The sequence below is a fragment of the Paenarthrobacter sp. DKR-5 genome, from assembly GCF_018531425.1.
In the GTDB taxonomy this organism is placed as follows: domain Bacteria; phylum Actinomycetota; class Actinomycetes; order Actinomycetales; family Micrococcaceae; genus DKR-5.
Genome location: NZ_JAHBOI010000001.1, coordinates 336,897 through 392,985 on the forward strand (window position 1 = coordinate 336,897; position 56,089 = coordinate 392,985).

The window sequence follows — 56,089 nt, forward strand, 5'->3', positions numbered from 1 at the left end:
TCCACCGTCCTGGCCGGCGGCCAGCGGGTGTGAGGAGGTGTCGGACGAGGTCAAGTCTTGCTCCATCGCATCTTCGGTTATCGCTGCAACGAACCGCAGGCCCTGGTAAAGCGGGATCCTGCGGCTACTTCCACTGTAGGCCCACCCGGGAGGGCCACAAAGTTCAGCGGGCCAGCAGCCTGCGCAGCCGCGCCTCGTCGATCGTCCAGAAGTCGCGCTGGACGCCGTCGACCATCAGGACAGGTATTTCCTCCGCAAACCGCTCGGCCAGGTCGGGGCGGTCCGCAATGGAGAGCTCTTCCCACGCCACTCCGAAATCCGCCGCCACACGGTCCAGCACGTCCCGGGCGGCGTCGCACAGGTGGCAGCCGGGCTTCGTGACAAGCTCAAGCTTCGGGCCTGCACCGAGGGCAGGTTGCGCCGGCGGAACGTTGTTCTCATGCATGGAACCAATGTAGCCAAAGCCCTTCCGCGGCGGCGTCGTCGGGCATCCGGGCCGCGGATTGACTAGACTCGAGCCATGCCCGAAGTGAACACGGTCGCTGCCGAGGAATCCTCGGCGACCCCCAAGCACCTCGGCGAAGCAGCCTTCTTCGACGTCGACAACACGCTGATGCGCGGAGCCAGCCTCTTCCACGTCGCCCGCAAGATGTACCAGCGCAAGGCCTTCACACTGCGCGACGCCGCCGGCTTCGTCTGGAAGCAGCTGAAGTTCGTGACCCGGGGCGAGAACCTCAAGGACGTCCACTCGGTCCGCGACACCGCACTCGCCCTCGGCGCCGGCATCCTTGCGGAGGACATGGCGATCATGGGCGAGGAAGTCTACGACGAGATGATCGAGTCCAAGATCTGGCCGGGTGCCCGGGCGCTGGCGGAGCAGCACCTGCGCGTGGACCGGCAGGTCTGGCTGGTCACCGCCACCCCGATCGAGGTCGCCAGCGTGATCGCGGGCCGGCTTGGCCTGACCGGGGCGCTGGGCACCGTCGGCGAGGTGGAGGACGGCGCCTATACGGGACGGCTCGTGGGCGAGATCCTGCACGGGCCTGCGAAGGCAGTGGCAGTCAAGGAGTTGGCCCGGCGCGAGGGGCTGGACCTGGCCAAGTGCTGGGCTTACAGCGATTCCTACAACGACATTCCGCTGCTGACGCTCGTCGGCCACCCGGTGGCGATCAACCCGGACGCCAGGCTCCGCCGTCACGCGCGGGACCACAACTGGCCTGTTTACGACTTCCGCTCGGGCCGCCGCGCTGCGACGCTGGGGCTGCGCGCCGCGACCGGCGCCGGTGCCATCTACGGGCTGTGGCGCGGATTCTCGCGACTGCGCAGCCGCTGAACCTTCGTCCGTCCGCAGCCCGCACCACGCTTAAAAGCCGAGGGCCCGTCATCGCTGTCGATGACGGGCCCTTCGCAGGCCGGCGCTCGTCCGGCCGCGTGGCTACTTCTTGTTGCGGCGCTGGTGGCGGGTCTTGCGAAGCAGCTTACGGTGCTTCTTCTTGGCCATACGCTTGCGGCGCTTCTTGATTACTGAACCCACGAGTCCTCACAAACTACAGATAAACAACTGTCGGTTGACAGCCGTGAAACGATCAATAACGAAAAAGGATCCTTTACAGGGTACCGCAGGTCATCCCTGCGAAGCCCACCGGCGCCATGGCGGCGGCTGGACCCGGAACGGCAACGCTCAGGCGCTGTCCGCTGTGCCGTCGACGACGGCGCCCCGCAGGTACTGTTCGACCGCCGACTCCGGCACCCGATACGACCGGCCGAACTGCACTGCCGGCAGGTCCCCTGCGTGCACCAGACGGTACACGGTCATTTTGGAAACACGCATCATCTCCGCTACTTCCGACACAGTCAGGAAGTGCACGTTGGAGAAGTTACTCTCCTCACCCATGTCCTCGACATCCTCCGCTCGAACGAATACTCACGCAACAGCCGTGCCGATGCTGAGCCCATCGAACAAGCACGTGAAAGATACTCTAGGGGTAGAAGTGACCATTGTGAAAGTCCCCTATCATGCGGCTCTGCCGGCGGCCCTCACCGACACGGCTTACCGCTGTCTGCGTGCCCGGGTTCCCGCGGCCAGCGCCTCCAGGACCGCCGCCGTCGCCTCCCATCCCATGCAGGCGTCGGTGACGCTCTGACCATAGACCAGGGTGGTCCGATCCGACACGTCCAGCTTCTGGGCCCCTGCCGCCAGGAAGCTCTCCAGCATCACCCCGGCAATGGCTCCGGATCCGTCCTCAACCGCGAGCCGGTCCGCGAGTTCCCGCGCCACAACCGCCTGCCGTTCATGGCTCTTGCCGCTGTTCGCATGGCTGGCGTCGACCACCAGGCGCGGGTTCAGCCCTGCCGCGGCCAGCCGGGCGGAAGCATCGGCCACGTGCTGCGCTGAGTAGTTCGGACCGCTGCTGCCGCCGCGGAGAATCAGGTGCGCATCCGGGTTGCCGGAGGTCTGCACGAGGCTGGCGCGGCCGTCGGCGTCGATGCCCAGGAAGGACTGGGCCGCAGCGGATGCGGCGCAGGCGTCCAGCGCGATCTGCAGGCCCCCGTCGGTGCCGTTCTTGAAGCCGATCGGCATGGACAAACCGGAGGCCAGTTGCCGGTGGATCTGGCTTTCCGTGGTCCGTGCCCCGATCGCGCCCCAGGAGACAAGGTCCGCGGTGTACTGGGGGCTGACGGGTTCCAGGAACTCCGTTGCGGCGGGCAGCCCGAGGGCCGCGACGTCGAGCAGGAAGCGCCGCGCCCGGCGCAGGCCGGTGGCCACGTCGTGCGAGCCGTCCAAGTGCGGGTCGTTGATCAGGCCCTTCCAGCCGACAGTGGTACGCGGCTTCTCGAAGTAGGTCCGCATCACCACCAGCAGGTCCTCGCGGTGCCGGTGCGCCTCGGCGGCGAGGCGGCGGGCGTAGTCCAGGCCCGCTTCGGGATCGTGGATGGAGCACGGCCCGACGACGACGAGCAGGCGGTCATCCACGCCGTCGAGCACGGCCCGCACCTCGTCGCGTCCGCGCCGCACGGTGGCGAGCGCGGCCTCGGCGGCCGGGAGCTCGGCCCGCAGCTCACTCGGTGCCGGCAGGGACCGGAAGCTGGTGACGCGCAGGTCGCCGGTGCTGGATTCTGAGGGGCTGGTGATCGTGTTCATGCGGTTCCGTCCGTGTATGGCGGGACCGTTGGTCAGAACCCGCCGTGGAAATGGCGAAGGGCAGAGATTGCTCTCTGCCCTGCTGGCTCTGAAGGTCGTTGATGATGCGCGTTATTTCGCTGCAGGCCCCTCCAGAGCCAACGCAAAATACGCATACCAACGCTTAGTCATGGGTTCAGGGTAGCCCCGGCCCGTCCCGCCGGCCAAATCCCCGCGGCGGCCGACCGGGCCACGCCCACACCGCCCACCCCAGCCCAACCCGACAGCACCCAACCCGACAGCGCGAGCGGCCACTCGTGGCGACCTCCGCTGACGGGAGGTCGCCGCAAGTGGCCGCTGGCGCGGCGCGGCTCACTTGATACCGGTGGTGGCGATCCCCTTGACGAGGAACTTCTGGCCGATCAGGAAGGCAATGAACACCGGCAGCAGGGACACGACGGACATGGCGAACATCGAACCCCACGAGGTGGAGGACTGTGCATCGACGAAGGCCCGCAGGGCCACCGGGACGGTGAACATGTCCGGCGAGGTGAGGTAGATCAGCTGGCTGAAGAAGTCGTTCCAGGTCCAGATGAACGTGAAAATCGTCGTCGTCGCCAGCGCCGGCGTCATCAGCGGCAGGATGACCCGGAGGAAGATGCGCGGGTGGCCGGCGCCGTCGATGCGGGCCGCTTCATCGAGCTCCTTGGGTACGCCGCGGATGAACTGGACCATCAGGAAGACGAAGAAGGCGTCCGTGGCCAGCAGCTTCGGCACGATCAGCGGCCAGAAGGTGTTCACCCAGCCGATCTGGGAGAACAGGATGTACTGCGGCACGATCACCACATGGAACGGCAGCATGATCGTCAGCAGCATGGCCCCGAAGAACCACTTCTTGCCCCAGAAGTTCAGCCGGGCGAAGGCGTACGCCGCCATCGAGCAGGAGACCAGGTTGCCGATGATGGTGCCCAGCACCACGATGGCGGAGTTGAGCAGGTAGTGGCCGAACGGGTTGGTCAGGGCGTTCCACCCGGCCGAGTAGTTGCCCGCCTCGAAGGTCTTCAGCAGGACGCCGGGTTCGCGGAAGATGACGTCGTTCGGCCGCAGCGAGGACGCCACCATCCACAGCAGCGGATAGATCATGACCAGCGCCGCGACGATGAGGATGGCGTGCTTGACGGCCGCCCGCACCTTGGCGGAGCGGGAGAAGGCCAGGGTGCCGCGCGATTCGCGTTTGCGCGTTGGACGCTTCGGTGCGCCCGCGGCCGGAGGGCGGCGGGCAGGTTCGACGGCGTCGGCCGCGGCGGCGGGCAGGGGCTCGATATTAGTCGTCATAGAACACCCAGAACTTTGCAGCGTAGAAGTTGATGGCGGTGAAGGCACCGATGATTACGAGAAGGACCCAGGCCATGGCGGAGGCATACCCCATGTCGAATTCACCGAAGCCCTTTTGGTACAGGTACAGGGTGAAGAACATGGTCGAGTCGGAGGGCCCTCCGTTGCCGCCCGAGACGATGAAGGCCTGGGTGAACGACTGGAAGGCGCCGATGATCTGCAGCACGAGGTTGAAGAAGATGATCGGGCTCAGCAGCGGCAGTGTGATCTTGAAGAACTGCTTCGCTTTGCTGGCACCGTCGACGTCGGCCGCCTCGTAGTACATCGTTGGGATCTGGCGCAGTCCGGCCAGGAAGATGATCATCGGGGACCCGAAGGTCCACACATGCAGCAGGATGATGCTTCCCAGCGCCGTGCTCGGGTCCGAGATCCAGCCAGGTCCCTGGATGCCGACCATGGCGAGCAGCTGGTTCACCAGGCCTGTGGTGCCGAACATCTGCTTCCACAGGATTGCCACGGCCACCGAGGTGCCCAGCAAGGACGGCAGGTAGAACACCGACCGGTAGAACGGCAGCCCGCGCAGGCCGCGGTCGAGCACCATCGCAATGAGCAGGGCCAGCGCCAGCTGCAGCGGGACACCGATCAGCACGTAGGTGAAGGTCACCCGCAGTGAATTCAGCAGCCGCGCGTCATGGACCATGCGGACGAAGTTGTTGAGCCCGATCCAGTTCGGGTCCTGGATCAGGTTGTAGTCGGTGAAGGAAAGGTAGAGCGACATCAGCATCGGGCCGATGGTGATCGTGGCGAGCCCGATCAGCCACGGGAGGAGGAAGATGAACGCTGCCTTGTTGTCGCGTTTGCCGCCGGCCGCGCCTTTTTTGAGCTTCCCGAGCTCGCTGAGTGCGCTCACGTTACCGGGCCTTCGGACTGTCGGGGCCGAACCGTTTCCGGCTCGGGCGCGGAGACCGTTTCTTGATACAGCACGCAGACCTCCTTGGGTCGGTATCACCTTTGATACGGGCGGTTTGCTCAGTGCGAGCTATGCCGCAGTAAACGTTTTCTCGACGATAGCCGAGCTCTCCTACCCCGTCAAGAAAACGTTTTCTACTCGTCGGTAACCCGGCTATGCTCTGGGACAGCCCCGGAACCCCGGCCCCAACCTTCCCCAGGAGGACTCACATGAATGGAACCCGCCGTCCGAGCGCCCTGGGCGGCTACGAGGACTGGCCGGCCTTCGTCCGGCAGTCACGCCCGTTTGCGAGCGGCGAGGCCGGCGAGGGGGGCGAGGGGGCGGCCGGGCTCGCCGCGGCACTGGGACTGCCCGCGGTTGCCGGGCGCCCAGCTGCGAGGACGGACAGCGAGGTGGTGGAGGACGGCCTCCGCACCACCCAGCTCTCCTGGCAGCTCGGCTACGGGCCGAGGACGGCAGCCTTTTTTGTCCGGCCGGAGCGCCCCCAAGGCCCGCTGCCGGGAGTGCTGCTCATGCACTGCCACGGCGGCAACAAGTGGCTCGGCGCGGAGCGCCTGGTGGACCTCGGCGGCAGGTCCTCGCCCGAAGCGGTCTCCCTGCGGCGCGGACTCTACGGTGGCCGGGCATTTGCCTCCTCCCTCGCACGCAGGGGAATGGCGGTCCTCGCGCATGACACGTTCGCCTGGGGCAGCCGCCGGTTCAATCTCAGTCCGGCCCCCTGGCGGACCGCCGGTGTCCTCGAGGCGCAACATGCCCTGTGGCGAGAGAAGGGGGTGAGCCCGACGCCGTCGGCCACCTACAACATCCTTGCCGCCGACCATGAGCACACGGTCGCCAAGGCTGCAGGCCTGCTGGGCACCAGCTTCGCCGGCATGGTCGCGCATGACGACCTGGCCGCCCTCGCAGTGCTGGGCGGCCTGCCGGACGTGGATGCCGGCCGACTGGCCACGGCAGGGTTCTCGGGAGGCGGCGGACGGGCCATGATGGTTGCCGCCTTGTCGGGGCAGGTGCGCAGCCAGGTGGTCGCCTGCATGATGACCACCTTCGAGTCGTTGCTGCCCTCCTACCTGGATGCCCACTCCTGGCTGATGCAGACCCCCGGCCTGTGGGCGTTCGCCGACTGGCCGCAGATCCCGTCCCGCGCCGCCGTACATCGCCAATCGATGCTGGTCCAGTTCGCCGCCGAGGACGCACTCTTCCCGCTGTCGGGCATGCGGCAGGCCGACAGCATCCTCGCCGCAACGGCCGGCCCGGGCTTCAGCTATGAATCGTCATGGACTGACGGTGGACACGTCATGACGCTCCGAATGCAGGAGGACGCCGCAGATTTCCTCCTCCGGACGCTCTGATTCCCGAGCCTTGGCTCCATTCCGGCTTCCGCCCGGAGCACCCGGAATCATGCCCCGCCCGGCGCACGGAAAACGCATTCCAAAAACCATTGACGCCGAGAATGGGCCGCTGTAATAATCCTTGAAGCGCAAGAAAACGATTTCTCGCTCTTCGTCCGCTCCTCAGAAAGAACAGGTCAATGAAGACTTTCCTTCGCAGGTCCGCGCTTGCCAAGATGCTGGCCACAGCGGCAACCGTCGCCGTGCTCGCCACCGGCTGCGGCACCGGATCCTCTGCATCCTCCGACGGCAACGTGACACTCCGCTTCACCTGGTGGGGGAACGATCTGCGGAACAAGGAAACGCAGCAGGTGATCGACGCGTTCCAGGCCTCGCACCCCAACATCAAGATCCAGGCCGAACCGGGCGTCTGGTCCAGCTACTGGGACAAACTGGCTACCACCACCGCCGCCAACGACTCCCCCGACGTCATCCAGATGGACCAGGCCTACATTGCCGAGTACGGCGGCCGCGGGGCACTGATGGACCTGTCGAAGCAAAGTAACATCGACACCTCCAAGATCGACCAGGACGCGCTGAAGTCCGGCCAGTACAACGGCAAGCAGTTCGGCCTGAGCACCGGACAGAACGCCTACGTGGTGCTGGCCAACACGAAGCTCTTCCAAGCGGCCGGCGTCCCCCTTCCCAACGACAAGACCTGGACCTGGGACGACTACCAGAAGATCGCCGCCCAGGTGGCCGCAGGAGCAAGCAAGAGCGGCAAGACCAACTACGGTTCCTCCTACGGCTTGACCGACTCGGACATGAACACCTGGGCGCGCCAGCAGGGTGAATCCCTTTACTCCGCGGACGGCAACCTCGGCCTTAAGGAAGGCACGGCGGCGAGCTTCTTCCAGCACATCAACGCCTTGCGCGACGCCAAGGCCGCGCCTCCTGCCGACCTCGCCTCCGAGGACATCAACGCTCCGATTGAACAGACTCTTTTCGGCACGGGGAAGACCGCCATGGCGTGGATGTGGACCAACCAGGTCAGTGCGATGTCCTCCGCCACCGGAAGCACCATCAAGATCCTGCGTGCGCCGAGCCAGAGCGGGCAGGCCAGCAAGAACGGCATGTTCTACAAGCCTTCCATGTTCTGGTCCGAATCCTCCCGGTCAAAGCACCCGAAGGAGGCCGCGGAGTTCATCAACTTCCTCGTAAACAGCACCGACGCCGCCAAGACCATCCTCACCGAGCGAGGGTTCCCGACGAACACCGACATCCAGGCCGCAATCGAGCCGATGCTCAAGCCCACGGACAAGACGGCGGCCAGCTTCCTGAAGGACATCAAACCCGACATGCAGGCGCCGTCGGCGGTCCCGCCGAAGGGCTCCTCCGGCATGCAGAAACTCATCCAGCGGTACTCGACGGACGTGCTCTTCAACCGCAAGAGCCCGGCCGACGCCGCGAAGGGCTTCATGCAGGAGGCCCAGGGCATGATCGATTCAGCCAAGTAGATCCACCGGCAGACGGGCGGGCGGTTCCATCGGGAGCCGCCCGCCTTGCTGCATGCCCGGGCGAAGAAATCGTTTTCGGTTGCTGGATGTGGTTTGATCGGGGCATCGGAACCAGAGCCGCCCTGGCGGCTCATTGAAAGGCAAGCACAGTGGGCAAGAAGGCATCCCCGGGACGGGTGGGCATCGCGGCTGTAGCCGCAGCGGCAGGCGTGTCGCCGGCGACAGTCTCCCGGGTCATGAACGGCAACTACACGGTCGACGCGCAGATCGCCGCCCGCGTCCGGCAGGTCGCCACCGAGCTGAATTACCAGCCGAACCCGCTGGGCCGAAGCCTGGTGCTCGGCAAGACGGAAACCATCGGCGTGATTGTGCCGGACCTGGCCAACCCGACCTTCCAGGCCGCGTTGCACGGCGTGAGCCGCGCCGCAGCGAAGGACGGCTACCGTGTGCTGATCGCGGATTCGGCGGAAACCACGAGCGAGGAGCCCATCCTGTCTTCCGAGATGCGCCGGCGCTGCGACGGCGTGATCCTGTGCGCCCCCCGCATGAGCATCGAGCAGCTTAGCGGGATCGCGGAGTCGCTGCGTCCGCTCGTGCTGATCAACCGCCCCGATGACGTCCCGGAGACCCCGAGTTTCTCCGTCGACTACGGCCACGGAATCACCGAGCTCGCCGAGCACGTGCTCTCGCTCGGGCACCGCCACATCGCTTACCTTGCGGGCCCGGCACGCAGCGTCTCGCACGGGGTCCGCCTCGCGAGCCTGGAGAAGTTCGCGGCCGCCCACCCCGAAGTTGAGCTCCGCTTCCTTGAGGCCGGCTCCTCCTTCGAAAGCGGTCACTCCGCCGTGGACAAGGTCCTCGACGCAGGGGTCACCGCCGTGCTGGCCTTCAACGACCTCGTGGCGATGGGCCTGCTCAGCGGGCTGCACGAACGCGGCGTCAAAGTGCCCGAGGACATCTCGGTGACGGGCTTCGACGACATCCCGTTTGCCAGCTACACCATGCCCCCGCTCACCTCCGCGGAAGTATCGATCGACGTCGTCGGCGAGCGGGCCTGGCAGAGCATGCGCGGCCTGCTCCGGAAGGAGCCGGCCGAGGGGCCGCTCAAGCACACCTTCGAGCCGACCCTGCGCCCGCGCGGCAGCACCGGCCCCGCACCGCGTGGCTGACCGCAGCCACTCACCCCGCACCCGGCCCAGTGCCGCTCGCCCAGAGGGCGCCAACGGTGGCTTCGGCGCGCGTGAAGCCGCCGCAACTGGCCGTTCGCGCAGTGTCCGGGTGAGTGCGAGAAATCGTTTTCTGAGCTAGGCTGGTCGCAGTAGACTCCCGCTCCGACGACTGACGGAGGAACAGTGACGTTCCCAGCCACCGACCCGGCCACCCTGACCGACTCGCCCGCGCCGCGGGCCGCCCGCATCGCCCTCGTCGGGATCCACGGCTTCGGGCTGCAGCACCGGAAGAACCTCGCCCGCTTGCAGGCAGCGGGCATCGTCGAACTGGTGGCCGCCGCGGATCCGAATCCTCCGGCCGACGGAGACCTCCCGGACTCGGCCCGCGCCTTCGGCACCCTCGACGAACTGCTGGCCGGAACCCCCGGGATCGACGTCGTCATCATTGCCACCCCCATCCAGACGCACGCACCGCTGGCGGTCGCTGCCCTCGAGGCCGGCGCGGACGTGTACCTGGAAAAGCCGCCGGTTGCCTCCTTCGCCCAGTTCGAAGAAGTGCTCGCGGCAGCCGAGCGCACCGGCCGTGCAGTCCAGGTCGGCTTCCAAAGCCTCGGCTCGCGGGCGCTGCCGGCCCTTGCCGAAACCATCGCGTCCGGCTCGCTCGGCTCCATCCGTGCGGTGACGGCCACCGGCCTTTGGGTGCGCAGCAGGGCCTACTACGCCCGCTCCCGCTGGGCCGGCAAACGCACCCTCGACGGCACGGACGTCGTCGACGGCGTCGCCACCAATGCGCTGGCCCATGCGGTCGCAACGGCGCTGGCCATTGCCGGGGTGCGGACGGCGGATCAGGTCGCCGGGGTCGACACCGAACTGTACCGGGCCAATCCGGTCGAAGCCGATGACACCTCCGTGATCCGCATCCGCCCGGTCCACGCCCCGGCGATCACCTGCGCCCTGACGCTGTGCGCCGAGGAGCAGTCCGAACCGTACGTCACCGTCCACGGGACCGAGGGGTCGGCGGTGTTCTACTACACGTCGGACGTTCTGGACGTCACGGCCGGCGGGCACCCGGAGCGCGACGTTTTCGGCCGGGTGGACCTGCTCGAGAACCTGCTGGAACACCGGTCCTCCGGCACCGGATTGCTCAGCCCGCTGGCGGCTTCCGGCGCCTTCATGCGGGCGCTGGAAGCGATCCGCACGGCCAAAGCCCCCTCACCGATCGACCCGCGTTTCGTGCGCTGGAAGGGTGAGGCCGGGAACGCGCATCCCGTTGTCGCGGGGATCGAGCAGGCCGTGGCACGGGCCTGTGCCGCGGGCTCGACGTTCAGCGAACTTGGCCTGCCGTGGGCCCGCCCCCTCGAGCCGGCAGGGCGGATCAAGGTCGGCGGACGGCCGGTGGCAGCCCTGCAGGACGGCACGCGCATCCCGCCGACGTCGTCGCCACGGCCCTACCTGCACCCGGTGAGCACCCCCGGCGGCACCGTGGTTACCGACCACCAGCCGCTCGACCATGTCTGGCATCTGGGTGCCGGGGTCGCGCTGCAGGACGTCGACGGCGTCAACTTCTGGGGCGGCCGGACCTACACGCGGGAGGCCGGCGGCTATGTTTGGCGCCCCGACCACGGCCGGATCCGCACCGTGGACCGGCACCTCACTGCCACCGACCTGAGCGAACAGCTGCAGTGGACGGGCCCCTGCGGCGCGCCCGTGCTGAATGAAACCCGCCGCTGGGAGTGGTCGGCCGTGGACGAAACCACCTGGCGCCTGCGGCTGGCCTTCGAGCTCTCCCCCGCGGGCACCGCTCCGGTGCAACTGGGCAGCCCGGGCTCCAACGGCCGCACGCGCGGGGGTTACGGCGGTTTCTTCTGGCGTTTCCCGCCCTGCCGGAACATCCGGGTGCGCACCGCCGACGCCGTCGGCGAGCAGGACGTCCACGGTTCGGTCAGCCGCTGGCTGGCGTGGACGGCCGACTTCGACGGCGGCACCGCGACCGTCATGTTCCTGGCCCCGCAGGAAAGCGCCGACCCGTGGTTCGTCAGGGTCGCGGACTACCCCGGAGCGGGCTCCGCCCTCGCCTGGGACACCCCTGTCAGCGCCACGAACGCCGACCCGGTCCGCAGGACCATCACCACCTTCATCGCCGACGGTGAGCTCGGCGCCGCGCGCATCACCGAACTGGGGGACCTTCAATGAGCGAACTATCCACTGCGACGCGAAGCCCGGGCCCCGGCCAGGACGGGAGGACAGCCGACAGGATCGCCAAGCGCCAGCGGGTGCTGCGGGTCATGGACGACGCCGGCGCCGATTCCCTCCTGCTGACAAGCGTCACTGCCCTCTCCTGGTACCTGGACGGCGGCCGTGTCCAGGTGAGCCTGGCCGGCGACCCGGTCGCGGCGCTGCTGGTGACCCGGGAGACGGACCATCTCGTGACTTTCAGCAACGAGGCGGCCAGGCTCCGGGACGAGGAGCTTCCGGCCGGCCTGGAAATCCACGAAATCCCCTGGTTCGGCTCGCTCACCGACGTCGGCAACTGGTACGGACCGGCCAGCCCTGTGCCGGAAGCGGAGCTTGCCCGGCCGCTGCGCGACGCCCGCCGGTCGCTTCTGCCCGGCGAACGGCAGCGTTACGCCGCCCTGTGCGCCGAGACGGCGGCGCTGCTCACCGATGTGCTCACCGCGGCGCGCCCCGACCTGACCGAGCGGGAACTCAGCTCCCAGCTGGCCGAACGCGTTGCGGGCATCGGCGCGGATCCGCTGGTGGTCCTGGCCAACGGCCCCTCCCGGGCCGGCTACCGCCACCCCCTCCCCACGGACACACCGCTGGGCCGCCGGGCCATGGCCGTCGTCTGCGCCCGCCGCGACGGACTCATCAGCAACGTGACCCGCTGGGTGCGGTTCGGCAACGCCTCCGGCCGGGAACTGGATGCCGAGGCGCGTATCCGGGAAGTGGAGGCGGACGCCTTTGCCGCAACCGTCCCGGGCGCCGAACTGAAGGGAGTGCTGGCCGGGATCGCCCGCTCGTACGGGCGGCACGGCTTCGGCGCCGACCAGTGGCTGCTGCACCACCAGGGCGGCCCCGCCGGCTACGCGGGACGCGATCCCCGCGCCACCCCGGCGGCCGACGACACAGTCGTCCTGGGCCAGGCATTCGCGTGGAATCCCTCAGCGCCGGGGGTGAAGGTGGAGGACACAGTGCTGTTGACCGGGCAGGGCATGCAGGTCCTCAGCTCGGACCCACGGTGGCCTGCCGAAGCGGTGCACGGCGTGCAGCGGCCCCTGACCCTGGAGCTCTAGATCCTTCCCTGCCGCTAGCTTTCCTCGTCCCGGGAGGACGCCGGCGTCCAGTGCAGCGTGATTTCCACGCCGTCCCCGCCCCCGCGGATATTCATGAGCAAGTCCTCGTCGAAGAGGTCGTTTTCGGTGACGTCGTCCCCCTTTGCTTGTGCCTCTTCGATGAGGTGTGTCAGCGCGACCGAGACGGCGCGGCCCCAGTCATGCGGATGCTTGCTGGAGGCTGTGGCAGTGGCGGAGTACTTGTTGCTCATGGACTCCATTGTTGCCTGCCTTCCTCCACATGGGAACGGTAGCCCTGCGTGGGCACCGGCTCAGGCCGTCACCTCCGCGGACTGCCGGTACCCGTCCAGCAACTGCGCGCAGCGGATGAATCCCAGGTGCGAATACGCCTGCGGGTGGTTCCCGAGGTGCGTCTCGGTCCCCGGATCGTACTCCTCCGGGAGCAGCCCGGTGGGGCCCACAAGGTTCACCAGCCGGCTGAACAGCTCCTCGGCATCGTCGTAGCGACCAACCGCCAGGTAGGCCTCGATCAGCCACGTCGTGCAAATGTGGAAGCCGCCCTCGAGCCCGGGCAGACCGTCGTCGTACCGGTACCGGAACACGGTCGGGCCGACGCGCAGTTCGCGTTCCACCGCGCTGACCGTGGCCAGGAAACGAGGATCAGCGACGTCGAGCAGGCCCGAGAGCCCGATGTGCAGGACGGCGGCGTCCAGGTCCGGGCTGTCATAAGCCACCGTGTAGGACGCCGCTGAATCGTCCCATCCCTCCTGCAGGACCTCGTCGCGGATCAGCGCCGCCAGCGGCTCCCACCGCCGGTCCGGTGTCCGGCCGTGGCGTCGCGCGACGCGCAGCGCCCGGTCCAGGGTCACCCAGCACATCGTTTTCGTATAGACGTGGTGGCGCGGGGCCCGCCGGGCCTCCCAAATGCCGTGGTCCGGTTCGTGCCACCGGGCGACGACGGCGGAAACCATCTGTTCCATCAGCTCCCACTGGAACTCGGACAGCTCCTGCTGGTACGCGCTGAGAGCATCGATCAGTTCGGCGATGGGACCGAACACGTCCAGCTGCACCTGGTGGTCCGCGGCGTTTCCGATCCGCACCGGCCGGGACCCCGCGTACCCCGGGAGGTTCTCGATGGTCGCCTCGGTGGAGAGCGGCGTGCCGGAGACCGAGTACAGCGGGTGCAGCCACTCCGGGCCCGGCGTCGACTCCAGAATCCCGCCGAGCCAGCGCAGGAAGCCTTCGGCCTCCGCGGTGGAGCCCAGGTCCACCAGCGCCTTGACCGTCATGGCGCCGTCCCGCAGCCAGCAGTAGCGGTAATCCCAGTTCCGGGTGCCGCCGATGCCCTCCGGCAACGACGTCGTGGGGGCTGCCAGTACCGCCCCGGTCGGGTCGTGCACCAGATGACGCAGGATCAGGGCCGAACGGATCACCAGGGACGGTTTCACCCGCGGAATGTCCAGGCTTCGCACCCACTGGCGGCCGTTCAGCGCTACCTGTGCACGCCGTTCCGGTTCCCTCTCCGGGTCCGGTTCGAACGGTTCGGTGTCGCCGCAGCGCAGGTTCAGCACCACCGGCCCGGCGGCAAGGTCCACCCGGGCCGTGGCGGTGCCGTGCCGGCCGTCGGTGGAGACCTCGAAGTCCACGCCCGGCGCGTACAGGGTGATCGGGTCCGAGGTGCCCATCACGTGCAGCGTGTCCCCCCGCACCTCCATGCTGAACGGGGCGTTGGCGTAGTCCGGCCGGGGCGCGAAGACAATTCGGGCGCCCCCGGTCCCGCTGAGCACGCGCACCAGGTTGGTGATCCCCTCGGGCGAGGGGTCCAGGTAGTCCGTGACTGTCACGTCCGCCCAGCGGGTCTCCACGATCATCGTGTTGTCCACATAGCGCTGGCCGAGGACCTTCGAGTCCTTGAGCGGCTCGACGCTGAAGTGGCCCGCCGGGTCCCCGCCGAGCACGTGCGCGAACAGCGAGCCTGAATCCGGCAGCGGATGCGTCATCCAGCAGATCTTGGCCTCCGGCGTCACCAGGGCGGTGGAGGATCCGTCGCCGAGCATTGAATGCCGCTCCAGGGCGACCGCCTCCTCGCCGAAGAGCCACGCCCGGCGCATCTCGAACAGCACCGCGAGGACCCTCGCGAACGCGTCGGGGTCGCGCAGACGGTGCTGGGCGACGGACCCGCCGGGGCCGACGTGGATGCCGAGGTCCGGCCCGCGGAGGGTCCTGAGGGCCAGTTCGTCGCTCGACGCGTCCCCGGCGTAGAGCGCGGCGCTGACGCCCAGCTGTGCCCGCAGCCGGTCCAGCGCTTCCCCTTTCGCGGGGGCCAGGACTGAGAGGTCGATCACCGAGCCGTCCTCGATGAAGAAAAGCCCGTGGTCCCGGGCCGCCGTCCGTGCCGCAGCCTTGGCCTCGGCGACGACGTCCGGGGCTGCCTCGCGCAGGTGGATGGCCACCGCCGCGGGCTTGCGCTCCAGGCTTACGCCGCGCCTGATGCCGAGCATCCGGGCGACGTCGTTGCTCGCGTGCTGCAGGACGGACTCGGTGCCCATCGACAGGCCGTGGGCGAAGGCCATGTCGAATTCGAGGCCATGGGAACCCACCAGATGCACCTCGGCGGGGAGCCTGGAGACAGCGGCCAGATCCCGCAGCGACCGGCCCGAAATGACGGCAGCATGCGTGCTCGGCAGGGCCGCGAGCGCGCGCAGGGCCACCGCCGCGCTGCCCAGCGGAAGGGTCTCGGTGGTGATGCCGTCGGCGGTGCACAGGGTGCCCCCGTAGTTGCAGGCCACCAGCAGGTTGGGGGTGCGGGCGAGCATTTTGAGTTCGGCGAGCATCCGCGGCGTCAGGCCGTCGTCGCCTCCCTCGGACTGGACGAAGGACCGCAGCAGCCCCAGCGGCAGCGACTTCCCGAGAAGGGCGGAGTCCGCCGTCGCCTGGTTCAGTGGAGTGGCCATGGGACAGATCCTCACGATCGTGCTGGTTACTCAGCACAGTGTCCCGCCGGAGCGTTTCACGATCATGCCGCCCCAATTGCGGCCATGTTACAGCGAGGGGGGCCCTGAAGGAACAGGGCGCCGGCCGCGGGCGGGGTCTACCATCGCTGCATGGACATCGTGGAGTTCCTCCTCGCGCGCATCCGTGAGGATGAGTCCAAGTCACAGGAGCTGCTTGCCAGGCCGTTCCTTTCCGAATCGGACCGCTGGTACGAGCAGCGGATGCTCACCGAATGCGCGGCCAAACGCGTCCTGGTGGACGTCATCGGCCATGCCCGGGAAGCCGCCCTGAACCACATGATCCTCAGCGACGACAGGGAAAGCCGGCGTCTGGCCGAGAGTATCGAGTGGACGGTCTACGCGCTCAGCGCGATGGCCCTGCCGTACATGGAGCACCCCGATTACCAGGACTCCTGGCGTTTACCGGAAGCGAGGTAGCCGGGGCGCCGGCCGGCTGCCTCAGGGGAGCGAGAGCACGCCGTCGACCCGGCGCGGAATGCGCAACGGGTTCTCCTCCCGCAGCGCCTCGGGCAGCAGGGCCTCGGGCGCGTCCTGGTAGGCGACGGGCCGCTGGAAGCGCCGGGCGGCGGTCGCACCGACGGAGGTGAACAGCGAGGTGGTGGCGGGCCACGGGCCGCCGTGGTGCTGGGCCCAGTTCACCGCGACGCCGGTGGGCCAGCCGCCGAAGAGGACCCGGCCGGCGAGGCCGGCGAGCTGCTCGGCCACGGCCTGGATGTCCTCCCCCGGCTCGGCATCGACCGTCGCGGTCAGGCTCCCCGGCACCAGGGCCAGCACCCGGTGCAGCTCCTCCCGGTCCTGGTATTCGATCAGCACAGTGGTGGGGCCGAAGCACTCCTCCAGCAGCCGGTCCGGGTGCTCGAAGACGGTGGCCGCCGAGGTCCGGAACACCACCGGCGCAGCGCCCTCGGCGAGGGCGCGCTGGTCCACGGACCCGACGACGACGTCCACTCCCGGGACCGTCGCATGCCCGCGCAGACCCTCCGGGTAGGCCTCTGCGATCCGGTCGGTGAGCATGGCGCCGGCAGGCTTTTCCCGGGAGGCAGCGGCGAGGAGCGCAGCGAAGTCCGTTCCTTCGGGCAGGAAGACCAGACCGGGCTTGGTGCAGAACTGTCCTGCCCCCAGGGTGAAGGAGCCGGCCAGTCCGGACGCGAGTTCGGCGCCGCGGGCCTCGATGGCTGCCTGCGTGAGGACGACGGGGTTGAGGCTGCCGAGTTCGCCGTAGAACGGAATCGGGTCCGGGCGGGAGACGGCCAGGTCGAACAGCGCGCGTCCGCCCGGGATGGAGCCGGTGAAGCCGACCGCTTTGATGGCCGGGTCCTGGACCAGCGCAGTGCCCGCGTCGCGGCCCGAGACCAGGCTGAACAACCCTTCGGGTGCGCCGGCACCGCGCAAGGCTTCAGCCACGAGCTCCGCGGTGCGCTCGGAAAGCCGCGGGTGCCCGGAGTGGGCCTTGACGACGACGGCGCAGCCGACCGCGAGCGCGGAGGCCGTGTCCCCGCCGGCGACGGAGAAGGCAAACGGGAAATTGGAGGCCGAGAACACCGCGACCGGACCGAGCGGACGCAGCACCCGACGCAGGTCCGGCGTCGGCGGGACCGCCGCCGGGTTGGCATGGTCGATGATGGCTTCCAGGTAGGAGCCCTCGGTGATCACACGGGCGAACAGCCTCAGCTGCCCCGAGGTGCGCGCCACCTCGCCGGCGAGCCGGGCCTCGCCGAGGTGCGTCTCCTCGTCGGCGAGGGCCACCAGTTCGGCGCTGTTCGCGTCGAGGATGTCGGCCACCGCCAGCAGCCACTCGGCGCGCCGGGCGTCGGGGGTTGCGGCCGCGATGGCCGAGGCACGGGCCGCGGCCTGCGTGATGTGGGTCAGTTCCAGTTGCGCTGTGCTCACACTGTGTCCTTTGCTCGTTGCGGTCCGCCGGCGGCGGTCAGTTTTTGAACCTGAGGCCCAGGCCCGGCAGCCCACGGTCCTCCAGCCGGCCCTGCCGGATCACCACGGGGGATTCCCCTGCCAGCAGCCCGAGCTGGCCGAAGCCTGCGTCCTCCACGTCTTCGACCCAGGCCGGCTCTGCCAGGGTCAGGGCCAGCTGGCCGGAAAGTTCGGGCAGCAGGTGCGGCGCGATCCGCAGGCTGTGCGCGCGGGCCAGTTCCACGATCCGGCGGAACGGCGTGATGCCTCCCACCCGGACGATGTTGGGCTGGATGATGTCCACGGCGCCCGCTTCGATGAAGTCCCTGAACCGGTAGATGTTGTGGACGTTCTCCCCCAGCGCGATCGGCACCGGCGAGGTGCGCCTGAGCTGCCGGTAGCCCCACAGGTCGTCCGCCCGGAGCGGTTCCTCCAGCCATTCCAGGCCGAAACCGGCCAGCCGGTCCAGTGCCCGGCGTGCGGTTGGAAGGTCCCAGCGCTGGTTCGCGTCGATCATCAGCCGCCGGTCCGGGCCGAGGACCTCCCGCACCGCGGCCACCCGCTCGGCATCCTCGGCAGGGTCGGGCTTGCCGACCTTGATCTTGACGGCGTCGTGGCCGGCGGCGACCCAGCGCCGCGCCTGCTCCACCAGCTCCTCGAGCGGATAGTGGAGGTTCACCCCCGATCCGTACACCTCGACGGCCGGTTGCCGGCGGCCGAGCAGCCCGGCGACGGATTCACCCGCGCGGCGGGCGGCCAGGTCCCACAGCGCAAGGTCGACGCCGGCCATGGCGATGGTCACCAGTCCGCCGCTGCCGGCCTCATGCAGCCTCGCGAACAGCTCATCCCAGAGCGGCTCGGCCGCGGCGTCACGCCCGGTGATGAAGGGCGCGATGTCGTGCTCCAGCAGCGCCTGCACTGCCTGCGGTCCGATGGTGGGAGTCCAGGAGAAGCCGTAGCCGGTGGCTCCGTCGTCCGTGCTGATTTCGGTCGCGATCACGTGGTTCTCGGGGGCGCCCGCACCCCAGCTGCGGGTCAGCCGCGCGGTGATCAACCGGGTACGCAGCCCGGTAATTTTGCCGTTCATCCCAGTGCCGCCAGCTCTCCGGCCAGCTCCCGGCCGGCGGCGAGGATGGTCTCGAGCTCGCGCAGCTGCGCCGGGTCCGGATCCACCAGGGGCGGCCGGACGGAGCCGACCGGCATGCCGCCGAGGCGCAGGCCGGCCTTGATCAGCGAGACCCCGAAGCCCGGCGTCTGGTCCCGCAGCCGGACCAGCGGGGCGTAGAAGTGCTCCAGCAGGGCGTTGCGGCGGCCCTCGTCCCCGCTGGCGTAGGCCTGGTAGTACGCCGAGGCGATTTCCGGTGCCATCGCAAAGGCGGCCGACGAGTAGAGCGGAATGCCCAGCCCGCGGTACGCGCCCTGGGTGAGCTCGGCGGTCAGCAGCCCGTTGAAGAACTGGAAGTCCTCCCGGCCCGCGGCCTTCACGGCCGTGACGATTTCCTGGGCCAGCCCCACGTCGCCGAGGCCGTCCTTGAACCCTATGACCTTCGGGTTGGCTGCTAGCCGCGCCATCGCGGCCGGCGTGAACCGGGCCGTTCCGCGGTGGTAGACGATCACAGGGAGGGACGTCGCGGCCGCCACCGCCTCCACGTAGGCCACGGTTCCCTCCACGGGGCCGCTGACGAGGTAGGGCGGGAGCACGAGCAGGCCGTCCGCCCCTGCGTCGTCCGCCGCACGGGCGGATGCCAGGGCATGGCCAAGCGGGCCGCCGGCCCCGGACACCACCGGTACGGCGCCGCCGACAGTCTCGACGGCCGCCCGCACCACCGTGCGCACCTCGTCGATCCCCAGCGCGTGGTACTCGCCTGTGCCGCAGGCCGGGAAGACGCCTCCCGGGGCGAAAGGAAGCCGGGAGGCGATGTGCTCGCGCAGCAGGCCGGCGTCGACCTCGTTCTTTGCGGTGAACGGGGTGACGGGGAAGAACAGAACGCCGTCGAATTTCATCGGATCTCCTGCTGGACGGGCGACGCCGGGACCAGACCCGGCTCTTCGCGGGGGACGGTTTCCACGAGTTCGGTGCGCCAGCTGCGGCGCGGCACCCAGCCCAGCAGCCGCTCGGCTTTGGCAATGGAGAACGCCGGGCTGGTGCCGGTCAGCCCGGCTGCGGCTTCTGCCGTTCCGGGCACGAACAGCGGCAGCAGTTCGCTCAGCGGCCGGCGGGCCAAGGCGTCGGCGGCTCCGACGAAGAACGTCTCGCCGTTCGGGATGGAGTCCATTTTCTGCAGCAGCAGGTCCAGGAACTCCGCCACGTCCCGGGCATCGACGTAGTTGAACAGCGCCGGCGCCGCGAGAGACGGGTCATCGAGCCGTTCGCGGACAGTGTGTCCCTGCTGGGTGGGTGCGCCCCGCCACTCCTCCGGCGAGATGACGAAGCAGGGGCGGAAGGCGGCGTAGCGAAGCTGCCCGCCCCGCTCGGCGGCGAACATCCGGGCCGTCTGTTCGGCCACCAGCTTCGAGAGCGCATAGGCGTTCCACGGCCGCGGCTCCGTCCGTTCATCCAGCGGGAGCCGGTCCGGCCGCCAGCCGGCAGGCGAGCCGTAGCCGAGCACGGTGGGGCTGCTGGCAGTGACGATACGGCGCACACCGGCGTCGGTCGCGGCCCGCAGGACCGCGTACGCGAGCGCCGTGTTGGTGGCGAGGATGACCTCCTCCGGCGCGCTGAAGGGGACCGCAATCGCGGCAAGGTGGATGACCGCGTCGGGCCGGTGCGCATCGATGATCCGCCGCGCCTCCCCCGCGACCAGCAGGTCCGCTGCGACCTGGGTGACTCCTGCGGGCATCCCCGCTGCGGTCTCCCGGTCCACTGACGCCACCGTGTACCCGGCGGCGGCCAGCCCTGCCACGACGCTGCGTCCCAGCCGGCCCGCGCCGCCGGTTACCAGCACCGAACTCATCGCCCCGCCGCCCCTCCGGGCCGGCGCCGCAGGTCCGCGCCCAGACCCAGGTCGGCCACCTGGACCGGAAGCCCGCTTTCCAGCGACCGGTTCCCGGCAATCCCGACGGCGACCGAGCGCAGGCCGTCGATATACCCGGAGGGCCGTCCGAGCGGGTCCTCGCCGGGGCCGTTGAAGACGTCCGAGAGCAGCAGCGTGTCACCGCCGCCGTGTCCGCCTGCGCCGTTGCGGATGGGCACCTCGTAGGCGGCCTCCCAGTGGCGCTGGACCACCAGCCGCTCGCCGTCGCGGCGCACCTCGTCCGGCTGGTCCACCGGTGTCGCGCTGGGATCCACCACCACGTTGCCTTCGGCGTCGCGCAGCACCGCGGCGCGCTCGACCACTTCCAGTTCCGCGCGGCCTTCGGTGCCGTTCACCGCCACCCGGTAGCCCTCCCAGGGGCTGTGCGCGTTCAGTGAGTAGCTCAGGGTGGGGCCGCCGTCATAGTCCACCACGAGCGCGAGATTGTCCTCGATGGTGATCCCGGGGGCAAAGACGTCCTGGTCCCGGCGGTAGCCGTCGAACTTCTCGTTTTCCAGGTACAGCCGGCGCAGCTTCTCGTCCCGGCGCAGGTCCAGCGCGAAGGGGTCCGCCGCTGCGGCGTCGTCGGTTCCCCTCTCCGGCCGCGAACCAAGCCCGCGGGCGGCGGCGTTCGCGTCGCCGTAGAAGCGCAGGCCGCCGGAGGCGTAGATCCGGCGCGGTGAGTCGTTGATCCACCAGTTCACCAGGTCGAAATGGTGCGAGGCCTTGTGGATGAGCAGGCCGCCGGAGTTGGCCTTGTCCCGGTGCCAGCGCCGGAAGTAATCCGCGCCGTGCACCGTGTCGAGCACCCAGCTGAAGTCGACCGAGGTCACCGTGCCGATCACGCCGCTCTGGATGATCTCCTTCAGCGCGCTGTTGCGCGGGGAATACCGGTAGTTGAAGGTCACCACCACGTTCCGCGCGGTGCGCGCCACGGCCTCGGTGATCCGGCGGCAGCCGTCGGCGTCGATGGTGAGCGGCTTTTCGACGACGACGTCGGCCCCGGCGTGCAGCGCCTCGACGATGTACCCCGCATGGGTGTAGTCGGGGGTGGTGATGATGACCCGGTCGATCCCGTTGCCCGCGATGAAGGCCGCCAGGTCCAGGGGGTCAAAGGCGGCAACTTCGGCGGCCTCCGGCGCCAGCTCGGCGGCCAGCGCGCGGTAGTACTCCACGCGGCCCGGGTTCACGTCGCCGACGGCAACAAGCTCGGCGACGTCGGAGTGGGCGCCCAGGATCGCCTTGATGTACATCTCCGCCCGGGAGCCTGTGCCGACCAGGGCGAAGCGGGTGCGGAGGCGCCGCGCCGCGTCGCCCGGCTGGGTGGAAGCCGCGGGAGCGGCGTCGACGGTAACCATGAGTGACAGACCTTTCGAAGGGAAGACCGGCATCGTCGCCGGAGGAACCGCCGGCCGGAGCCGGCTGAGAAATCGTTTTCTGAGCCAATGTGAAAGTTCTACCCCCTCCCGTCCGCCCCCGTCAACCGCGCCTCCCGGGCCCCGCCCCGGCGACGCGCGCGGCTTCGATTGACCGCCCGCCGGCCGCGCTGGTACTTTGCTGGAAAGCGCTTTCTCACGTGAGGGGCGGCATGGCTGGGAGCACCGGCACCAACGGCGGCCGGAGCTGGCCGCACACCCTGGACCTCATGGTCTTCGGCGGGGACTACAACCCCGAGCAGTGGCCTGCCGAGGTTTGGGCTGAGGACATCGCGCTGATGCGCCAGGCGAAGGTGAACCTGGTCAGCGTGGGGATCTTCTCCTGGGCCCTGCTGGAGCCGGAGGAAGGCCGCTTCGACTTCGGCTGGCTCGATCAGGTGATGGACTCGCTCCATGCCGGAGGCGTTCGGGCCGCCCTGGCCACCGGAACAGCGGCGCCCCCGGCCTGGCTGGTCGCCACACCGGATTCGACCTGAGCCTGGACCTTCCCGGCACGCCGTTGCTCGGCAGCGCCGACGGAGGCACCGTTCAGCTCGCGGCCGGGGCCGTCGCGGTGCTGCAGGAGGACTGAGGAAACCGGCTGACAGACATCAGATGCGTCAGGGCGCAGATTGTGCTTACAGTGCGGTAGGACCACACTCCAACGACAGCGAGGTTGCCATGAGCCAGTACGTCCCGCCCGCCCTGAAGCGCCGCTTCCCGAAGGTCGCCGACCTGGCGCCGCTCATGCAGTTCAAGACGCCCCGGTTCGGCACCGAGGCCCGCGTGCAGGCCGCCAACACCATCTGGGACCTGCGGGACATCGCCAAGCGCCGCACCCCTGCCGCCCCCTTCGACTACACCGACGGCGCGGCCGAGGCGGAGATCACGCTGCGCCGGGCGCGGGAAGCGTTCCTGGACCTGGAATTCCGGCCCGGCATCCTGCGCAACGTCGCGGCGGTGGACCTGTCGACCGAAATCCTCGGAGCGACGTCGTCGATGCCCTTCGGCATTGCCCCGACGGGCTTCACCCGGATGATGCAGTCCGAGGGCGAATACGCCGGTTCCCGCGCCGCCCGGGACGCCGGCATCCCCTACACGCTCTCCACCATGGGCACCGCGTCCCTCGAAGACGTCGCCGCCGCCGCCCCGGACGGCCGCAACTGGTTCCAGCTCTACCTTTGGACCGACAGGGACCGCTCCATGGCGCTGATCGAGCGCGCCGCCCGGGCCGGCAACGACACCCTGATGGTCACGGTCGACACTCCCGTCGGCGGAGCCCGGCTGCGCGACGTGCGCAACGGCATGACCATCCCTCCGTCGCTGACCCTCAAGACCGTCCTCGACGCCTCGTACCGGCCCGCCTGGTGGTTCGATTTCCTCACCCGCGAGCCGCTGTCCTTCGCCTCCCTGTCCCGGTATTCCGGCACGGTGGCCCAGCTGATCGACTCGATGTTCGACCCGACCCTCAGCTTCGAGGATCTCGCGTGGCTGCGCGAGACCTGGAAGGGCAAGCTCGTGGTCAAGGGGCTGCAGACCGTGGATGACGCCAAGCGTGTGGTCGACTATGGCGCGGACGGCATCGTTCTCTCCAACCACGGCGGCCGGCAGCTGGACCGGGCGCCCATTCCGTTGCACCTGTTGCCCGACGTCGCCGCCGCCCTGAAGGGCAAGACGGACATCATCCTGGACACCGGCATCATGAGCGGCGGCGACATCATCGCCGCCATGGCGCTCGGGGCGGATTTCACCCTGGTCGGCCGGGCCTACCTGTACGGACTGATGGCCGGCGGCCGGGCCGGGGTGGACCGGACCATCGAGATCCTGCGCGGCGAGATGACGCGCACCATGAAGCTGCTCGGGGCCAACAAGATCTCCGACCTGAACCCGGACCATGTGCGCCTGCTCGGCACGCAGTAACGGGCAAGGCAGTGAGAGATCAGGCAGCAACAGAAAAGGCAGTGACGGAAAAGGCGCGATAGGAAAGACTGAGGCCATGGCACTTGCACCCACGATTGAGCTCAATGACGGCTTCGCGATCCCGCAGCTGGGCCTGGGAACCTGGCCCCTGAACGACGAGGAAGTCGCCCGCACGGTGGTCACTGCGGTGGAGGCCGGCTACCGGCACATCGACACCGCGGCCAAGTACGGCAATGAGCGCGGGGTCGGTGTGGGCATCCGCAGCTGCGGCGTGGACCGGTCCGAGGTCTTCGTCACCACCAAGCTCGACGGGACGTACCAGGGCGGCGAGCGCGCTGTCGAAGGCCTCGACGGCTGCCTGAGCCGTCTGGGGCTGGACTACGTGGACCTGCTCCTGATCCACTGGCCGCTGCCGCAGCGCAACGAATTCGTCTCGACGTGGAAGACCTTCGAGAGGCTGCAGACCGACGGCAAGGCGCGTTCGATCGGGGTCTCCAATTTCAAGCCCGCGCACCTGGACCGGCTGCTGGCAGAGACCGGAGTGGTCCCGGCCGTGAACCAGATCCAGCTCAGCCCCGCCGTCCCGCGCACCGTCCAGCGCGCCTACAACGCCCAGCACGGGATCGTCACCGAGTCCTACAGCCCGCTTGGCGCCGGGAGCGACCTCCTCAACGCGCCCGTGCTGGGGCGCCTCGCGGACAAGCACGGCCGCACGCCCGGCCAGATCGTGCTGCGCTGGCATGTGCAGCAGGGCTTGGTTGCCATCCCGAAGTCCGCCAACCCGCAGCGGCTCCAGGAGAACCTGGATGTCTTTGGCTTCACTCTCGACGACGAGGACCTCGCTGCCCTCGCCACCCTCGACGAGGGCCCCGACGCTGGCATCGACTCCGATGTCCAGGGCCACTGAGCCGGGGCTGTTCGCCGGCGACGGCGGCAGCTTCGTTCCGCTGCCAGCGCGGGAATCGTCCGCCCGGCTCCCCTGGCTGAGCCTGCACCCGTCCGCAGCCCAGCTACCGGCCCCGCTGGTGCTGGTCCTGCCGGGCGGCGGCTACCAGCGCCACGCGGACCATGAGGCCGGCCCGGTGGCCGACTGGCTGAACAGCCTCGGCCTGCATGCGGCCGTGCTGCGCTACCGGATCGGCCCGACGCGGCACCCCGAACCGCTCCAGGATGCACTCGCCGCCCTTGCCTGGGCGCGCTCCGGCGGCGCCGGAGACCTGGTCGACACCTCCCGCATCGGGGTGCTGGGATTCTCCGCCGGCGGCCACCTCGCCGCGACCCTGTGCACCGGCGGGGAGGACCCAGCCGGGGACCGCCCGGATCTGGCAATTCTGGGCTATCCGGTGGTCTCCTTCCACACCGAGCCGCACGAGGGGTCGGTGCGGGAACTGCTCGGGCCGGACGCGCCCGAGCAGCCGCGGCGCGAACTATCGGCGGAACTGAAGGTGGACGGCCGCACCCCGGCTACCTTCCTGTGGCACACCGCGGAGGACGCGTCGGTGCCCGTGTCCCACAGCCTGGGCTATGCCTCGGCGCTGGCCAAGGCCGGCGTTCCGGTGGAACTGCATGTCTTTCCCCACGGCCGGCACGGGCTGGGTCTGGCGGCGGATGAGCCCGGCGCGGGCCAGTGGCCCGAGCTGTGCGGACGCTGGCTTGCCGGCCGCGGCTGGACTACCGCGTCCTAGACCGGGCAGGCGCCCGGCTCCGGTTTCCGGTCAGTCGCGGCGGCGGCGCAGCTTCGGCAGGTTTGCGAAGACCTCCGCGGCCTTGTTGGCGGCCTGCCCGATGCTCCGGCCGATCTGCTGGGAGGTCACGGTGCTGGAGGCGGCCGGGCGCCGTGCTGCTCCCCCGGCCGGCGCCGGCACCGATTCGACCAGGGCCGCCGCGGAAAGTCCCGTCTCCTGGGCCCGGCCGCCATTGGCCTCCGCCGCTGCAGGCTGCCCGTCCGGGTGGACACCGTCGGGTTGCGGCGCGGCGGGGACCGCGCGCCCGGGAACGTCGAACGGGTCAAGCCACTCCGCGATGCCGAGCAGGGGCTTGCTGGAGAGGCTGTAGTAACGCTTCTGGCCCTGGGCACGCATCGTCACCAGGCCTGCCTCGCGCAACACCTTCAGATGCTTCGAAACAGTGGGCTGGCTGGCCCCCAGTTCCTCGACCAGCTCCCCGACGGCCTTGTCGCCGGCCCGGAGGGATACGAGGATGTCACGCCGAGTTGCCTCCGCGATGACGGCAAACACGTCGTCAATCACCATGCCCCTACCCTAGCGATATATGCGCGGCGCGGCATTCCACGGCGCCCGACGGCGGCTGCGGGGCGGGTCAGTCGAACCACGGGTCCAGCCCGTGCAGCGGGAAGAGTTCCTTACGGGTGGCCATCACGGTCCGGTCCACCTCGTCGTTGGGGTCGTAGCCGACCTCCCAGGACCGCCACCAGATGTCCACGCCGTCGCCCATCACTTCCGGGGCGACTGCGCCGTATTTTTCCTGCACGTAGTCCCGCCAGCGCTGCGGCACCGCTGCCCCCACCGGCAGGGGCTGTCCGGCCGCGATGGCGATCAGGTGGGTCCAGGAGCGCGGCACCACGCTGGTGAGTTCGTAGCCGCCCCCGCCGGTGGCGAGCCAGCGGCCCTCGCACAGCCGCGTGGCCAGGTCGGAGATGCTCAGGGCCGCTTCCCGCTGGCCGTCCACGCTGAGGTTGAGGTGGCTGAGGGGGTCCAGCCGGTGGGAGTCGCAGCCGTGCTGGCTGACGATGACTTCCGGTTCGAAGGCGCCCAGCAGCTGCGGGACGACGGCGTGGAACGCCCGCAGCCAGGCGGCGTCCTGCGTCTCCGAGGGCAGGGCCACGTTCACGGCCGTCCCGCGGGCGTCGGGCCCGCCGACCTCGTTGGCGAAGCCGGTGCCCGGGAAGAGCTGCAAGCCGGTCTCGTGCAGCGAGATGGTCATCACGCGCGGGTCGTTCCAGAAGATCCTCTCGGTGCCGTCGCCGTGGTGCGCGTCGATGTCCACGTACGCCACCCGCGCCACTCCCCGGTCCAGCAGCCGCTGGATCGCGAGTGCGGCGTCGTTGTAGATGCAGAACCCGCTCGCCCTGTCCCGCTTGGCGTGGTGCATGCCGCCGCCGAAGTTGACCGCGTGCAGGGCGCTGCCGTCGAGGATGGCCTCGGCCGCGGCAAGCGACCCGCCGGCGAGCCGGGCGCTCGCTTCATGCATGCCCGCGAAGGCCGGGTCGTCCTCCGTGCCCAGCCCGCGGGTCTCGTTGGTGCTCTCGGGGTGCTCGCTGGCGAAGTGCACCGCCTCGATGTAGTCCCGGTCATGCACCGCGGCCAGCTCGTCGTCGTCGGCAACATAGGGGGGAACCACGGAGACTTCGTCCAGGTCGAACAACCCCAGGCTTCGGGCGAGGGCTTCGGTGAGGTCCAGCCGGACCGGCGACATCGGGTGCTGCGCCCCGAAATCGTAGGCGGTCATCGCCCGGTCCCAGACGACCTGCGTCGGGAGGGCCAAGCGGCGCTGGCTGGGATGAATGGACATCACTGACAGGCTACGCGATTGGTCGATTTGGCCGCCACGCATGACCATGGAAAGTGGTTTACTACTCAGTACAGCCCGCGAGCACGCTCCAGGCCCGGAATGAAAGAGAACGATGCCCCAGAGTTCGACAGCGTGGCACCCGCCGCAGCAGGAGGGGGGACCGCTGAAGGTCCTGCTCGCTGCCCGGGATTTCGTGGACCGGCTCGCCGGTTCTTCGCCTGCCCGGCTCGCCCTGGGCGCGTTCGCGCTGATCATCGTCGTTTTCGCCGCCCTGCTGTCGCTGCCGGCCGCAGCCGCGGACGGGCGCGTCACTCCGCTCCACGACGCGCTCTTCACCGCCGCCTCGGCCGTCTGCGTGACCGGACTGACCACCGTGTCGACGGCGGCGCACTGGACCTTCTTCGGCCAGCTCGTCATCCTCCTGGGCATCCAGGTAGGCGGGTTGGGCATCCTTACCCTGGCCTCCGTGCTCGCCCTGACCGTCAGCCGCCGGCTCGGCGTCCGCGGCAAACTCATCGCGCAGGAGGCCATGAACGCCGGCCGGCTGGGCGAAGTGGGCACCCTCCTGCGCATCGTCGTCTCCACCTCGGCCCTGATCGAACTGGTGCTGGCGGTGGCGCTGGCACCCCGGTTCATGCTCCTGGGGGAATCCTTCTGGCCCGCGGTCTGGCATGCCGTCTTCTACGCGATTTCCAGCTTCAACAACGCCGGCTTCACCCCCCACTCGGACGGCGTTGTCCCCTACGGGCACGACCTGTGGATCCTCGTCCCGCTGATGGTCGGCGGGTTCATCGGCAGCCTGGGCTTTCCCGTCCTGATGGTGATCCGGCAGACCGGCCTGCACCCCAAGTTCTGGAACCTGCACACCAAACTCACCATCCAGGTTTCCCTGATCCTGCTGGCCGCCGGCGCCGTGCTGTGGGGGGCCATGGAATGGACCAACCCGGCCACGATCGGCAACCTGGGCACCGGGGACAAGGTGCTTCACTCGGTCTTCGCGTCCGTGATGACGCGGTCCCTCGGGTTCAATTTGGTAGACATGAACCACATCCACTCCCCCACCATGCTGCTCACCGACGCGCTCATGTTCGCCGGCGGCGGCTCGGCGTCCACCGCCGGCGGCATCAAGGTCACCACGCTGGCCGTCATGTTCCTCGCGATCGTCGCCGAGGCCCGCGGCGACGCCGACGTGAAGGCCTACGGGCGCACCATCCCGCAGGGTGTCATGCGCGTGGCCATCAGCGTGATCGTGCTGGGAGCGACCCTGGTCATGGTGGCCACCGGGCTGCTGCTGGCCATCAGCGGCCAGTCACTGGACCGGGTGCTCTTCGATACCATCTCCGCATTCGCCACGGTCGGCCTGAGCACGGGCCTGACCGCAAGCCTGCCGCCCGCGGGCGTCTACGTGCTGACCGTGCTGATGTTCGCCGGCCGCGTAGGCACCATCACCATGGCCACGGGCCTGGCGCTGCGGCAGCGACGACAGCTGTTCCACTACCCGGAAGAGAGGCCGATCATTGGCTGACAAACCAGCAACATCGAACCGCCCCGCCCACAACGCGCCCGTGCTGGTGATCGGCCTCGGCCGGTTCGGGGCCTCGACAGCGCAGCAGCTGGTCAAGCAGGGGCGGGAAGTCCTGGCCATTGAGCGGGACCCGTCGCTGGTGCAGAAGTTCGCCGGGGTGCTCACGCACGTCGTGGAGGCGGACGCCACGAACATCGATGCCCTCCGCCAGCTCGGCGCGCAGGACTTCAGCTCCGCCGTCGTCGGCGTGGGCACCTCGATCGAATCGTCCGTGCTGATCACCGTGAACCTGGTGGACCTGGGCATCGAGCACCTGTGGGTCAAGGCCATCACGCCCTCGCACGGGAAGATCCTGACCCGGATCGGCGCCAACCACGTCATCTACCCGGAGGCCGACGCCGGCGTTCGGGCCGCCCACTTGGTCGGCGGCCGGCTGCTGGACTTCATTGAGTTCGACGACGACTTCGCCATCGTCAAGATGTACCCGCCCAAGGAGACCCAGGGTTTCACGCTCGGGGAGTCCCAGGTCCGCTCCAAGTACGGCGTGACCATTGTGGGCGTGAAGTCCCCGGGCGAGGACTTCACCTACGCCCGGCCCGACACGAAGGTCTCCAGCCGCGACATGCTCATCGTGTCCGGCCACGTGGACCTGCTCGAGCGCTTCGCCGCCCGGCCGTAGGCGCTACCCGCCGAGTTGGCGGGTGATCTCGGCGGCTCGGGCGGCAGCGGCCTTCGCTCCGGCCTCGATGATGCCCGGGAGCCCAAGTTCGTCGAAGGTGGCGATGGCCCGCTCGGTGGTGCCGTTGGGGCTGGTGACCGCGCGCCGCAGCGCCGTCGGGTCCGCGCCCGGCTGGGAGAGCAGCAGCCCGGCGCCGGCCACGGTCTCACGGGCCAGGATGAGGGCCGTATCGGCGTCGAGGCCGAAGCTGCGGCCGGCGGCAGCCATTGCCTCGGCCAGGTAGAACGCGTACGCCGGCCCGGAGCCGCTGATCGCGGCCACCGCGTCCTGCTGCTCCTCCGGAACCTCCAGGACCACGCCCGAGCCCTCGAAGACCGCCCGTGCCGCTGCCAGATGGTCCGGCGTGCAGGAGCTGCCGGCGGAAAGCGCCACGACGCCGCGGCGCACCTTCAGCGGGGTGTTCGGCATGGACCGCACCACCGGCTGGCCGTCGGGCAGCGCGGCCTCCAGCTGGGCCAGCGACACGGCGGCGGCGATGCTGACCACGACCGTGCCGGGGCGGAGGGCCGGGGAAATCTCGCGGGCCAGGTCGGCGATGTTCACCGGCTTGACGCCGAGCAGGACGACGTCGGCTCCCTGCGCGGCCAGCTTGTTCGCGTCCGGCTCCTCCGCCCCCGCAATTGCGGTGATGCCGTGCGCCGTGGCCAGCTCCTCGGCGCGCTCCGCCCGGCGCACCGTCGCGATCACCGCCGTCGGGTCCGTCCCCGCGGCGATCATGCCGCCGAGGATGGCCTCGCCCATGGAACCGCAACCAAGGAAAGCAACGCGTGAGAAAGTGTCAGCCATGGTTCCATCTTGCCACGGGAGGCTCCGCCTACCCCCGGGCAGGCCTCCCAGCGATTTCCCAGCCTATTTCAGGCGATATCCCAAAATCCGCCGGTAGGTTCTTAATTACCTCATAAAGGTGCGAGTGATGACGGGCTGGCTTCCCCCAAGGCTGGCCCGCGGCACCGGAGAGCGTTCGGAACGTTTCCCCCAAGCGGTCCGCCTGTCTCTCCGGTGCCTTTCGCGTTTAAGGGCCAGATGCCGCAGGCTACCGCGCGGGCAGCTGGAGCGGACCTTCGAAGACCAGCTGGTCCAGCCGCCGCAGGATCAATCCCTCCCGGAGCGCCCAGGGGCAGATCCGCATGGCCGGCAGCTTGAACGTCTTCAGCGCCGCCTCGGCCACCAGCGCGCCGGCGAGCAGCTGGGCGGCACGGGCCTGCGAAACTCCCGGCAGGCTTGCCCTGTCCTCGGCCGCCATCGCCGCGAGCCGGTGGGTCCACAGCCGCAGATCCTGCAGGCGCAGCTCACGCTGCACGTACGGGCCGGCCGCGCTCGGGGCCGCCCCGGTTATCCGGGCCAGCGACCGGAAGGTCTTGGATGTGCCTGCCACCAGGTTGGGGATGCCCGCCTTCTTGAAGGGCTTCGCGGCTGGCTTGAGTGTGTCCTTGATGTAGGCCCTGAGCTCCTTGACGGACCGGGCCGTCGGCGGGTCCTCGGGCAGCCAGTCCCGGGTGAGCCTGCCGGCGCCCAGCGGCACCGATGCTGCGATTTCGGGCAGCTCATCGGCGCCCATGGCCATCTCGAACGAGCCGCCGCCGATGTCCAGCCCGAGCACGGTGCCGGCTCCCCAGCCGTACCAGCGCCGGACCGCGAAGAAGGTCATCGCGGCTTCAGCGTCACCGGGAAGCTCGGTGAGGGACACCCCTGTCTGCTCGACCACGCGGTCCAGCACCGCGGCGCCGTTGCCGGCATCGCGGACCGCCGAGGTGGCGAACGCCAGCAGATCCTCCGCCGAGTGCCGGGCGGCGAAATCCCTGGCCTCGGCCACGAAGCTGACCAGCTCGTTCTGGCCTTCCGCGCTGATGTTGCCTGCCTCGTCGAGGTGGGCCACCAGCGAGAGCGGCCGCTTATGCGAGGCGAACGGCACAGGCCGCGCACCGGGGTGGGCGTCCACCAGCAGCAGGTGGACGGTGTTGGATCCGATGTCCAGAACGCCCAGGCGCACGCCTCCCCCTCCCGCCGGCCCGCGTTACTTCTTGGCGGCGGTCCGCCGTGCCGGGCGCTTGGCCGGGCCCTTCGCCCGCTTCTCCGCCAGCAGCTCCAGAGCGCGTTCGCGGGTGAGCTGCTCGACGTCGGTGTCCCGGGGGACGGTGATGTTGGTGACCCCGTCGGTGATGTAGGGGCCGAAGCGGCCCTCCTTGACGACGACGGCCTTGCCGGACACCGGGTCCTCGCCGAACTCGGCCAGCGCTGCCGGCGCCGCGCGGCCGCCGCGGGTCTTGGGCTGGGCGTAGATCTCCAGCGCCTGTTCGAGGGTGATCGTGAAGATCTCCTCCTCGGAACCGATCGAACGCGAGTCCGTGCCCTTCTTCAGGTAGGGCCCGAAGCGGCCGTTCTGGACCGTGATTTCCTTGCCTTCGGCGTCGGTGCCGAGCACGCGCGGCAGCGACATCAGCTTCAGTGCGTCCTCGAGCGTCACCGTTTCCACGCTCATGGACTTGAACAGGGAGCCGGTCCGCGGCTTGACCTTCACGGGCTTCTTCGGCGGCTTCGGCTTGCCGTTCTTGTAGTACTCGACCGGCTGGTTGGCCAGTTCCTCGGCCGTGGGCTCCGCGATGACCTCCGTGACGTACGGGCCGTAGCGGCCGTCGCGCGCGACAATGGTCCGTCCGGTGTCAGGGTCCACGCCGAGCTCGCGCTCCTCCGGCCCGGAGGAGTTCATCAGCTCAACCGCCTTCTCGGCGGTGAGCTCGTCCGGCGCCAGGTCCTCGGGCACATTTGCCCGGGCCGGTTCGGTGCCCTCGGGGGCGTCGGCCGGGACGGGCTTCTCCAGGTAGGGCCCGAACTTGCCCACCCGCAGCACAATCCCCGGCGCGATTTCCACCGAGTTGATTTCCCGGGCGTCGATCTCGCCCAGACCGTCGACAATGGCGTGCAGGCCCTTGGCGGACCCGTCACCGAAGTAGAAGTGCTTGAGCCAGTCGGCGCCCTGCTGCTCCCCGCCGGCGATCCGGTCCAGGTCCTCTTCCATCTCGGCGGTGAAGTCGTAGTCCACGTAGTCGTGGAAATGCTCCTCGAGCAGCCGCACCACGGAGAACGCGGTCCAGCTGGGCACCAGCGCGGAGCCGCGGCTGCGGACGTATCCGCGGTCCATGATCGTGGAAATCGTGGCGGCGTAGGTGGACGGCCGGCCGATGCCGCGTTCTTCCAGCGTCTTCACCAGCGACGCTTCGGTGTACCGCGGCGGCGGGGACGTCTCGTGCCCGACGGCGGTGATGTCGGCAGCGGTGAGCGCGTCCTGCGCCGTCAGGGCCGGCAGCCGGCCGCCTTCGCCGTCGCCGTTTTCGGCGTCTTCGCGGGCCTCGTCGCGGCCTTCCTCATAGGCGGCCAGGAAGCCGCGGAAGGTGATCACGGTGCCCGAGGCGCTGAATTCGGCGTCCCGGCCGTCCGCGGCGACGGCGCCGAGCTTGACCGAGGCGGTGGAGCCCTTCGCGTCGGCCATCTGCGAGGCGACGGTGCGCTTCCAGATCAGTTCGTACAGGCGGAACTCGTCGCCGCGCAGGGCGGAAGCCACCTGTCCCGGGGTGCGGAAGGAGTCCCCCGAGGGGCGGATGGCCTCGTGCGCCTCCTGGGCGTTCTTGGACTTGCTCGCATAGACGCGCTTGGCCTGGGGCACGTATTCGGGCCCGTACAGCTCGGAGGCCTGGCGGCGGGCGGCGTTCACGGCCTGGTCGCTCAGGGCGGACGAGTCCGTACGCATATAGGTGATGTAGCCGTTTTCGTACAGGCGCTGCGCGACCTGCATGGTCACGCGCGCCGAGAAGCGGAGCTTGCGGGCAGCTTCCTGCTGCAGCGTGGAGGTGGTGAACGGGGCGGCCGGCCGGCGGGTGTAGGGCTTGTTCTCCACCGAGCGGACCGTGAAGTCCGCGTGCTCCAGCGCCGCGGCCAGCGACGTGGCAGCGGCCTCGTCCAGGTGTGCCACGTTGCGGCCGGTCAGCTGGCCGACGTCGCTGAAGTCCCGCCCGGAGGCGACCTTCGCGCCGTCGACGGCGGTGAGCTTGGCCTTGAAGCGTTCCTCGGCGGAGGCGGCGGGGGCAAAGAGCCCGGTCAGGTCCCAGTAGGAGGCCGAGCGGAAGGCCATCCGCTCGCGTTCGCGCTCGACCACGAGCCGGGTTGCCACGGACTGCACGCGCCCGGCGGAGAGCCCGCGCTGGATCTTGCGCCAGAGCACCGGGGAGATCTCGTAGCCGTACAGCCGGTCCAGCACCCGGCGGGTCTCCTGCGCGTCGACCAGGGCGGCGTCGACCTCGCGCACGTCGGTCAGGGCGCGCTGGATCGCTTCTTTGGTGATTTCCGGGAAGGTCATCCGGTGGACGGGGACCTTCGGCTTGAGCACCTCGAGCAGGTGCCACGCGATGGCCTCGCCTTCGCGGTCACCGTCAGTGGCGAGGTAAAGCTCGTCGGCATCCTTGAGCGCCGCCTTGAGCTCGGCCACCTTCTTCTTCTTGTCGCTGGAGACGACGTAGTAGGGCTCGAAGTCGTTGTCGATGTCGACGGCGAACTTGCCGACGGAGGTCTTCTTCAGTTCCGCGGGCAGGTCCGAGGGCTGGGGCAGGTCGCGGATATGACCCATCGAGGCTTCGACTTCGAAGCCCTCACCGAGGTATCCGGCGATGGTTTTTCCCTTGGCCGGCGACTCGACGATGACGAGCTTCTTACCGGTCTTGCTCCTGGCCTTTGTGGGCACGGTACTCCTATGCAGAACAACGATGCGGGCGCTGGCGGCCCACAACAGCCTAGTTCACCACATTTTCAGTGTCCCCGTGCATCCGGTTGACTCAGTCCTTGCGGTCGGGGACCAATGTGACCATCATGTACATCTTCTGTGCGCCCGCCGGCCCCTCGTGCACTCCCGCAGGAAGCCGGTACTTCTCCTGCAGCTCTCCGATAGCGGCCGTCAGGTCCTTCGCCTGGGCGTCAGTGATCCACAGCTTGGTGGAAGCAAAGGCGGCCGGCGGCAGCTCGTGCGCGTCCGTGATCCCGGCCGTGCGGCGGAGGAAACTGTGAATCCTCTCACGCACCGCGTTCAGGGTCAGGTCCACCACCGCGGAGGAGGCGACCAGCGACGACGGCCCGGGCACGTGCCCGGATTCAGGCGCTCCGATGCGGAGCGAATCCCCTGCCGCCTTCCAGTGCCGCTCGCGCGCGTCCCCGCCGCCCTCGGCCCGCACCACGTACCCCCACTTCTCCAGCGCGCGCAGGTGGTAGCTCATTGCACTGGGCGAGAGGCCGAAGCGGCCGGCCAGGTCCGTGGCCGTGTAGCTGCGTTCGGTGCCGAACAGCTCGTCGATGACGTCCAGACGGACCTGGTGGGCGAGTGCGCGGATGGCGCGTGGATCCGCGATGCGGACCTCGCGCGGCTCATGGCCGAGCCGTTCGGTGCGCCGCTCGCGCAGCCGCCGCTCGCGCGCGGTCTCCTCACTCATGGGATCAGCATAGCCAGACCTGAAAGAAGCGCTTGATATCCCTCGGTTCCGGGCCAGGAACCCGTATCAGGCTGTGGCAGGCAGCAGGAACCCGTCGCGGACGAGGTTGGCGGCGTCGTCGAGCAGACCCTGCCGGAAGTCCGGATCCTCCCGGTCCAGTAGCGCGGCGAGCGCGCCGGCGATCTGGCCCGCGGTCAGCTCGCCGTCGCACGCGGAGACGAAGCCGGCAAGTTCCGAACTGAGCAGGTTGGTCCGCCGCAGGCCTGCCCCCTTCCGCAGCAGGATCACGCCCGGGTGTTCCGCGCCCGGCCGCTGGTGGCGTTCCTCCGTCACATCGTCGGCCACGAGCAGGTGCGCGGCCGCGAGGTCGTGGCCGGACAGCCAGTCGGCGCGTTCGACGGCGGCCGCCAGATGCGGCCCGAGCGGCTGCTCCACGGGGTAGGTGATCTCTTCGAACCGCCGCAGGGTCACCGCTTTCCCCGCCGGCGGGCGCCGCAGCCAGACCATCCCGAAGCCGATGCCGGCGACCCCGCGGGAGGCGAAGTCGGCCAGGTAGGCACCATACGCGGCCTCGAAGAGGTCAGGGTCCCGGTTCTCCGAGGCGTCCTGCAACCAGGTCTCGGCATACTGCTCCGGGCCGAGCTGTTCGCGCTGGATGATCCAGGCGTCGACGTCGTCGGCGAGCCAGGACGAGGGGCGCTCCTGCGAGCTTTGGCCGCCGCGGACTTCCCAGTTACCGAGCAGCTGGGCGTGGCCGCCGGGCGCGAGGACCGCGGGTATCCCGCGGATGAGGCCGGCCACCAGGTCGTCGCCGGCCATGCCCGCGTCCCGGTAGGTGAAGCGGTCCTCGGCGGTCTCGTTCTCCGTCCGCGGCGTGATCACGAACGGCGGGTTGGAGACCACGAGGTCGAACTGCTCCCCCGCCACCGGTTCCAGCAGGCTGCCCTGCCGTAGGTCAACCCGGGCGGACAGGTCGGCCCGGTCCAGCCCGAGCACCTCGGCGTTGAGCAGCAGGTTGAACCGGGTGAAGGCCAACGCGCGGTCGGAAAGGTCGGTTGCGACGACCCGGTCCGCGTGGTGCAGCAGGTGGAAGGTCTGGATGCCGCAACCGGTGCCGAGGTCAAGTGCCAGCCGGGCATGGCGGCGGATGGTGGTCTGGGCCAGCGTCAGCGAGGCGTGCCCGATGCCGAGCACGTGATCGCGGCGGAGCACACCCGGGCGCTGGTGCGCTGCGAGGTCGCTGGCCACCCAAAGTTCCGCGCCGCCCGTCCCATCCTCGTTCCGCTCCCAGCCGTACGGCCTCAGGTCGCAGGAGGCGAGCATGCCGTCCGCCGTCCGCGCGGCCAGACCCATCCGTCTCAGCCCGTCCGCGCCCACGGAGGGGAGGGCCGTTTCCACGTCCGCCGCGGGGACCGGGTCCGCCAGCAGCCACAGCCTGACGAGCGTCCCCAGCGGGTCCCCGGACCGGCCGCGGAGGGCGAGCCGTGCCGGCAGCGGCTGGTCGCGGTTGAAAGCCGCATAGGCGGACTCGCCCAGCAGCGCAGCGACGCCGTCCACCGTGTAGTTGGCCGCCCGGAGGTCGGCCGCGAGAGCTTCGAGCCGGTCATGGTCTGCGCTGGAGGGGACGTCCGCCGGGGCGGTCTTGTCGTTGAAAGGCACGTCTGCAAGTGTAGGCGGCTGTCCCCAGGCGGGCTCGCGTCCGGCTGGCCCGACGGCGGCTCTGGCGTCGGGCGTGACGGCAGTGTTGCCGGTAGGAACGGCCGGACGTAGCGTGCCTGCATGGTTCGCGCGCGCCTGCTTCCGGTCAGCACTGTCCGGGTCAGCACTGTTGGGGTCAGCACTGTTGGGGTCAGCACTGTCCTGGTCAACGCTGTCCGGACACGGCCGCGGCGTGCGGCGGCCGTGGCCGCGGTGTGCCTGCTGCTGGCCGGGTGCACGGACTGGAACGAGCCGGGAAGCGGGACTCCCTCGCCGGCGTGGTCGCCGTCCAGCCCGGCCGCCGTCGTCCGCACTCCAGGGGACGGCAGCGGAGGCCCGCTTCGGTCCCGCGGCCCGCTGCCGACCGCGAGGCGGGACATTCTCGTCTGGGCCGATTCGGCGCTGCCCGAGGGAGGCGGACAGACCTTTGCCCAGGCGTTTGCTCCGCTCGCCGGCGGCGCCGCTGCCGTGGAAAGGACCCTGAGCCACCTGCCGGTGGGGACCTACCGGATGCAAATGGCGTGCCTTGGCGAGGGCCGGGTGAACTTCTCCGTGGCGGCCGCGGCCAGGGCGGGAGCCTCGGCGGTGCTGATCGACGTCGACGTCGACTGCGGCACGACGGCGACGCGCCTGATCAGCATCTCAGCGGACAGCGTGGTGACCATCACCGTCGCCGCCCGCGGCGAGGACGCCGTGACGGGCTACCGGCTGGCGCGGGTCTGAAGCCTCAGGCGGCCGGGGCCTCGGGGCAGCCGTCGGGGCAGCGCAGGCTGGACGGGTCCTGGGCACAGTCCGCGCAGTAGAGCGAAAGGGTCCGGCAGGACGGGTTCGAGCAATTCTCGAACTTGCTCGTGGGGGCCGAACAGCGGACGCACCGGCCGAGGGTTTTCGCCTCGTCGCTGAACTCGAGGTGCATGCGCCGGTCGAAGACGTAGAGCGAACCTTCCCACAGGCCGCGGTCCTTGAACGCCTCCCCGTAGCGCACAATGCCTCCGTCGAGCTGGTAGACCTCCTTGAAGCCCCGGTTGACCATCAGGCTCGAGAGCACCTCGCAGCGGATGCCCCCGGTGCAGTAGGTGACCACAGGCTTGTCCTTGAGCTCGTCGTACTTGCCGGACTCCAACTCGCGGATGAAGTCGTGGGTCGTGGCGACGTCGGGCACAACGGCGTTGCGGAACTTCCCGATGCGGGCTTCGAATTCGTTCCGGCCGTCGAAGAAGACGACGTCGTCGCCCTTTTCGTCGACGAGCCGGTGCAGTTCCTCGGGCTTGAGGTGCACGCCGCCGCCGACCACCCCGTTTTCGTCCACCTTCAGCTCGCCCGGCGCACCGAAGCTGACAATCTCCTCGCGGACTTTCACGCTCAGCCGCGGAAAGTCCGCGGCGGACCCCTCGGACCACTTCACGTCCAGGTTCCGGAACGCGCTGTGCTCCCGCGTCGTCTTCACGTACTGCTTGACGGCGTTGATCTCGCCGCCCACGGTGCCGTTGATTCCGTCGGGGGAAATCAGGATGCGCCCGGTCAAGCCGAGCTTCTCGCACAGGGCGCGCTGCCAGAGCCGCACGGCCTCCGGATCGGAGAGCGGGGCGAACGCATAGAAAAGGACGATTCGGTGCAAAGCCACGTGTTTAAGGGTACGTGCAGCGGGCGTAGCCAAGAGTTCCGCTCGGTTGTATCGTTCCGGTTATGAGCATGGATCCCGGCGTCGAGGCACCCGAAGAGCTCCTCGAACACTGGGTGGCGGGCTGGGCCAGGTGCCGCGGTTACCGCACCGCGAAGGAGCACGGGCATCCGGCCGCGTACATCGACGAGAAGCTGGATGACTGGGAGTATTTCGCGGTCGAGCCCGGCGCGGAGGACTTCGCCTACCTCGCGGCGAGCACCAGCCAGGGCGCCAAGCGCGTCCTGACCGTCCTGACCAACGACCCGCACAAGTACACGGCCCTGGCGGAACAGCACGGCTTGGAGGTCGTCGCCAGCGACCAGAGCATGATGACTGTCGACATGGAGACCCAGGACACGGAACCGCCGTGGCTGAACGACGACGACCTCAAGGTGGCCGTGAGCCACCCGGACGGTCACCACCAGGTGGTGGTGACCGCGCACGGCCTCGACGCTGCCCACGGCCGGGTGGCGGTCTCCGGACCGTATGCGGTGTTCGACAAGATCGAGACGGCGGATGCCTTCCGGCGCCGCGGGCTGGGCACCTTCGTGATGCGCGCCCTGGCCGCGGCCATCCTCGAAGGGGACGTGGAGACGGGCCTGCTGGTCGCGTCGGCCGAGGGCCGCCTGCTGTACGGGCACCTCGGCTGGGTCCACCGCTACAACGTGCTCATCATGCGCCCCTCCAGCCAGTCGGGCACCCCGCTGTTCAACGCCTGAGGCCCGCAGCCGCTACGGGGACCGTCGGTGCGGGGTGGAACAATAAGAAGGTGCCCCTCACCGAATCGCTGATCCCGTTGCTGGGCCGCGGCCCCGACCCGGAGCAGCTGGTCCATGTCCGCGAGCTGCCGGCCCGCGCCGCCACGGTCCGGCCCTGGCCGGAATGGGTGCACCCCGACGTCGTCGCCGCGTATGCCGGCATCGGCGTGCAGCAACCCTGGCAGCACCAGGTCAGCGGCGCCCAGCTGGCCCACGACGGGCACCACGTGGTCATTGCCACGGGCACGGCTTCCGGCAAGTCGCTGGCCTACCAGCTGCCCGCACTGGACGCGATCCACCGCACCGAGCTCGAGGACCGGGTGGCGCTGGAGCCCAGCGGCGCCGTCGCCCTTTACCTCTCCCCCACCAAGGCGCTCGCTGCGGACCAGCTCTCCGCGATCAAGGCGCTGGGGCTGCCTACCGTGCGCGCGGCGACCTACGACGGGGACACGGAGGCCACGGAACGGCGCTGGGTACGCGACCACGCCAATTTCGTGCTGGCCAACCCGGACATGCTCCACTTCGGCGTGCTCCCCAACCACTCGTGGTGGGCGCGGTTCTTCCGGCGGCTGAAGTACGTGATCATCGACGAGGCACACAGCTACCGGGGAGTCTTCGGCTCGCACGTGGCCAACCTGATGCGCCGGCTGCGCCGCGTCTGCCGCTATTACGGGGGCGATCCGGTGTTCATCGCCGCCTCCGCAACCTCGGCGGACCCCGCCGTGTCCTTCGGCAGGCTGATCGGGGCACCGGTGCGCGCCGTCACCGAGGATTGCTCCCCGCACGGAGCGACGACCGTGGCGTTCTGGGAACCGGCCCTGACGGAGACCAAGGGTGAGAACGGCGCCAAGGAACGGCGGACGGTGATTGCCGAGACAGCGGACATTCTCGCCAACCTTGTCTCCGCCCGGGTGCGGACCATCGCGTTCATCAAGTCGCGGCGGGGAGCGGAAAGCATCGCGACCATCTCGCGCCGGCTGCTGGAGGAGGTGGATCCGTCGCTGCCTGGCCGGGTGGCCGCGTACCGGTCCGGTTACCTGCCCGAGGAGCGCCGCGCGCTGGAGACCGCCCTGCGGTCCGGGAAGCTGCTGGGCGTCTCCTCCACCTCCGCGCTTGAACTGGGCATCGACATCTCCGGGCTCGACGCCGTGCTGGTAGCCGGCTGGCCCGGGACCAGGGCCTCCCTGTTCCAGCAGATCGGCCGGGCCGGCCGCGCCGGGCAGGATGCGCTCGCTGCGTTCGTGGCCAGCGACGACCCCCTCGACACCTACCTGGTGCACCACCCCGAAGCGATCTTCGATGTGGCCGTCGAGGCCACGGTCTTCGACCCGTCGAACCCCTATGTGCTCGGGCCTCACTTGTGCGCGGCAGCGGCCGAGCTGCCCATCACGCATGCTGAACTGGAGCTGTTCGGCCCCACGGCGCCGGGGCTGCTTGGGCAGCTCGTCGCGGACGGCTACCTGCGCCAGCGGCCGTCGGGGTGGTTCTGGACCCACCCTCAGAGCGCCGCGGGAATGGTGAACCTGCGGGCCGACGGCGGCGGCCCCATCAACATCGTCGACTCTGAAACGGGCAGCCTGCTGGGCACCATGGACTCGCCGCAAAGCCATTACCAGGCGCACGCCGGCGCCGTGTACGTCCACCAGGGTGAGACGTTCCTGGTGGAGCAGCTCAACGAAGAGGAGCACTGCGCCGTGGTACGCCGCGCCAACCCCGACTACTACACGACGGCGCGCGACGTCACGCAGATCGAGGTGCTCGAGACGGCGAAGACGATGCACTGGGGCGACATCCAGGTCCACTTCGGGGATGTGAAGGTGACCACCCAGGTGGTGTCCTTCCAGCGCAAGGCCTTTGTCTCGAATGAAACCCTCGGCGAGGAGCCGCTGCAGCTGGGAGCCCGCGACCTGTTCACCAAGGCCGTGTGGTTCGTGGTTTCCGAAAAGCGCCTGACCGCGGCCGGCATCCCGGTTCCGCATCATCCGGGTGCGTTGCACGCGGCCGAGCACGCGGCCATCGGCCTGCTCCCGCTCGTCGCGTCGAGCGACCGCTGGGACGTGGGCGGGGTGTCCACGGCCCTGCATGCGGACACGGAGCTGCCCACGATTTTCGTGTACGACGGCCATCCGGGCGGTGCCGGTTTCGCCGAGCGGGGTTTCGAAGCGGCCACGATCTGGCTCCGCGCCACCCGCGACGCCATCTCCGCCTGCGAGTGCGAGTCGGGGTGCCCTTCCTGCGTGCAGTCGCCCAAGTGCGGCAACAAGAACAACCCGCTGGACAAGGCCGGAGCGATCAGGCTCATCGACGTGCTGCTCTCCCAGGCGCCGGCTGCCGAGGCCGCCGCCTGATCCTGCGCCGGGCCGAGGGTACCGCCGCGCCCAGCGGCTCCCTGTGGGCCGCAGGGCTTTCGGCCCTTCCCCCTGGACCGGCCCGCTGCGCACGATGGGCCGATGAGCTACGAGGTGGAGCTGGTCGAACTGCCCGAACAATCCGCGGCGGCAGTGCACGGCCACGTTGAACACAACGGCATCGGCCCCTTTCTGGGACAAGCCTTCGGCGAAGTAATGGGCGCCGCCGAGCACCAGCACCTGCAGGTGACGGGCGCGCCGTTCGGCCGGTACCGCCAGGCGGGCCCCGGAGCCTGGGACGTCGAGGCGGGATTCCCGGTGTCGGCCCCGCCGTCCCCGGAGGGCCGCGTCGAGCCGCTGGTGCTGCCTGGCGGCTCCGTTGCGCGGACCCTGCACGTCGGGGACTACGGGGGCGTGGGAGCGGCCTATGAGGCAGCGGCAGCTTGGATCACCGAGCACGGCTTCGCACCCTCGGGGGACCCGTGGGAGTGCTATCTGGACGGCCCCGAGGTGGCGAATCCGCGCACCGAGGTCTTTTTCCCTTGCCGGAAGGCCTCGGCAGGCTGAGCGGCCGCATCCTGGTCCGCTGCCGTTGCTGGTCTCCCGCCGGTAGCGCTGCCGGCGTCGGGTGGTCCGGCGCGGGCCCTGCCGCTTGCCGCGGCGGGCAGTCCGGATACCGGCAGGCTGGTGCCCACTTCGACGATCGATCCGTTCGGCCCCGACACCACACAGAAGACGAGCGTGGCGCCGTTGCGGGCCGCCACCTCCGCTGCCACCGGGCAGGGCCCGCCGGCCGCAATGCCGCGCGCGGAATCGGCTGCCGCCAAGGCCGCCAGGTCCGCCGCCGTCGCCGCGCGGCTCCCTGCCACCGCGGCCTGGGCGAGAACCGTCAGCAATGCCGACAGGGTAAGGAGCAGTCCGCCGAGTGCGAGCGCAAGCACCGTGCCTGAGCCGCGGCCCCGCTCGGAATGCCTGGCGCGGTGTCCGGATGCAGAAGACCGCAGCCGCTGGCGGGCAGTCACGCCGGCAGCCGGGCTGGCGGTCATGCCGCGCCGTCCGGCCCGTCGAGCTGCACGGCGCCGACCGCCGGGTCTTCCAGCCGGGCGTGCGCCTCTGCCTTCAGCGACCATGGGACCAGCCCGGCCAGAGGCCCGGGCACTGCCGCAGTAAGCCGGACGACGCCGAACCCGCCGTCCGACGAGATACTCACGCCGACGCTGTCACCTGCCAGCCGGTGCGCCTCGCTTTCGGCCACGGCCGGCTGCTCACCCCGGGCCAGCGACCGGGCGGCGGCCCGTGCCGCCTCCTCCAGCCGCAGTTGTGCCACCGCCGCAGCGCCGCCGCCTGCCAGCAGTACCAGCAGCAGCATGAGTCCGGGCAGCGCCACTGCCAGTTCGGCCGTCACTGCGCCGCGTTCGCGGGGACGTCCTCGCCCGTGCGTCCGGCCGGCCTTCATTGCAGGCTCAGCGCACTGCGGATCACGTTCAGCAGGAACCCCCGCACCTCGTCGCTGCGCAGGATGACCACGAGCAGCCCTGCGAACCCGACCGCCGCGAGGGTGGCGATGGCGTATTCCGCTGTGGCCATTCCGGCTTCGGCGGAGAGCACCCTTGGACGCCGTGGGGAAAGCGCAGGGGCGGACAGGCCGCGGGCAGACAGCGCGTGGGCCGACAGGCTCCGGCGCACCCGACGGCTGTTGCGCACTGCCCTGCGGCTCAGGGCGCCGGGGAAGAGCTCGCGCACGCCCGGCAGGTCGGAGGTCACGGGGAGGGTCTTGCCCGCTGAGGGATGGGAGGGTACAGACATGGTCGGTCCTTTCGGGACGCCGGAGGTTGGTACGGGCCACTTTTCCGCGCCGGCACCCGGCACAGAACCCTCCTTAGCCGTCAGGTGGACAACGCTGCCTGACGGATCGATGTGGAGGAAGACGGCTACGCGAGCCATCCCGGCAGCAGCGAGAGCAGGACCGGCACCACGCCGAGGCAGATGAAGGCGGGGAGGGCGCACAGGCCGAGCGGGAGCACCAGCTGGACGCCGAGGGCTGCGGCGCGGCGTTCGGCCTCCCGCTGGCGCCGGCGGCGGACCCGCGCCGCTTCCGAATAGAGGAGGGAGGCCGACGGCGCTCCGGTCGCGGCGGCAAAGCCAAGGGCATCGCGGAAGACCCGCAGTTCCGGGACGGACCGGCCCAGCGCGGCCCAGGCCGCGTCCCAGTCCAGCCCGATCGCCAGCGCGGCCGCAACCGAACGCAGCGGTTCCGCCCACGGCCGCGCTGCGACGTCGGCGAGGATGCCCAGGATCCTTGACAGCGGCGCCCCGGACTCGAGCATCGCCCCCGCAAGCTCCAGCAACAGTGCCGGGTCACTGATCCCGTCTTCCTGCGGGATGCTTGCCGCAGCCGCGGGCGCACCCGCGGCGCAGCGCGCAGCGAGGACCGCCGGCAGGCGCGGGGACCGGATGAGCAGGGCGGCTGCGGCGGCGAGCAGAAAGGGGAACAGCAGCGCCGGCATCAACGGTTCTTCCCGTTGCCGGCGTGAACGGCGGAGCGCAGCAGGGCGCGGGACCACCAGCGGGCCGCGCCCATGAGCAACAGTCCCAACGCCAGGGCGGCCCAGCCCGCTGGGCCGCCCAGCAGCACACCCACCGGGTCCAGCCCGAGCGCGGTGGCCAGGCCCAGGCCCAGCACCGGAAGCCAGGTCAGGATCCGGACCGTTGCCCGGGGCCCGGCCAGCGCCGTGGCGCGGAGCGCTTCCGCGTCGGCCTCCGCCTCGAGCTGGGCGGCGTAGCGGGCGAGGATGCCGGCCAGCGGGGCGCCGCTGCGCTCCGCCGTCTCAAGGCAGGCCGCAAGGCAGAGCCACTGGGGCGCGCCGGCGCTGGCGGGCAGGGCGCGGGCGTGCCGACGGAGCGTCTGCGGAACCGACTGGCCGCCGCGGGCCGCATCCGCCGCCGCTGCGAGCATCGCCCTGGTCCCGTCCGGCGCGGCGCATGCTGACGACGCGCGAGCCGCGTCGGCCCACAGTTCCGCCTGCCCCCGCCCGGCCCGGAGCATCGCCGCGAGCTGCTGGACCACGCCCTGCAGGCCGGCGGACGCCCCCTCCTGTCCGGGATCGGACCGGCCGCCCCGCAGCATCCGGCTCCGCACGCCGGCGCCCGGGACCGGGTTCCGGGCTGGACCTGAACGCGGGTCCCCCCGTCCGCGGACGCGCACCGCCCAGCGGCGGTCCGGCAGGGCAAGCAGTCCGGCGCCAGCTGCCAGCAGGAGCGCGGCCGCCCAGCCCGGCGTCATGCCCCCTCCGGTTCCTTCAGACGCCGTTCCAGCGCGTCCCACCCGGGGCCACGTTCCAGCTGGTTCCCGGACCGACGGACCGCGGTCGCCACCGCTAGGTCCTGTCCCGTGAGTTGCACGGTTCCGATCTCCACGACCCGGCGGCCGGAAACGGTGCGTTCAATGTGCACCACCGCATCCAGCGCACTGGCCGCCTGAAGGGCCAGCGCCTCGCGTCCGAGCCCGGCGAGCGCGCCGAGAGCCGCCAGCCGGGCCGGCACGGCGGCGCTCGAATTGGCATGGACCGTGCCGCAGCCGCCGCTGTGCCCGGTGTTCAGGGCGGTGAGCAGTTCCCGCACTTCGGCCCCGCGGCACTCCCCCACGATCAGGCGGTCCGGGCGCATGCGCATCGCCTGCCGGACCAGTTCGGCGAGATCGACGGCGCCCTCGCCCTCCACGTTGCGGTACCGGCTCTGCAGCCCGACGACGTGCGGATGAGCCGGGTTGAGCTCTGCGGAGTCCTCGATCAGCACCAGGCGTTCACTCGGACTGCTCAGCCCCAGCAGCGCGGACAGAAGCGTGGTCTTTCCGGAACCTGTGGCCCCGCTGACGAGGAAGTTGAGCCGCCGGCGCAGCATCCCCGCCAGCAGGAGTGCCAGGTCGCCGGTGAGCGTGCCGGAGTCCACCAGGCCCTCCAGCGTGAAGACGTCTTCCCTACGCACCCGGACCGACAGCAACGTTCCGGACGTTGACACCGGGGGAAGCACGGCATGCACCCGGTAACCGCCCGGCATGCGCACGTCGACGCACGGGGCGCCGTCGTCGAGCCGGCGGCCGCCGGAAGCCACCAGCCGAGCAGCCAGGGCCCGTACTTCCCCTTCACCCGCGAATCTCACCGGGGTCCGTTCAGCGCCCGCTCCGCGGTCCACCCAGACCTCGTCCGGGGCGTTGACGAAAATGTCGGTGACGGAGGGGTCCTTTACCAGTTCCTGCAGCGGTCCGAGGCCGAGGAGGTCGGCATGGACCCGGTCGACGGCGTCGAGGGCTCCGACCGTGCCCAGCGGCAGCCCGGCAGCCCGGACGGCGGCGGCCACGCGCAGCGGCGTGACCGGTCCGCCCCCGGCCAGGAGGGATTCGCGCACCGCTTCCAGCCACCGGTCCTCCTCCGGTTCCGGGACGCGGCGCTGGGGCGCCTGATGCCTGCTCATGCCGGCCGCCCAAGGTCGAGCGTGGCGAGTACGGCTCCGGTGAACCTCTGGACCGCGCGCCGCCGCCTGAGCTCCAGTATCTGGCCTGCCTCAGTCGCTGCCGGTGCGGCTCGGACGCCCGCACAATAACCTGCCAGGGGGTGGCCGATCGAGTCGGCGATGAGTTCGGCGTCCAGGCCCGCGCTCAGCGGGCCCCTGACGATGAGCCCGGTGCGCACCGTCGGGAGCTCGCGCAGTACCTGTGCCGCCGCGACGGCGGCTCGCACCCTCCCGGGGACGACCACGAGGAGGCGGTCGCAGGAAAAGGCCAGCCGCTCCAGGGCGGCCGCGCTCCGCGCCGCATCGACGACGGTCAGCTCAAAGCCGCGGCGTGCGGCGTCGAGGACACCGGCCAGGACCTCCGGCCGCGCCGGGCCGCGCGCCGCACCGCCGCTTCCGGTGCCCCACGAGAGCAGCGAAAATCCCCCGACCATCGGCAGCGAGTCATGGAGCTGCCGCGGGTCGATGGTGCCGCGCGCCTGAAGGAAGTCCTCCCATCTCAGCCCGGGCAGCTCTTCGGCGGAGAGAGCCAGCTCAAGGCCGCCGCCCCACGGATCCCCGTCGATCAGCAGGCTCCCGAACCCCTCGGCCGCAGCCCGGGCGGCGAGCCACGCTGCAATCGTGGATGCGCCGGCACCTCCGCAGCCTCCGGTCACGGCCAGCACCACGCCCGTCGTGTCGGTGTCGCCGCGGCGGCTGAGGAAGTCCGCGAGCCAGCGCGCCCCTTCCGGAAGCACCACCACCCGCTCCGCGCCCAGCACGGACGCCCGGCTCCACAGAGTACCGGCATCGTCCTCCAGACCCAGGAGCACGCCGGGCGGCCGCCGGTGGGCCGGGAGTTCACGGATGTCCGCCCCCACCAGCACCACCCGGCAGCGCTCCCACTCGGCGCCGGCTTGATCCGGTCCGTCGGCCGCCCGCACGGTCACTGACGCTGCCGCCGCGATCCGCTCCACCTCCTCGACCAACCGGGCCCGGCGCGTCACGAGGAGCACATCGGCAGCCGCCTCGGGGGTCCAGGGGTCGGTTGCAGGCGCCCCACGAGGGCCGCGCTCGTTCTTCATCCCCACAGCCTCACCGGCAGAAGTGGCCGGCGGCGAGCCACGCAGGCCCGCATGTGGAGTACCCCGCACGGCGGCGACCGGTGGAGGACAAGCGGCTGTCCGCTGCACACGGTGCAGCTCGTGCAGAATGAAGCTATGTACATCGTCCTGGGCGCCGCGGATCCCGCGCAGGAGGGTACCGGTTCCCGCGAGGGCATTTCGCTCCTGCGCACCGACGCGTCCGGAACGCCCGCCGACGGCACCGAGGTCCTTGACCGGGCCACGCTCGCCGGTGCTCTCAGGCGGATCGAGGAGGCCGAGCACCCGCGCTGGGTGTGGGACCGCACCCGCGACTGGTACCCGGAGCTGCTAGCGGCCGGCGTCGCCGTCGAGCGGTGCCACGACCTGACCCTCTGCTCGGCCATCCTGCGTTCGTCGGAGTTCACCGCCGGCACCGGATACGCAGCCAACGCCGAACGGCCGGTCATGGACGATCCGCCCCCGCTCCAGGCGCTGCCCGCACTCCCGGCAGCGCCCGACCAGGACGCGCTCTTCGACGACCCGGCCGGGCCTTCCGGTGCCGACCTCGCCGCGGCGACTGACCTGCTGGAGGAGCTCCGGCGGCAGCTGGAGGCCGTCAGGCAGTCCACCCACCCGGGCCGCCTGTCGCTGCTGCTCGCGGCCGAATCCGCCGGGGCGCTCATCGCGGCGGAAATGCAGCACGCCGGGGTGCCGTGGAGCACCGACGTGCATGAGGCGGTCCTGGAAGAGTACCTCGGAGCGCGTCCGGCCGGCTACCAGCGGCCGGAAAAACTGGAAGCGCTGGCAGCGGAACTGCGGGCCGTGCTGGGGGCGCCGGCGCTGAACCCGGATTCACCCCAGGAGCTCATGCGTGCGCTGCACCGCGCCGGCATCGAGGTGAAGACCACCCGCTCCTGGGAGCTGCAGCAGGTCCACCATCCCGCCGTCGCCCCCTTGCTGCGCTACAAGAAACTCTCCCGGCTGCACACCGCGAACGGCTGGGCGTGGCTGGACGCGTGGGTGGACGGCGGCCGCTTCCGGCCCGAATACGTGGTCGGCGGCGTGGTCTCCGGGCGCTGGGCCTCCCGCGGCGGCGGCGCACTGCAGATCCCGCGCCAGATCCGCAGCGCAGCCCGGGCGGACAGGGGCTGGAAGCTCATTGTGGCGGACGCCGCCCAGCTGGAGCCGCGGGTCCTGGTCGCGCTCGCGCAGGACTCGACCATGGCAGCGGCCGCGCGCGGCAAGGACCTGTACGCCGGCATCGCCGCGCAGGGTTTCGGCGGCGGCGACCGGGCCAAGGCGAAAGGGGCGCTGCTCGGCGCCATCTACGGTGCCACCACCGGTGAGTCGGGCCGGCTGCTGCCCGAACTGACGCGGACCTACCCGCGGGCCGTCGGCTATGTTGAGGCCGCCGCCAAGGAAGGTGCGCGCGGCGGGGTGGTTACGACCAGGCTGGGCCGCAGCTGCCCGCCGCCGTCGGAGCGCTGGCGGCAGGCCCAGCACACGACGTCGGCCGAGGAGCAGCGCCGCGCGGACGCCCTGGCGCGCTCCCGCGGCCGGTTCACGCGCAACTTCGTGGTGCAGGGCTCGGCGGCGGACTGGGCTGCCTGCTGGCTCGCCGAACTCCGGCGGCGGCTGCGTGCCATGCCGGCCCAGCCCGAGGGCAGGCCCGAGCTGGTGTTCTTCCTGCACGACGAAGTGATGGTCCACGCTCCGGAGGAGGCGGTGCCGGCGGTGGTAGAGGCGGTCGAAGCCTCCGCAGCAGCGGCGAAGGAACTGCTCTTCGGGCGTATCCCGGTGGAATTCCCGGTCAGCGTCGCTGTGGTTGACTCCTACGACCAGGCGAAATAGACCTACAGCGGTGCAGGGATCTTCCGGCTGCTGTCCCAGGGCCTGGTCCAGCCGAGGTGGTCGAAGAGCTGGTTCAGGACAAGGCCGGTGAAGCCCCACACCACCGCGTCGCTGACGAGGAACGCGGGGCTCTCGTAGCTGCGCCCGCCCCGTTCGACGACGGCCATCCGGCGCCGCGCCGGGTCCAGCAGATCCCGCACCGGCGCCCGGAACACCCGCGCCGACTCCCCGTAGTCGACGACGTCGACTGGCGACGGCGACGCCCACCAGCCGAGTACCGGGGTGACCAGGAAGTTGCTGATCGGCACGCCGACCTGCGGCAGTTCACCGAGCACGTCCACACCCGAAACGTCCAGTCCTGTTTCCTCCACCGCCTCCCGCAGCGCCGCCCCCACCGGGCCGCCGTCGGACGGGTCGATGCCGCCCCCGGGGAACGCCACCTGGCCCGGGTGGGAACCGAGCGTGTCGGCGCGCTGGACCAGGAGCAGGTCCAGGTCGGCCGGCACGGGACCGACCTGCGCCACGGAGGGGATGTCGTCCAGGACGCCGAAGAGGATCAGCACGGCCGCGCGGCGGGCGGTCGCCGGATCCATCCGGGCCATCCGCCAGTTGATGTCGTCATGCGGCTGCAGATCCCCCCGGGCGGCCCGGTCGGCCAGCGCGGCGAGCTCGGCCCGCGCTGTCACAGCACGCGCCTCTGGAACTCCATCCGAAGCTCGGCCGCGCGCTGCGGATCCGCGAGCATCCTGTTGAGAAGATCCTCGTTGCCGGGAGCCATCTCGTACTTGAGCAGCTTCGCGGCCTTGACCGGGTCCGTCTCGCCCTCACCGTAGGAGGGGCAGAGCGACGCGACCGGGCACACACCGCAGGCGGGCTTGCGGGAGTGGCACACGCGGCGGCCGTGGAAGACCACCCGGTGCGAGAGCATCGTCCAGTCCTTGGGCTCGAACAGCGCCGCGACGTCGAACTCGATCTTCACCGGATCGTCTGATCCCGTCCAGCCGAAGCGCTTGGCCAGCCGTGCGAAATGGGTGTCTACGGTGATCCCGGGCACCCCGAAGGCATTGCCCAGGACCACGTTCGCGGTCTTGCGCCCGACGCCGGGAAGGGTCACCAGATCCTCGAGCTTGCCCGGCACCGCGCCGTCGAACTCGTCAACGATGCGGTTGGCCAGCGCCAGCAGGCTCCTGGCCTTGGCTCGGAAGAACCCGGTGGGCTGGATCATGGTTTCAAGTTCCGCCGGGTCCGCGTCCGCGAGCGCCCTGGCATCCGGGTACCGGGCGAAGAGGCCCGGCGTGACCATGTTGACGCGCACATCCGTGGTCTGCGCCGAGAGCACGGTGGCCACCAGCAGCTCGTACGGGTTTCGGAAGTCCAGTTCGGCGTGCGCGTAGGGGTAGGCCTCAGCGAGCAGCCGGTTGATTTTCCGCGCCTTCCGCTTCAGCGCCAGCGACGGAGCCCCGGCTCCTTCGGCGGGGGCGGGACCGGGGTTCTTCGCCACGGTCAGGCTCGTTCGATGTTGCGCAGGTCGCGCAGCACTCCGACCTGCCCGTCGGTGTTCTGGACCAGGAACTCGTGTCCGCGGTCCTGCAGGGCCAGCACCCAGGCGCCCGGCTCGATCGTGAAGAGGTAGGAGCCGCTGCGCTCGTCGACGATCGGCCGGCTCTGGCCGACGGCGAACCAGAACGCTTCATAGGTCGGTTCCGCTGCCTTGGCGGACGGGTCCACGGTCGCTCCGATGCTCGTCGCCCGGGCGTGGCCTGCTTCGGCCTGCGCAGCCGCAGCCGGCACAGTGCCGATAGCCGCAGTGGGGACATCCGCTCCGGCAGTGGGCCGAGCGGCCTGTTCCTCCGAGGGTGCTTCCGCCGGTGCTCCGGCGGCCGGAGCACCGGCAGCGGTCCCGGCCCCGGTCGCCGCCGGAGCCGCAGTCCCGGCGGAAGGGAAGGCCTGCGTCGCCGGCGCGCCGGACGCGGACGGCTCGGGAGCCGGAGCCGCCGCGGTTGCTCCGGCCGGCGCCTGGCCGGCCTCGGGCGCCTGGCCAGCGACGGGAGCGGCACCCGCGGGGGAAGCACCTGCCGCAGCGGCGGCACCTGCCGCGGGGGCGGCACCCGCGGCGGACGGGGCATGCTGGGCCGATTCGGGCCGGTAGGCGGTGGCCCCGGAGAAGCGGGGAGCCGGGGCGTTGTGCCCGGACAGCGCCCCGCCGTGGGCGGCGGCACCCGCGCCCGCACCCTGGGCGGGGGCACCCTGAGCAGCCTGGCCCTGCGCGGGCTTCGCCGGCGCCGGTCGGGCGGCCGGGGCGACGGCGTCGCGGGCCATCGCATGGGCGGGTGCCTCGGGCCGGTCGGCAAACTCACCCGCGAAGAACGGCAGCATCGGCGCGAAGGTCGTAGCCGCCAGGAATCCAAGGGATCCGATCAGGGCAATCAGGAAGCCCCACGAGAAGGAGGAGACGGTGCCAACGAAGAAGAACGCGCCGGACACCACGGCGACCACCGAGCCGAACTGGTCCAGCGACAGCGAGCCGATACGGACACGGGACGGCGAGAGCCGGCGGAGGGCGAAGAGGGCCGCGACGGCCAGCGGGAACAGGATCCCGACACCGACGAAGTAGAGGCCGCCGGCGCTCCAGAGATTGATGCGGAAACCGGCCGCCCCGAAGGTCGGCAGGAGCGAACCGATGAACATGACCAGCACCGAGCCGAAGACCACGAGGTCCCGCAGGGTGAAGGGTCCTTGCACTGCGACGTTGCCGGTCAGCGGCTTGCGGGTGAAGGCGGGACCGGGCTGGCCTTGCTGCTCCGGCTGGCGGGCGATCCCGGGGTGTCCGGGTCCGTCAACGCGTGGTTCGGTCATCTTCGTCTCCTTACACACGGCGGGCCGCGAACCCGCCGTCTCGTTAAGTGATCATCCGCCCGGTGCGCCGCCAGGGCGCCCGCGAGCGGACATCACATTTCCGTATCAGCCTAGCCAACACCGGTGGCCTTCTCTAGCAGGGCCGCCGCTGGGCGCACAGATCGACCCGTTCGCAGTTCGGCCATGTGATGCGGACCACGCCCGCGCCGCGCAAGGCGCTAATGTGGACAGCGGAACCATGCAGGGCTCCGACCGCACCTTGCCGTGCCGGCGGACCCGGCAGCACCGCCAAGCCGAAGGGGTTTTGAATGTCCCAGGACAACGCAGCGTCCAACGCCACGCAGGGTGACGCATTCGAGAATCTGCTGCATGAGAACCGCCAGTTCCCGCCCAGCGACGAGTTCGCGGCGGCCGCCGTCGCCAAGGCGGACCTGTACGACGAAGCAGGCGCGGACCGTCTCGGTTTCTGGGCCCGGCAGGCCCGTGAACTGCTGAGCTGGGACAAGGACTTCGGCGAAACCCTGGACTGGTCGAACCCGCCCTTCGCCAAGTGGTTCGTCGGCGGCGAAGTCAACGCGGCCTACAACGCACTGGACCGCCACGTCGAGGCCGGGCTCGGGGACCGTGTCGCCATCCATTTCGAGGGCGAACCGGGCGACACCGCGACCTACACCTACGCCCAGCTCACCGAACAGGTCAAGAAGGCCGCGAACGCCTTCGAGTCACTCGGCATCGCCAAGGGCGACCGGGTGGCCATCTACCTGCCGATGATCCCCGAAGCTGTCATCGCCATGCTCGCCTGCGCCCGGATCGGCGCCGTGCACTCGGTCGTCTTCGGCGGGTTCTCCGCGGACGCCCTGCGCAACCGCGTCGACGACGCCGAGGCCAAGCTCGTCGTCACCTCCGACGGCACCTACCGCCGCGGCAAGCCCAGCCCGCTCAAGCCCGCCGTTGATGAAGCCCTCGCCAAGCCCGGCCACACCGTCAGCAACGTCGTGGTGGTCAAGCGCAACGGCGAGCCCGTGGAATGGAGCGAGGGACGGGACGTCTGGTGGGACGACGTCGTCGGCGGGGCCTCCGCCGAGCACACCGCTGTCGGCCACGACTCCGAACACCCGCTGTTCATCCTCTACACCTCCGGCACCACCGGGCGGCCCAAGGGCATCCTGCACACCACGGGCGGCTACCTCACCCAGGCGGCGTTCACCCACCGCAACGTCTTCGACCTGAAGCCGGAGACCGACGTCTACTGGTGCACCGCGGACATCGGCTGGGTGACCGGCCACAGCTACGTCACGTACGGTCCGCTGGTGAACGGCGCCACCATGCTGATGTACGAGGGCACGCCCGACAGCCCGCACCAGGGCCGCTGGTGGGAACTCGTCGAGAAGTACAAGGTCACCATCCTCTACACAGCCCCCACCGCGATCCGCACCTTCATGAAGTGGGGCAAGGAAGTCCCCGCGAAGTACGACCTGTCCTCGCTGCGGGTGCTCGGTTCGGTGGGCGAGCCGATCAACCCGGAAGCGTGGATGTGGTACCGCGAAGTGATCGGCGGCGGCCGGTGCCCGATCGTGGACACCTGGTGGCAGACCGAGACCGGCGCGATCATGATTGCCCCGCTGCCCGGGGTGACGGCCACCAAACCGGGCTCGGCCCAGGTGCCGCTGCCGGGCATCGAGGTCGACGTCGTGGACGAGACAGGCGCGTCCGTGCCCAACGGTTCCGGCGGCTACCTCGTCGTCCGCGAGCCCTGGCCGTCGATGCTGCGCGGCATCTGGGGTGACCCGGAACGCTACAAGGACACCTACTGGTCCCGGTTCGAGAACATGTACTTCGCTGGCGACGGCGCCAAGAAGGACGAGGACGGGGACATCTGGCTCCTGGGCCGGGTCGACGACGTCATGAACGTCTCCGGGCACCGCCTCTCAACGACGGAAATTGAGTCGGCGCTCGTCTCGCACGAGTACGTGGCGGAGGCCGCGGTCGTCGGCGCGGTCGACGAGACCACGGGCCAGGCCGTCGTCGCGTTCGTCATTCTGCGCGGCTCGGTGTCGGAGGAGATCGACGTCGTGGACACCCTGCGCGCCCACGTCGGCAAGGAAATCGGGCCGATCGCGAAACCGAAGACCATCCTCGTGGTGCCGGAGCTGCCCAAGACCCGCTCCGGGAAAATCATGCGCCGCCTGCTCAAGGACGTGGCCGAAGGCCGCGAGGCGGGCGACGCCACCACCCTGGCCGACAGCACGGTCATGCAGCAGATCGCTTCCAGCCTGAAGCGCTGAGCCCGCTGCGCTGAACCTGCTCAGCCGCCACAGCCGCACGAGCGCCGGACGATCAGCTCGACCGGAAACTCGTGATGCCGCGGCGGCTGGGCGCGGTCAGCGCCCACCAGGGCATCGACCGCCGCAGCTGCCATGGCGGCCAGCGGCAGCTGCACGCTCGTCAGCGCCGGCCAGGTGTACTCCGCGTCGGGGGAACCGTCGAAGGAGACCAGTGCCAGGTCCTCCGGGACGCGCACGCCGGCCTCGTGCAGGGCGCGCATCACCCCCACAGCCTGGATGTCCGAGCTGACAAACACCGCTGTAGGCCGCTGCGCGCCGGCGACCAGCCGTTTCCCGGCCGCGTAGCCGCCCTCCCGGGCGAACGGGACGTGCAGGAGCGGCCCCTCCTGCAGGCCCGCCGCGCCCAGCGCGTCAAGCCAGCCCTTCTCACGCGGGTCCTCCTCGTTGGCCACGGTGGTGCCCATCACCAGCCCGATGTTCCGATGCCCGTGCCGGACCAGGTGCTCCACGGCGATGCGACCGCCGGCGCGCAGGTCCACCCCGACCGTGGAGATACCGGCCGCCGGGCGCCACTGGTTGAGCAGCACCGCAGGAATGTCAGCTGATCCCAGGTCGGACAGGTCCGGATCGAAGACCACGCTGGCGAGCAGCACGCCGTCGACCCTGCGCGCGGCCAGGTTGCGCAGGTGGCGGCGTTCCTTTGTCAGCGTCCCGTCCGAATTGGCCAGCAGCAGCACATAGCCGCGCCGGTCCGCCGCTTCCTCGACCGCGTGGGCGAGCTGCGCGAAGTACGGGTTGCTGTTCTCCGGCACGATGAGCCCCAGCATCTCCGAGGTGCCCATCTTCAGCGCGCGCGCCGCCGCATTGGGCCGGTAGTCGAGCAACCGGATGGCCTCAAGGACGCGGGCCTCCGTCGCGGGGGCCACGCGTTTGGGGCCGGCGTTGACGACGTAGCTCACGACGGCGGTGCTCACCCCCGCGTAACGCGCCACGTCCTTGCGGGTGACGGCGGGGCGCGGGGGCTGCGCTGCTTCCTGGGTCATGGGGTAAATGCTAGTGAGCGTTGGCCGCTATTGCCCCGGCGCATCGCCAAAGTCGGGAATCGGCAGGCGGACGCCGCCGTGCAGGGCCGACTGGTGGGCAATGATGCCGGGCAGGGTGAAGCGGGCCGCCACCCAGGCATTCACCGGCGGCAGCGTGCCGTTCGTGGCGGCAAGGACGAAGTCGTCCACCAGGAAGTGGTGGCTTCCCTCGTGCCCGTTCGGCGCCCCGCGGAACTCCTCGGGCAGCCGGCCCGCGTCGTGCACGGCAGCAAGTCCGGACATGAAGGCGTCGCGCAGCGCGGGTGCCACGTTGGCGAGCGCCGGGTCGTCCGCGGCCATGGTGGCGCTGGATTCGAGCTCGGCCGAAATGTCATGGACCTTTTCCTTGTCCTGCCACACGGAGACTTCGGCGAGCTGCTCGAAGCTGGCCTCGGTGCCGAAGAAACGGAACCGGGATTCGCGGATGTGCGAGGGGTAGCCCACGCGGCGCATCTCGTTGATGCGCATGACCCCGCCGTTATCGAGCTCGAACAATGCGGTGGCGTTGGAGAAGTCGTTGTCGAACATGCTCACGTTCTTGTCGAAGACTCCGTCGCCGCGCTCGTCCCTGACGCCGAGGCAACTCACGCTCACCGCGTGACCCGGAATGGCACCGAGGACCCCGCCAACGGAATGGGTCGGATAGAGCATGGGAGGGTAGCTCGCCGTCCGCTTCCAGTCGGCCCCGCCGCTGTACTGGTACGC

General features: G+C 70.1%; 52 protein-coding genes and 1 pseudogene (2 of these 53 only partly in view). 19 read left to right on the top strand and 34 right to left on the bottom strand.

Annotated features, from left to right (window positions below; translation table 11 throughout):
* Both KIH31_RS01645 and KIH31_RS01650 read right to left on the bottom strand, forming a co-directional pair.
* Nucleotides 1-54: the start of a redox-sensing transcriptional repressor Rex gene (locus tag KIH31_RS01645; protein WP_374224834.1), read on the bottom strand. It extends 669 nt beyond the left edge of the window; the window shows 54 of its 723 coding nt (coding positions 1-54); its start codon is at nt 52-54; its stop codon lies beyond the left edge, outside the window.
* 109 nt (nt 55-163) lie between these two features.
* Nucleotides 164-445 (bottom strand): glutaredoxin family protein, encoded by a 282-nt coding sequence (locus KIH31_RS01650; protein WP_214425313.1) that lies wholly within the window; start codon nt 443-445, stop codon nt 164-166.
* 75 nt (nt 446-520) lie between these two features.
* Here KIH31_RS01650 and KIH31_RS01655 point away from each other — a divergent pair, with 75 nt between their 5' ends.
* Complete coding sequence (locus KIH31_RS01655; RefSeq protein ID WP_214425314.1) at nt 521-1,333, top strand: HAD family phosphatase; 813 nt, start codon at nt 521-523, stop codon at nt 1,331-1,333.
* Between the two features lie 102 nt (nt 1,334-1,435).
* Here KIH31_RS01655 and KIH31_RS01660 read toward each other — a convergent pair whose 3' ends face one another.
* From KIH31_RS01660 to KIH31_RS01680, 5 genes are all read right to left on the bottom strand, one after another.
* Nucleotides 1,436-1,534, bottom strand: coding sequence for a 30S ribosomal protein bS22 (locus KIH31_RS01660; RefSeq protein ID WP_003792170.1), 99 nt, complete (start codon nt 1,532-1,534; stop codon nt 1,436-1,438).
* A 147-nt stretch (nt 1,535-1,681) separates the two neighbouring features.
* Entirely contained in the window at nt 1,682-1,894 is a 213-nt protein-coding gene (locus KIH31_RS01665; protein WP_214425315.1) for a helix-turn-helix domain-containing protein, read from the bottom strand.
* A 156-nt stretch (nt 1,895-2,050) separates the two neighbouring features.
* Complete coding sequence (locus KIH31_RS01670; protein WP_214425316.1) at nt 2,051-3,142, bottom strand: 3-deoxy-7-phosphoheptulonate synthase; 1,092 nt, start codon at nt 3,140-3,142, stop codon at nt 2,051-2,053.
* Nucleotides 3,143-3,493: 351 nt separating this feature from the next.
* A complete protein-coding gene (locus tag KIH31_RS01675; RefSeq protein WP_214425317.1) occupies nt 3,494-4,456 on the bottom strand; it encodes a carbohydrate ABC transporter permease in 963 nt (320 codons plus the stop codon).
* Complete coding sequence (locus KIH31_RS01680; protein WP_214425318.1) at nt 4,446-5,366, bottom strand: carbohydrate ABC transporter permease; 921 nt, start codon at nt 5,364-5,366, stop codon at nt 4,446-4,448. Before KIH31_RS01680 ends, KIH31_RS01675 begins: the two co-directional genes overlap by 11 nt.
* A 269-nt stretch (nt 5,367-5,635) precedes the next feature.
* Between KIH31_RS01680 and KIH31_RS01685 the strand changes: the two genes are divergently transcribed.
* The 5 genes from KIH31_RS01685 to KIH31_RS01705 all read left to right on the top strand — a co-directional run bounded on the left by KIH31_RS01685 (nt 5,636) and on the right by KIH31_RS01705 (nt 12,733).
* Nucleotides 5,636-6,775: an acetylesterase gene (locus KIH31_RS01685; protein WP_214425319.1), complete on the top strand. Its 1,140-nt coding sequence runs from the start codon at nt 5,636-5,638 to the stop codon at nt 6,773-6,775.
* Between the two features lie 179 nt (nt 6,776-6,954).
* Complete coding sequence (locus tag KIH31_RS01690; protein WP_214425320.1) at nt 6,955-8,271, top strand: ABC transporter substrate-binding protein; 1,317 nt, start codon at nt 6,955-6,957, stop codon at nt 8,269-8,271.
* A gap of 149 nt (nt 8,272-8,420) precedes the next feature.
* Complete coding sequence (locus KIH31_RS01695; RefSeq protein WP_214425321.1) at nt 8,421-9,440, top strand: LacI family DNA-binding transcriptional regulator; 1,020 nt, start codon at nt 8,421-8,423, stop codon at nt 9,438-9,440.
* A gap of 183 nt (nt 9,441-9,623) precedes the next feature.
* The gene (locus KIH31_RS01700; RefSeq protein WP_214425322.1) at nt 9,624-11,633 is read left to right on the top strand and encodes a DUF6807 family protein; all 2,010 of its coding nucleotides are present in this window, start codon (nt 9,624-9,626) and stop codon (nt 11,631-11,633) included.
* Entirely contained in the window at nt 11,630-12,733 is a 1,104-nt protein-coding gene (locus KIH31_RS01705) for a Xaa-Pro peptidase family protein (RefSeq protein ID WP_214425323.1), read from the top strand. The genes KIH31_RS01700 and KIH31_RS01705 overlap by 4 nt, the downstream gene beginning before the upstream one ends.
* Before the next feature lie 14 nt (nt 12,734-12,747).
* On the opposite strand, the gene KIH31_RS01710 is transcribed toward KIH31_RS01705, so the two are convergent.
* Both KIH31_RS01710 and KIH31_RS01715 read right to left on the bottom strand, forming a co-directional pair.
* Nucleotides 12,748-12,984 (bottom strand): hypothetical protein, encoded by a 237-nt coding sequence (locus KIH31_RS01710; protein WP_214425324.1) that lies wholly within the window; start codon nt 12,982-12,984, stop codon nt 12,748-12,750.
* 60 nt (nt 12,985-13,044) lie between these two features.
* A complete protein-coding gene (locus KIH31_RS01715; protein WP_214425325.1) occupies nt 13,045-15,687 on the bottom strand; it encodes a trehalase-like domain-containing protein in 2,643 nt (880 codons plus the stop codon).
* A 150-nt stretch (nt 15,688-15,837) separates the two neighbouring features.
* Between KIH31_RS01715 and KIH31_RS01720 the strand changes: the two genes are divergently transcribed.
* The gene (locus KIH31_RS01720) at nt 15,838-16,164 is read left to right on the top strand and encodes a DUF6221 family protein (protein WP_214425326.1); all 327 of its coding nucleotides are present in this window, start codon (nt 15,838-15,840) and stop codon (nt 16,162-16,164) included.
* Nucleotides 16,165-16,185: 21 nt separating this feature from the next.
* Here the strand turns inward: KIH31_RS01720 and KIH31_RS01725 are convergent, their stop codons facing one another.
* Genes KIH31_RS01725 through KIH31_RS01745 form a run of 5 tightly spaced genes read right to left on the bottom strand, consistent with a single transcriptional unit; the run spans nt 16,186 to nt 22,027 of the window.
* Nucleotides 16,186-17,637, bottom strand: coding sequence for an aldehyde dehydrogenase (NADP(+)) (locus KIH31_RS01725; RefSeq protein WP_214425327.1), 1,452 nt, complete (start codon nt 17,635-17,637; stop codon nt 16,186-16,188).
* A gap of 37 nt (nt 17,638-17,674) precedes the next feature.
* Nucleotides 17,675-18,742 (bottom strand): mandelate racemase/muconate lactonizing enzyme family protein, encoded by a 1,068-nt coding sequence (locus KIH31_RS01730; RefSeq protein ID WP_214425328.1) that lies wholly within the window; start codon nt 18,740-18,742, stop codon nt 17,675-17,677.
* Complete coding sequence (locus KIH31_RS01735) at nt 18,739-19,659, bottom strand: 5-dehydro-4-deoxyglucarate dehydratase (RefSeq protein WP_214425329.1); 921 nt, start codon at nt 19,657-19,659, stop codon at nt 18,739-18,741. The genes KIH31_RS01730 and KIH31_RS01735 overlap by 4 nt, the downstream gene beginning before the upstream one ends.
* Entirely contained in the window at nt 19,656-20,609 is a 954-nt protein-coding gene (locus KIH31_RS01740) for an NAD(P)-dependent oxidoreductase (RefSeq protein ID WP_214425330.1), read from the bottom strand. The genes KIH31_RS01735 and KIH31_RS01740 overlap by 4 nt, the downstream gene beginning before the upstream one ends.
* Nucleotides 20,606-22,027 carry a Gfo/Idh/MocA family protein gene (locus KIH31_RS01745; RefSeq protein WP_214425331.1) on the bottom strand — a complete coding sequence of 474 codons (1,422 nt, stop codon included), beginning with the start codon at nt 22,025-22,027 and terminating at the stop codon, nt 20,606-20,608. The genes KIH31_RS01740 and KIH31_RS01745 overlap by 4 nt, the downstream gene beginning before the upstream one ends.
* A 230-nt stretch (nt 22,028-22,257) precedes the next feature.
* On the opposite strand from KIH31_RS01745, the pseudogene KIH31_RS01750 reads away from it, so the two are divergent.
* The 4 genes and pseudogenes from KIH31_RS01750 to KIH31_RS01765 all read left to right on the top strand — a co-directional run.
* Nucleotides 22,258-22,560 (top strand): annotated as a pseudogene (locus KIH31_RS01750) (beta-galactosidase); the annotation flags it as partial.
* Nucleotides 22,561-22,765: 205 nt separating this feature from the next.
* Entirely contained in the window at nt 22,766-24,004 is a 1,239-nt protein-coding gene (locus KIH31_RS01755; RefSeq protein WP_214425333.1) for an alpha-hydroxy acid oxidase, read from the top strand.
* Between the two features lie 76 nt (nt 24,005-24,080).
* Nucleotides 24,081-24,911, top strand: coding sequence for an aldo/keto reductase (locus tag KIH31_RS01760; RefSeq protein ID WP_214425334.1), 831 nt, complete (start codon nt 24,081-24,083; stop codon nt 24,909-24,911).
* Nucleotides 24,895-25,689, top strand: a complete 795-nt coding sequence (locus tag KIH31_RS01765) for an alpha/beta hydrolase (protein ID WP_214425335.1) — start codon at nt 24,895-24,897, stop codon at nt 25,687-25,689. The genes KIH31_RS01760 and KIH31_RS01765 overlap by 17 nt, the downstream gene beginning before the upstream one ends.
* Before the next feature lie 30 nt (nt 25,690-25,719).
* Here the strand turns inward: KIH31_RS01765 and KIH31_RS01770 are convergent, their stop codons facing one another.
* Both KIH31_RS01770 and KIH31_RS01775 read right to left on the bottom strand, forming a co-directional pair.
* The gene (locus KIH31_RS01770; protein ID WP_214425336.1) at nt 25,720-26,256 is read right to left on the bottom strand and encodes a helix-turn-helix transcriptional regulator; all 537 of its coding nucleotides are present in this window, start codon (nt 26,254-26,256) and stop codon (nt 25,720-25,722) included.
* A gap of 67 nt (nt 26,257-26,323) precedes the next feature.
* Complete coding sequence (locus tag KIH31_RS01775) at nt 26,324-27,472, bottom strand: acetoin utilization protein AcuC (RefSeq protein ID WP_214425647.1); 1,149 nt, start codon at nt 27,470-27,472, stop codon at nt 26,324-26,326.
* A 175-nt stretch (nt 27,473-27,647) separates the two neighbouring features.
* Here KIH31_RS01775 and KIH31_RS01780 point away from each other — a divergent pair, with 175 nt between their 5' ends.
* Together KIH31_RS01780 and KIH31_RS01785 are read left to right on the top strand one after the other, a co-directional pair.
* Nucleotides 27,648-29,060 (top strand): TrkH family potassium uptake protein, encoded by a 1,413-nt coding sequence (locus KIH31_RS01780; protein WP_214425337.1) that lies wholly within the window; start codon nt 27,648-27,650, stop codon nt 29,058-29,060.
* Between the two features lie 40 nt (nt 29,061-29,100).
* On the top strand, nt 29,101-29,739 hold the full coding sequence (locus KIH31_RS01785) for a TrkA family potassium uptake protein (protein WP_214425648.1): 639 nt from the start codon (nt 29,101-29,103) through the stop codon (nt 29,737-29,739).
* A 3-nt stretch (nt 29,740-29,742) separates the two neighbouring features.
* Here the strand turns inward: KIH31_RS01785 and proC are convergent, their stop codons facing one another.
* The 5 genes from proC to KIH31_RS01810 all read right to left on the bottom strand — a co-directional run bounded on the left by proC (nt 29,743) and on the right by KIH31_RS01810 (nt 36,929).
* Nucleotides 29,743-30,585 (bottom strand): pyrroline-5-carboxylate reductase, encoded by an 843-nt coding sequence (proC, locus tag KIH31_RS01790; RefSeq protein WP_214425338.1) that lies wholly within the window; start codon nt 30,583-30,585, stop codon nt 29,743-29,745.
* Between the two features lie 247 nt (nt 30,586-30,832).
* The gene (locus KIH31_RS01795) at nt 30,833-31,789 is read right to left on the bottom strand and encodes a Ppx/GppA phosphatase family protein (RefSeq protein ID WP_214425339.1); all 957 of its coding nucleotides are present in this window, start codon (nt 31,787-31,789) and stop codon (nt 30,833-30,835) included.
* Nucleotides 31,790-31,813: 24 nt separating this feature from the next.
* Complete coding sequence (gene topA, locus KIH31_RS01800; RefSeq protein WP_214425340.1) at nt 31,814-34,531, bottom strand: type I DNA topoisomerase; 2,718 nt, start codon at nt 34,529-34,531, stop codon at nt 31,814-31,816.
* A 91-nt stretch (nt 34,532-34,622) separates the two neighbouring features.
* Complete coding sequence (locus KIH31_RS01805; protein ID WP_214425341.1) at nt 34,623-35,270, bottom strand: helix-turn-helix transcriptional regulator; 648 nt, start codon at nt 35,268-35,270, stop codon at nt 34,623-34,625.
* A gap of 66 nt (nt 35,271-35,336) precedes the next feature.
* Nucleotides 35,337-36,929 (bottom strand): methyltransferase, encoded by a 1,593-nt coding sequence (locus tag KIH31_RS01810; protein ID WP_214425342.1) that lies wholly within the window; start codon nt 36,927-36,929, stop codon nt 35,337-35,339.
* Nucleotides 36,930-37,049: 120 nt separating this feature from the next.
* Here KIH31_RS01810 and KIH31_RS01815 point away from each other — a divergent pair, with 120 nt between their 5' ends.
* Nucleotides 37,050-37,691, top strand: a complete 642-nt coding sequence (locus tag KIH31_RS01815; protein WP_214425343.1) for a hypothetical protein — start codon at nt 37,050-37,052, stop codon at nt 37,689-37,691.
* A 4-nt stretch (nt 37,692-37,695) separates the two neighbouring features.
* Here KIH31_RS01815 and KIH31_RS01820 read toward each other — a convergent pair whose 3' ends face one another.
* Nucleotides 37,696-38,592 carry a rhodanese-related sulfurtransferase gene (locus KIH31_RS01820; protein ID WP_214425344.1) on the bottom strand — a complete coding sequence of 299 codons (897 nt, stop codon included), beginning with the start codon at nt 38,590-38,592 and terminating at the stop codon, nt 37,696-37,698.
* Between the two features lie 62 nt (nt 38,593-38,654).
* Here KIH31_RS01820 and KIH31_RS01825 point away from each other — a divergent pair, with 62 nt between their 5' ends.
* The 3 genes from KIH31_RS01825 to KIH31_RS01835 all read left to right on the top strand — a co-directional run bounded on the left by KIH31_RS01825 (nt 38,655) and on the right by KIH31_RS01835 (nt 42,304).
* Complete coding sequence (locus KIH31_RS01825) at nt 38,655-39,350, top strand: GNAT family N-acetyltransferase (RefSeq protein WP_214425345.1); 696 nt, start codon at nt 38,655-38,657, stop codon at nt 39,348-39,350.
* Nucleotides 39,351-39,400: 50 nt separating this feature from the next.
* On the top strand, nt 39,401-41,737 hold the full coding sequence (locus KIH31_RS01830) for a DEAD/DEAH box helicase (protein ID WP_214425346.1): 2,337 nt from the start codon (nt 39,401-39,403) through the stop codon (nt 41,735-41,737).
* 102 nt (nt 41,738-41,839) lie between these two features.
* Entirely contained in the window at nt 41,840-42,304 is a 465-nt protein-coding gene (locus tag KIH31_RS01835; RefSeq protein WP_214425347.1) for a GyrI-like domain-containing protein, read from the top strand.
* On the opposite strand, the gene KIH31_RS01840 is transcribed toward KIH31_RS01835, so the two are convergent.
* The 7 genes from KIH31_RS01840 to ssd all read right to left on the bottom strand — a co-directional run bounded on the left by KIH31_RS01840 (nt 42,229) and on the right by ssd (nt 47,310).
* On the bottom strand, nt 42,229-42,867 hold the full coding sequence (locus KIH31_RS01840; protein ID WP_307857498.1) for an Rv3654c family TadE-like protein: 639 nt from the start codon (nt 42,865-42,867) through the stop codon (nt 42,229-42,231). The genes KIH31_RS01835 and KIH31_RS01840 overlap by 76 nt on opposite strands.
* Nucleotides 42,780-43,142, bottom strand: a complete 363-nt coding sequence (locus tag KIH31_RS01845) for a TadE family type IV pilus minor pilin (RefSeq protein WP_307857499.1) — start codon at nt 43,140-43,142, stop codon at nt 42,780-42,782. Before KIH31_RS01845 ends, KIH31_RS01840 begins: the two co-directional genes overlap by 88 nt.
* A 47-nt stretch (nt 43,143-43,189) precedes the next feature.
* Nucleotides 43,190-43,543 carry a DUF4244 domain-containing protein gene (locus tag KIH31_RS01850; protein WP_214425350.1) on the bottom strand — a complete coding sequence of 118 codons (354 nt, stop codon included), beginning with the start codon at nt 43,541-43,543 and terminating at the stop codon, nt 43,190-43,192.
* Nucleotides 43,544-43,668: 125 nt separating this feature from the next.
* Nucleotides 43,669-44,244, bottom strand: coding sequence for a type II secretion system F family protein (locus tag KIH31_RS01855; protein ID WP_214425351.1), 576 nt, complete (start codon nt 44,242-44,244; stop codon nt 43,669-43,671).
* Nucleotides 44,244-45,020, bottom strand: a complete 777-nt coding sequence (locus tag KIH31_RS01860) for a type II secretion system F family protein (RefSeq protein ID WP_250545343.1) — start codon at nt 45,018-45,020, stop codon at nt 44,244-44,246. Before KIH31_RS01860 ends, KIH31_RS01855 begins: the two co-directional genes overlap by 1 nt.
* On the bottom strand, nt 45,017-46,207 hold the full coding sequence (locus KIH31_RS01865) for a TadA family conjugal transfer-associated ATPase (RefSeq protein ID WP_214425352.1): 1,191 nt from the start codon (nt 46,205-46,207) through the stop codon (nt 45,017-45,019). Before KIH31_RS01865 ends, KIH31_RS01860 begins: the two co-directional genes overlap by 4 nt.
* Complete coding sequence (gene ssd / locus KIH31_RS01870) at nt 46,204-47,310, bottom strand: septum site-determining protein Ssd (RefSeq protein WP_214425353.1); 1,107 nt, start codon at nt 47,308-47,310, stop codon at nt 46,204-46,206. Before ssd ends, KIH31_RS01865 begins: the two co-directional genes overlap by 4 nt.
* A gap of 135 nt (nt 47,311-47,445) precedes the next feature.
* Between ssd and KIH31_RS01875 the strand changes: the two genes are divergently transcribed.
* Nucleotides 47,446-49,161: a bifunctional 3'-5' exonuclease/DNA polymerase gene (locus tag KIH31_RS01875; protein ID WP_214425650.1), complete on the top strand. Its 1,716-nt coding sequence runs from the start codon at nt 47,446-47,448 to the stop codon at nt 49,159-49,161.
* A 2-nt stretch (nt 49,162-49,163) separates the two neighbouring features.
* Here KIH31_RS01875 and KIH31_RS01880 read toward each other — a convergent pair whose 3' ends face one another.
* Genes KIH31_RS01880 through KIH31_RS01890 form a run of 3 tightly spaced genes read right to left on the bottom strand, consistent with a single transcriptional unit; the run spans nt 49,164 to nt 52,017 of the window.
* Nucleotides 49,164-49,847 carry a CoA pyrophosphatase gene (locus KIH31_RS01880; protein WP_307857500.1) on the bottom strand — a complete coding sequence of 228 codons (684 nt, stop codon included), beginning with the start codon at nt 49,845-49,847 and terminating at the stop codon, nt 49,164-49,166.
* Nucleotides 49,844-50,662: an endonuclease III gene (nth, locus tag KIH31_RS01885; RefSeq protein WP_214425354.1), complete on the bottom strand. Its 819-nt coding sequence runs from the start codon at nt 50,660-50,662 to the stop codon at nt 49,844-49,846. The genes KIH31_RS01880 and nth overlap by 4 nt, the downstream gene beginning before the upstream one ends.
* Nucleotides 50,663-50,664: 2 nt before the next feature.
* Nucleotides 50,665-52,017 carry a hypothetical protein gene (locus tag KIH31_RS01890; RefSeq protein WP_214425355.1) on the bottom strand — a complete coding sequence of 451 codons (1,353 nt, stop codon included), beginning with the start codon at nt 52,015-52,017 and terminating at the stop codon, nt 50,665-50,667.
* Between the two features lie 308 nt (nt 52,018-52,325).
* On the opposite strand from KIH31_RS01890, the gene acs reads away from it, so the two are divergent.
* A complete protein-coding gene (acs, locus tag KIH31_RS01895; RefSeq protein WP_214425356.1) occupies nt 52,326-54,302 on the top strand; it encodes an acetate--CoA ligase in 1,977 nt (658 codons plus the stop codon).
* 20 nt (nt 54,303-54,322) lie between these two features.
* Here acs and KIH31_RS01900 read toward each other — a convergent pair whose 3' ends face one another.
* Together KIH31_RS01900 and KIH31_RS01905 are read right to left on the bottom strand one after the other, a co-directional pair.
* Nucleotides 54,323-55,345, bottom strand: coding sequence for a LacI family DNA-binding transcriptional regulator (locus KIH31_RS01900; protein ID WP_214425357.1), 1,023 nt, complete (start codon nt 55,343-55,345; stop codon nt 54,323-54,325).
* Nucleotides 55,346-55,372: 27 nt separating this feature from the next.
* Nucleotides 55,373-56,089, bottom strand: the 3' portion of a protein-coding gene (locus KIH31_RS01905; RefSeq protein ID WP_214425358.1) for a Gfo/Idh/MocA family protein. The gene runs 483 nt beyond the window's last position; only the last 717 of its 1,200 coding nucleotides appear in the window; its start codon lies beyond the right edge, outside the window; the stop codon is at nt 55,373-55,375.

Coding starts and splice junctions, on each gene's coding strand:
- KIH31_RS01685 (WP_214425319.1), top strand. CDS start 5,636: ATGAATGGAACCCGCCGTCCGAGCGCCCTGGGCGGCTACGAGGACTGG.
- KIH31_RS01835 (WP_214425347.1), top strand. CDS start 41,840: ATGAGCTACGAGGTGGAGCTGGTCGAACTGCCCGAACAATCCGCGGCG.
- KIH31_RS01690 (WP_214425320.1), top strand. CDS start 6,955: ATGAAGACTTTCCTTCGCAGGTCCGCGCTTGCCAAGATGCTGGCCACA.
- KIH31_RS01655 (WP_214425314.1), top strand. CDS start 521: ATGCCCGAAGTGAACACGGTCGCTGCCGAGGAATCCTCGGCGACCCCC.
- ssd (WP_214425353.1), bottom strand. CDS start 47,310: ATGAAGAACGAGCGCGGCCCTCGTGGGGCGCCTGCAACCGACCCCTGG.
- KIH31_RS01670 (WP_214425316.1), bottom strand. CDS start 3,142: ATGAACACGATCACCAGCCCCTCAGAATCCAGCACCGGCGACCTGCGC.
- KIH31_RS01760 (WP_214425334.1), top strand. CDS start 24,081: ATGGCACTTGCACCCACGATTGAGCTCAATGACGGCTTCGCGATCCCG.
- KIH31_RS01855 (WP_214425351.1), bottom strand. CDS start 44,244: ATGCCGGCGCTGCTGTTCCCCTTTCTGCTCGCCGCCGCAGCCGCCCTG.
- KIH31_RS01865 (WP_214425352.1), bottom strand. CDS start 46,207: ATGAGCAGGCATCAGGCGCCCCAGCGCCGCGTCCCGGAACCGGAGGAG.
- KIH31_RS01755 (WP_214425333.1), top strand. CDS start 22,766: ATGAGCCAGTACGTCCCGCCCGCCCTGAAGCGCCGCTTCCCGAAGGTC.
- KIH31_RS01780 (WP_214425337.1), top strand. CDS start 27,648: ATGCCCCAGAGTTCGACAGCGTGGCACCCGCCGCAGCAGGAGGGGGGA.
- KIH31_RS01900 (WP_214425357.1), bottom strand. CDS start 55,345: ATGACCCAGGAAGCAGCGCAGCCCCCGCGCCCCGCCGTCACCCGCAAG.
- acs (WP_214425356.1), top strand. CDS start 52,326: ATGTCCCAGGACAACGCAGCGTCCAACGCCACGCAGGGTGACGCATTC.
- KIH31_RS01840 (WP_307857498.1), bottom strand. CDS start 42,867: ATGGTCGCTGAAGGCAGAGGCGCACGCCCGGCTGGAAGACCCGGCGGT.
- KIH31_RS01740 (WP_214425330.1), bottom strand. CDS start 20,609: ATGAGTTCGGTGCTGGTAACCGGCGGCGCGGGCCGGCTGGGACGCAGC.
- KIH31_RS01650 (WP_214425313.1), bottom strand. CDS start 445: ATGCATGAGAACAACGTTCCGCCGGCGCAACCTGCCCTCGGTGCAGGC.
- KIH31_RS01860 (WP_250545343.1), bottom strand. CDS start 45,020: ATGACGCCGGGCTGGGCGGCCGCGCTCCTGCTGGCAGCTGGCGCCGGA.
- KIH31_RS01875 (WP_214425650.1), top strand. CDS start 47,446: ATGTACATCGTCCTGGGCGCCGCGGATCCCGCGCAGGAGGGTACCGGT.
- KIH31_RS01770 (WP_214425336.1), bottom strand. CDS start 26,256: ATGGTGATTGACGACGTGTTTGCCGTCATCGCGGAGGCAACTCGGCGT.
- KIH31_RS01665 (WP_214425315.1), bottom strand. CDS start 1,894: ATGGGTGAGGAGAGTAACTTCTCCAACGTGCACTTCCTGACTGTGTCG.
- KIH31_RS01815 (WP_214425343.1), top strand. CDS start 37,050: ATGGTTCGCGCGCGCCTGCTTCCGGTCAGCACTGTCCGGGTCAGCACT.
- KIH31_RS01805 (WP_214425341.1), bottom strand. CDS start 35,270: ATGAGTGAGGAGACCGCGCGCGAGCGGCGGCTGCGCGAGCGGCGCACC.
- KIH31_RS01730 (WP_214425328.1), bottom strand. CDS start 18,742: ATGAACGGCAAAATTACCGGGCTGCGTACCCGGTTGATCACCGCGCGG.
- KIH31_RS01745 (WP_214425331.1), bottom strand. CDS start 22,027: ATGGTTACCGTCGACGCCGCTCCCGCGGCTTCCACCCAGCCGGGCGAC.
- KIH31_RS01720 (WP_214425326.1), top strand. CDS start 15,838: ATGGACATCGTGGAGTTCCTCCTCGCGCGCATCCGTGAGGATGAGTCC.
- KIH31_RS01735 (WP_214425329.1), bottom strand. CDS start 19,659: ATGAAATTCGACGGCGTTCTGTTCTTCCCCGTCACCCCGTTCACCGCA.
- KIH31_RS01850 (WP_214425350.1), bottom strand. CDS start 43,543: ATGTCTGTACCCTCCCATCCCTCAGCGGGCAAGACCCTCCCCGTGACC.
- KIH31_RS01715 (WP_214425325.1), bottom strand. CDS start 15,687: ATGGCCACTCCACTGAACCAGGCGACGGCGGACTCCGCCCTTCTCGGG.
- KIH31_RS01890 (WP_214425355.1), bottom strand. CDS start 52,017: ATGACCGAACCACGCGTTGACGGACCCGGACACCCCGGGATCGCCCGC.
- proC (WP_214425338.1), bottom strand. CDS start 30,585: ATGGCTGACACTTTCTCACGCGTTGCTTTCCTTGGTTGCGGTTCCATG.
- KIH31_RS01705 (WP_214425323.1), top strand. CDS start 11,630: ATGAGCGAACTATCCACTGCGACGCGAAGCCCGGGCCCCGGCCAGGAC.
- KIH31_RS01710 (WP_214425324.1), bottom strand. CDS start 12,984: ATGAGCAACAAGTACTCCGCCACTGCCACAGCCTCCAGCAAGCATCCG.
- KIH31_RS01775 (WP_214425647.1), bottom strand. CDS start 27,472: ATGACCGCCTACGATTTCGGGGCGCAGCACCCGATGTCGCCGGTCCGG.
- KIH31_RS01765 (WP_214425335.1), top strand. CDS start 24,895: ATGTCCAGGGCCACTGAGCCGGGGCTGTTCGCCGGCGACGGCGGCAGC.
- KIH31_RS01675 (WP_214425317.1), bottom strand. CDS start 4,456: ATGACGACTAATATCGAGCCCCTGCCCGCCGCCGCGGCCGACGCCGTC.
- KIH31_RS01825 (WP_214425345.1), top strand. CDS start 38,655: ATGAGCATGGATCCCGGCGTCGAGGCACCCGAAGAGCTCCTCGAACAC.